Consider the following 57671-nt stretch of genomic DNA (forward strand, 5'->3'; position numbering starts at 1 on the left):
AATGTTTCCTATTTTTTCTCTTGAACCTTCTAAATTATATTTTTTTAAATACTCATTAATTATCTTTCTTTGAATATAATTTTCTTCTAATTCAATTAAATCTATATTTAAAGACCATCTATTATCTTTAAAATCTTCGTATTTTTTTAAATCAATTTCTAGAATCTTATTCACTTCTTTAATTTCTGAAATCAAATTAAAAATTTTGTCTTTAAAATTATTGTTGTATCTTTTTTCAATCCAAGGTATCAAATCTAATCTTATACTATTTCTTGTAAAATCATTTTCAAAATTAGTTTCATCTATTCTATATTTAATTTTATTTTCATCTAAGAATTTTAAAATATTATTTTTATAGACCTCGTTAATTGGTCTAATAATATTTTCTCTATTTGGAATTCCTTCTAATCCTTCTAAAGATGAACCTCTAATAAGTCTAAATAGAAATGTTTCGATTTGATCGTCTAAATTGTGAGCTATTGCTATTTTATTACCCGAAATCTTTTTCAATATATCTTTAAAAAATTCATATCTAATAAATCTTCCAGCTTCTTCTAAACCTATATTATTTTCTTTAGCAATCTCTTCTATCGAAGCTCTTTTTACAAAAATTGGTATATTTAATCTCTCACTACATTCAATACTAAATTTTTCATCTGTGTCTGAATTTTCTCCTCTTAACAAATGATTAACATGAGCTAAAACAAACTCAAAATTTATCTCTTTTTTAGCATAATTTAGAGCTTCTAATAAAAATACTGAATCTGGTCCTCCTGAAAAACCAAGAACTATTTTGTCGCCCTCTTGTATTAATTTTTCATCTTTTATTTTTTTCAAAATTTTTTTTAACATAATTTTATCCTTTAAAACAGTATTTTATAGAATTATACCATATAGAGCCTCTTTTTAAAACTCTTTTTACCTCTTATTTTTAACTAAAAAGTTTCTAAAATTGTTTTTTTCTTTGTATAGTTAAAAAATATTTCAATCTCTCCATTTTTGTTATTTAATACATCATAATTAAATTTTTCAAACTCAGTCTTTTTATATCCCTCTCTTGAAGATATAAAATCTTTTTCAATTATTATATTATTATATTTTTCTTTATCTTTATTAGAAATGAACCATTCAGGATATACACCTGGCTTTCCTAAAAGTAAATAATCTAATTTTAAATACTCTATAAAAATATTTTTTCCTTGAAAATTTTTCTCTTCAAAAAATTTAACTAAATTATTAAAAATAGTTACAACTTTATGACCTAGCCCTAACAAATTTTGTTTATCATAATAATTTGAAATATCTTCAAAAAAGTCAAATGGTCTATTATAATAATTTTCTATTATAAACTTTACTGAATACTTAAACTTCTCAGAATTATAATAGTAATCTAACATTTTTTCTACATTTTTTAATTTTACTAGCTCTTCATATTTTATAAAACAATTAGAAAGTACTTCATATGGAGGAAATTCTATATATTTATAGTCATACTTCTCTATTTCACTAGCTATTTTTGTTCCACTTAAAATTTTTAAGAATCCAAGTTGAATCATTTCAGCATCTAAATCATATACATAATCAAATGAATCTTTAAACGTATCATATGTATCATATGGTAATCCTGCTATTAAATCCACGTGTAAATGAATATTTTTAGATATCGCTTTAATATTATTTCTTAGCCTTTCTAACAAGTTTCTTCTATTTATACTATCCATTGTTTCTTTATTAATACTTTGAACTCCCACTTCAAATTGGAAATATCCATCTGGAACTTTCTTTAAAAAAGCGATTATTTCCTCATCAAAAATATTAGCATTTATTTCAAAATGAAATGTTACTCCCTCTTTATAATTTTCTAATAAATATTCCCAAATTCCTAAATATCTATCTTTTCTTAAATTATAAGTTCTATCTACAAATTTTACTAATTCTACTCCTGAATCTAAAAATCTTTTTAAGTCACTTTTTACTCTCTCTAAAGATAGATATCTAACACCTTTATCTATAGATGATAAACAATATGAACAACTAAAAGGACATCCTCTACTTGATTCATAATATAAAATCTTTATATTTTCTTTTAATTCTTCGTCATTATATGGAAATGGTATTGTATCTAAATTTTCTATTGGAAATTCATCACCTAAATATGCAAACTCTCCAGACTTTAAAAAAGCTACTCCTTTTTGATTCTTATTTTCATTAGTTAAAAAATTTAAAAGTACCTTTTCTCCCTCTCCTACTAAAACAAAATCAATAGATTTATTTTCTATCAATGATTCCTTTGCATTATAACTAACTTCTGGTCCTCCAAGAGTCACTGTTATATGAGGCATTATCTTTTTTAGCTCTTTTATAATACTAAAAACATATTCCTTGTTCCATATATATGTTGAAAAAATGTAGTGATTTCCATTTAACCTAAACAGATCTGTTATTATACTTTGAATTTGATTATTTATATTGCTTTCATATAACTTTATTTTTAAACTACTATATTTTTCAACGTAATTCTTTAAATATCTAATTGCTAAGTTTGTGTGAATAAACTGACTATTTATTCCAACTAAAACTACTTTCTCCATAATTTATATCTCTCCTAACTACTTATTACTTTTTTTCTGAACCTCTAGATGTTCCTTATATGTTTTTGTAAATGTATGTTTTCCATTACTAGTTACTACAAAAAACAAATAATCCGTCTTAGCTGGATTTATTGCTGCCATAACAGAGTTATAATCTGGATTAGATATTGGCCCTGGTGGCAATCCTTTATACATATATGTATTATACGGAGAATCTATCTTCAAATCTTTATAATACATTCTTCTTTTAGTGTAATCATATATATAGTTTACCGTTGCATCTGAACCTAAATTCATCCCTTTTTTTAAACGATTATAAAAAACTGATGACATTAAAGGCTTTTCATCTTTTAATTGTGCTTCTCTTTCAATAATCGATGCCATAATTAATTCCTGATAAAATTTTTTCTTATCAGGATATTTTTCTGGAGGAAACTTTTTTAAAAATTCTCCTGTCATTGCTTTTACTATCTCATTTTCATTAGTATCTACTGAAAGATAGTAAGTTTCAGGATATAAATACCCTTCATAGTTCCCATTTGGTGTTAAATATGGGAAGTCTTTTATATTTTCTAGCGCTTTTTTTAATCCTTCCTCTGTTCCAATACCTCTATCTTGAAGTAATTTACCTATCTCTTTTATTGAATATCCCTCTGGAATCGTCAAAATAGTATACTTAACTTTCCCCTCTTCCATCATTTGAAGTATATCTTTATATGAATATTTTCCATCAAATTCATAAAATCCAGCTTTTATATTTTTACCTGAATTTTTTTCATATTTTAAAAATATTTTAAAAATAATTGATTTATCAATTCCCAATTTATTAAAAACACTAGTTAAACTTGTACCTTGTTTTAGATTAACTTGAACTTTATAATCTCTTTTTTCCTCTATTTTTATTGAATAAAATTTAAAAAGAGCCACTGGTATTGTTATTATCAAAAATAACAATATTAAGATTTTCTTTTTCATAACACTCTCCCATTTTTATGTTGAAAAAAGCTGTACTTTGGTTTCCCTAGTTACAGCTTTTTTATTTTTATTCAATTACTTTCTTGATTGTTTTGCCTTTTCGATTAAAGCTTTCTTTCCTTTTCTATCTTTTTGGAAAATATCAACTATTGTTTCAGCCTCAACAAATGGAACAGAAACAAATGAGAAGTTCTCATATACTTCTACACCTTTTAATTTTGATTCATGAACTTTAGTCTTTTTAGATATTAAGTCAACTAATTTTCTAGGAGTCATTTTATCTTTCTTACCAAGAGCTATAAATAGTCTTGTCTTTCCTGTTTTATCAAGTGAAACACTCTCTATATCAGAGTAGTTTGTTTCCTCTAATTCCTCATCATAGAAATTCTTTAATATAGCTGCTATAACTTCAATTGGAGTTGTCTCTTGAGTTAATAATTCTTTTGCCATATCATAGTAAGATTCTGCATCTCCATTTGATATAATGTTCTTAACACTATCAAACAATCTAGTTTTCTTAGCTAAGATTACATCCTTTACTCCTGGAACTTGCTCTTTTTTAATCTCTGTTTTTGTTATTCTTTGAATTTGAAGTAACTTTCTATACTCAGATGGAGTTATAAATGTTATTGCTGTACCTTGTTTTCCAGCTCTTCCTGTTCTTCCAATTCTATGTACGTAACTTTCTGCCTCTTGAGGAATTGCATAGTTTATAACATGTGTTAAATCATTTACATCTATACCTCTTGCTGCTACGTCTGTTGCAATAAGAATATTTAAGTTTTTATTTTTAAATCTTCTTAAAGTAACTTCTCTATGATTTTGACTGATATCTCCGTGTAATCCTTCAACATCATATCCTCTATCTTGTAATTTTCCTACAAGCTCATTTACATCATTTTTAGTTCTACAGAAAACAATTCCATAGAAATCTAACTCGATATCAATTATTCTGCATAAAGCCTCAAATTTATCTTTCTCTTTTACTTCAAAGTAAATTTGCTCTGTTAAGTTTGTTGTTAATTCTTTTTTCTTAACTGCTAATACTTCATGCTCTCTCATATGAGATTTTGCTATTTTTAAAATTTCTGCTGGCATAGTTGCTGAGAAGAATAACATTCTTTTATCTTCGTTAGTTTGAGTTAAGATATGCTCAATATCCTCAACGAATCCCATATTTAACATCTCATCTGCTTCGTCTAATATGAAATAATCAATGTTATTTAATTTTAAAACCTGTCTGTTCATTAAATCCATTACTCTTCCTGGAGTACCTACAACAATATCAACACCTTTGTTAAGTTGTCTTTTTTGTTGCTCTAATGATTGTCCTCCATAAACTGGAATTATTTTTAATTTTCTTCCGTGTGCTAATGAGTTCATCTCTTCAGCTACTTGAACTGCTAACTCTCTTGTTGGCGCTAATATTATAGCTTGTACATGTCCTGTACTTTTCTCTATTTTTTCAAGAATTGGTAAAGAGAACGCTGCAGTTTTTCCTGTTCCTGTTTGTGCTTGACCAATTATGTCCTTTTCTCCATTTAATAATGCTGGTATAGTTAAAGCCTGTATTGGACTTGGCTGTTCAAAACCTTTTTTTTCTAGAGGCTTTAAAGTTTTTTCAGTTAAACCTAAATCTCTAAATGTTAATATTTTTTCCATATTCACTTCCTTAAATTATTTATATTCATTCATTAGATTATAACATAGATTTATAAAAATGTGTACTTTTTTTAAATTTTTATTTATTAGTTATGAGTTGTTTTTTTACATGTTCTTATTCTGTAAGAATTTTTACCATATTCATATATTGATTTTTTAAAAAAAATATAGTAATAAAGTATTAATCATATTTTATAGGAGGCGGTCTTTTATGGTTGTTGATAGAAAAAATACAAAAAGAGTAGTTATATATATTAATGATTCTCAAAAAAATAATCTACAGACATTTTTACATTCAATTGGTTTTCATTACTATACTATTCAATCTAAACTAGAAGGTAGCTGGGAACATGGAATTAGACACTTAAATAACCATGTTTGGCCTGGATCTGAAGCTGTTTTTCACCTTATCGTATCTGGTTTCAAAGTAGAGTTACTTTTAAAAAAATTAAAAAGCTTTAGAATGGGACTTCCTGATAATGTAGTTATGGCTGTTTTAGTTTGTCCTTTAGACGATTTTATCTATAATATGATGAGTGTTGATATTGAACCTGATGATTCAACCGAAAAAGTTCATTGGTTAAAAGATGATGAATAATAAAAAGGAGTAATTCGATGAATTACTCCTTTTTATTTAAAATTAATGTTTACATTTATCTTTTAAACTACAATTCCCATTTTTGCCTTTTGAACAGCTACATCCACTTTCACCTTTTAACATTTTATATAAACTTTTTAAGGCTATTCCTCCAATTATTGCAACTATCCCTATTAAAACTAAAGTTTTCATATTTGCCTCCTCAGATAGAAAAGTTAAAAAAACAACTTTCCAATTTGGAATACAAGTGTTGACACGATGTATGGTACTACTAATAACATCCCTATTATAAATCCTGTAAACTTATATCCAAACTCTTGTTTTATAGCTCCTAATGTTACAACACAAGGAACTACTAATAAAATAAATACCATAAATGAATATGCTCTTAAAGGAGCTAACTCATCTGTCCACAACATTTTTGTAGCTGCTACAACACCGCTTCCTTCCTCTTCAATCTCAGATTCATCAGGAACACTAAACAGCCCCTTAATATCTAAACTAACAACACCAAGTATCGAATCTTTAATAGCCACTCCTAGCCCTGCTAATTGATCAACAGTATCCTCTATAAATGTCGTTTCATGATTTACCTCATCTTCAATCTCTTGAGCATCCTTATCTCCTACTAATACTTGTGCCATAAATCCTACTACTATCTCTTTTGCTGCTAAACTAGGTGGTATTGCTGCAACTGTTTCCCATCTATCCGCAAATCCTGTTGGCTTTAGAACTCCTTGGAACGTTTTTCCAAATTTAGCCATATAAGAGTTTGCAGTATCTCCATTATTTGGAAAATATGTTAATGCCCATAAAATCATTAGCATCCCCATTATAATTGTTGTAGCCTTTTTTAAATATGATCCAGTTCTAGTCAATGTTGATTTTACAATAACTCTTAAACTTGGCACTCTATACGGTGGTAACTCTATCAGCAACGCTCTTCCCTCGGCCTTAAACATTTCAAAATTCTTTAAAGCTAATCCCGTTAAAATAGCCACAACAATTCCTAATACATATAATGACATTACAACCATTCCAGCTTTAGCACCAAAGAATGCTGCTGTAAATAATCCATATACTGGAAGTCTAGCACCACATGACATAAATGGTGCCATCGCTGCTGTCAGTCTTCTTGATGATTCGTCCTCTAAAGTTCTTGTAGCATAAATTGCTGGAACTGTACATCCAAATCCTAATACCATAGGAACAAAGGCTTTACCATTTAATCCTAATTTTGTCATTATTTTATCCATTAAAAAAGCAACTCTAGACATATAACCACTTTCTTCTAATATTGCTAAGAAGAAATATAAATATAACATAAGAGGAACAAACACAACTACTCCTCCTACCCCTCCTAAAATTCCATCCATAACTAATGATGCTAACCAATTAGGAGTATTTTCATCTATTAACATACTTACATATTTACCTATATAATCATTTACAAATCCATCAACCCAATCGATTAAAGGAGCTGATCCATTAAATACAGTTCCCATTAATCCTACTATTATTAAGAAAAATATTGGTAACCCTAAATATTTATTTAATAGAACTCTATCAACCTTATCTGTAAAATCTAATCTAGATTTTATTGAAGTTGTAAATGTTTTAGCTAATATTCCTTTAACTGTTCCATATCTTCCTTCTGCAAATATAGTTTCAATATCCTCATCGTGATCATCTTCAAGCTGTTTTGTAATTTTTAATATACTACTATCCTCTTCATATTTATACTCTGTTTTTAAAATTTCTAATAAATGCTTATCTTGCTCTAATAATTTTATTGCTAAAAAGTCCATTCCAAATTTTTCAGAAGCTTTTTGTAACTTTTCATCACAATTTATTTTACATTTAACTTCTCCAATAGCTTCCTCTAAACATTTATCAAATAACAATGTATATTTTTTATTTTCTTTAGATTCTTTTGCTATAACTAACGCTTTATCAAGCAACTCTTGAACCCCTGTTCTTTTTGTTGCAGATGTCATTATCACATCCATCTCAATCATATCTACAAATTTTTTAACATCTAATTTATAATTTAACTTTTCAAATTCATCATAAAAATTTAAAGCCATAATCATCGGTTTTTCTAATTCTTTTAATAACATTGTTAAATATAAGTTTCTCTCTAAGTTTGTAGAGTCAACTATATTAATTATAACGTCTGGTTTTTCATTAATTATGAAGTCTCTAGTTATAGTTTCTTCTAAAGTATATGGACTTAAACTATAAACTCCTGGCAAATCAATACATTGAATTTTTTCACCTTTATACTCAAACTCAGCCTCTTTTTTCTCAACTGTTACACCAGCCCAATTTCCTACTTTTAAATTTGAACCAGCTATTGCATTTATTAATGCTGATTTTCCTACATTTGGATTTCCTGTAAATGCTATTTTTATCATCTTTAATCTCCTATCCATCTATCTCTATTTCAATATTTTGTGCATCTTGTTTTCTTATAGCGATATTTGTTGATTTTACAATAAACTCTTGCGGGTCTCCTAAAGGAGCATTTCTTTCAAGTTTTATTATCTCTCCAGCTGTTACACCCATATCAACTAACCTTTTTTTTAATTCGCCAATTTTCCCAATTTTGACGATTTTAGCTGATTCTCCTCTTTTTAACTCTGTTAATTTCATTCCAAGCCTCCCAACTTATTAGTTATAAATATATTTTGAAACTCAAAATATATTTGGAAAATTTAAATCACAGTAGATAACTGTGATTTAATATTATTCATTGTCAATTATTATCTTATTTGCTAATCCAAAATTTAAAACATATTTAGTGTCATTTATTTTTACTATATAGTTACTTTGATCATCTCTTAGTAAGCATATTTTATTTCCTATACAAAATCCTTTTTCTGTTAGTCTATTCTTATCTTTATCTCTTCCCTTTATCTCTTTTATAACAAACTCTTTATTTTGTTCTGCAAAAACTAATGGCGTCATAGAATAAACCTCCTAGTATTATTTGTTATTTATACATGAATTATATTCCACTAAATAACATTTGTCAAGGATAAAACTTTAATAATCAAAGTTTTCTTTAAACAAATAGATCTTTTATACTATTTAACATTACACTTCTTACATTTGGACTATCTTTTGCCAATTCCTCTATCATCTTTTTTACTTTTAAACGTTTTGAATTATCACTTGTTTCATATGGACAGTCATTATGTAAAATTGGTAATCCTAATTTTTTTGCATACCTGATTGTTTCTTTTTCTTCCACATATGCTAAGGGTCTAATAACTTTCAACCCATACTCCTCTGAATGATAAGCAGGTTTCATTACCCCCATATTTCCTTGATATAAAACATTTAATAAAAACGTTTCTATTATATCATCTTTATGATGACCTAATACTAACTTATTTATATTTTGTTTCTTCATCTCTTTATACAGAAGCCCTCTTCTTACTCTTGCACACATAAAACATGGATTTTTTAAATCTTCATTAGTCAAAATACTTTCACCTATTGATGTCTCTATTACTTGTAATTCTACTCCTAATTTAGAGCAATAGTCTTTTATATCACCATATTTCCCACCCTCTTCAACTGGATGAATATGAATTGGAAATAATTCAAAATTTATTCCCGATATTTTTTTTATTCTTATTAAAGCATTTAAAACTGTTAAACTATCTTTTCCTCCTGATATCCCAACAGCAATTCTATCGCCCTCTTCAATCATATTGTAATCATGCATTGCCCTTCCTATTGGGCTCCATAATGTTTTTTCAAAACCCTTATCTTGAATAAACGATAAAATTTCTCTATCATCTAATTTATTTAAATTTATTTTTAATCCTGTTTGTTTATAAATTTTATCAATTAATTTTATTATTTTATTTTCAGTATACGTTATCTCTATTTTTATTTCATCTTTTAAATTATTAATTAAAACTATATTTTCTTTAACTTCAAAAGTAAAAGATTGAAATGTGTAGCCATTTAACTCTTTTATATTATCTATTTTTAACACACTACTCTCCTTTTTTTGCTTCAGATACATACCCTAATACATAATCTAAATTTATATTTTTCATCGAATTAAATATACTTTGCTTTATCTGAGGATTTGTTTTCTCTAAAGTCGATAGTAGATTTTTAATCTCTTTTCTCTTTGAATCAACTTTCCCAGATTCAATTGGACAGCCACAAGCCATTGCCATAATTTCATTTTTTTTCGTGAAATTTATAATATCATTTTCTTTTATATAAATTAATGGTCTTATTAACTCTAATCTTCCACTTGTTGATTTTACTTTAGGAATCATTGTTTTTGTAGTCCCTGCATAAAACATATTTATTAAAGTAGTTTCTACTAAATCATCAAAATGATGTCCTAAAGCTAATTTATTATATCCTAACTCCTCTACCTTGCTGTAAAGAACTCCTCTTCTCATTTTTGCACATAAAAAACAAGGACTATCAGGAGACGATTCAAAGGCCACTTCCCAAACATTTGCATCAAATATTTCACATGGAATTCCAAGCTCTTCTAAATTAATTTTAAATTGCTCTAAATCCATAGATCCAAATCCTGGATTCATTGATATAAAGGCTACTTCAAAATTTTTACTTTTATCTCTTTTTAATTCTTGAAATAATTTTGATAATAATAAACTATCCTTTCCACCTGATACTCCTACAGCTATTTTATCTCCATCTTGTATTAAATCAAAGTCTTTTATCGCCTTTGTAAATTTCGACCATATTTTCTTTCTATAAGTACTTCTTATTGAATATTCAACCATTTCTTTTTTTGTTTCAAAAACTTTTTCTTCCATTAATCCTCCAACAATATAGTATAGACTTTTACTCCATTATACCATGCTTGCAAAAAAATTAACAATTCTTTTTTTTTGTGCTAAAATGTGTTATTCGAACAAATGAGGTGATTAAATTTATGAATAATATAGAAAAAAATGTTTTAGAATTTTTAAAAAGTGGAATGGTTTATAGTGATGGTGCCATTATGAAAAATTTAGGTATTGATTCTATTGAACTTGAAGAAATATATATATCTCTAATAAACCAAGGATATTTAGAGAGTTATGATGATTTTCTTAAAAGAAATCCTGATTATGAAAAAGGAGAAGATGAAAGTTCTTGTGGTAGTTGCTCTTCTGGAGGGTGTTCTTCTAAAGGTGGTTGCTCTTCTGGAGGATGTTCTTCTAAAGATGAAGATATCGATTATTCTAAGATTAAAGTTTTAACTGAAAAAGCTTTTACTTACACATATTAAGAACTTAAAAGGAGAACTATAGAGTTCTCCTTTTAAGTTAATTCCAATTCTATTCGATATAAAAAATTATGTAATTTATTGTAAAACTTGCAGTATCCCCATGTAAAAATTAAAAAAAATGTTGAAACTATAACAGCCTCTTTAGTTACATTGTTATTTTTTATTGAAAATAATAATCCAAAAACAAATAATAAATAATAAATAACTGAGAACTTTTTTAAAATCTCATATAAAATTTCTGTAAAAATTCTAAAAATTGAAACCGCAACCAATCTATATTTTCTTAATACCATAACTTCCCCCTTTATGATATAAATTTATAATACTTTACTCCTTTATCAACTATTTTTCAAATTGATTTTATTTATACTAATCATTGACACCAGTACTTTTGAATAATATAATCAATTAGGTATTCTATTTTAAAGGAGTGTTTTATGAATAAAAAAGTGACTTATGTTAAAGGACAGTTAAATTGTGCTGAATCTATTATTGATTCATTTAATAAAAATAACAATACTGAAATTCCTGTTGCTTTAGGAAGCGGTATGGGAACTGGAGCAACTATTGGTAGCCTTTGTGGTGCTGTTAATGCCGCTGTTCTTGTTATTGGCTATCTTAAAGGTAGAGAAACTTATCAAGAAGAGAATAAAGCTAGATCTTTGGCTAATAATTTATTAAAAGAAATTAAAAATAAGTTTAATTCTGAACTTTGTGTAGATTTGAAAAAATCAAATGTTAGTTGTAGCGAAATTGTTAGCTTCACTTATGAAAAATTAGAAGAAATTTTAAGTAAAAATTAAAGGAGTAGAATATCTACTCCTTTTCTATTTTAGTTAGCAACTTTTTCTTTTATTGCATCTACACCTTCATCTATCTTATCTTTTGCTTTATCTCCAGCCTTATCTAACTCTTCCCCAATTTTATCAGTTGCTTTTTCAACAGTTTCAACTGCTGATTTAGTTGCATTTTCAGCATTCTCTGTTACAGCTTCCTGAACTGCATTCTCTGTAGATGGCTTTTCTGTCATTTTTTGTGCATTTTCATCAGTAGAAACTTTATCTCCTGGAACTGATGTTGACTCTGTTGTTGTAGGTGTTGCTGCTGGTTTTGCTTCTTCTTTTTCACCTGAACATGCTAATATAAATACACTTAATGCTAATAATGAAACCAACTTTATTTTTTTCATTTTAACTCCTCCTTAAATTTTAAAGTGTTATATACTATTGTTGTTCAAACAGATTACTTTTCCTTTTTATTTTAAATATTTTTCTACATATTTTTCTATATCAAACTTTCTTTTCAACCCATCGCTATTCATATATCTAACTTTACCAAATACCTCCCTCTCTTTCCATGCTCGATCATGCTTTCCAAAACACCAAGCAACTCCTGCATAAGAGTTAGGATCTCTTCCATCATAAAAGTATTTATTATTAAGCTTTATTGCTATTTCATATGCTTTTTGGGGAGTAAGACTCCATTCTAATATTTTTTTACACCAGTACATCCTCATATAACTATCCATATATCCCATATCTAACATCTGTTTTTGACACGCATTCCAATATTTATCGTGTGTTTTAAACTCTTCCAACTCCTTTTCACTATAAATATATTCTCTTTTATCATTTGCATGTTTTTCTAATGTTTTATAAGCCCACTCATATGTTATTCCTAGCCAATTATCATAATTTTTATTATAGTAGACAAAATTAATTGCTAATTCCCTTCTTATTATAACTTCTTCTAAAAAACTATTTTTTTCATTAATCAATTCATTACTTAATTTTTCAATATTATGTTTAATTTCTACAGGAGATATTTGCCCAAAATGTAAATAGGGTGATAATTTCGAACTTCTTTCATTATCAGGTCCTTTATTTAAATAAAATTTTAAATCATTTTTTATAAAACTCTCTAAAATTTTTACAGCTTCCCTCTCTCCCCCTAAAAAACCTCCATCTAAATTTTTTTTTATCTTTGGTATATATTTATCAGAACAGTCTAACTCCTCTAGAACATTATCCAAATTTTCTATAAAAAAATATTTTTCTTCATTAAAACTTTCTTCATTTAAAGTTTCTATTTTTCTATATTTATCTCTTAAAGTTTTTGCACTATACTCCTCTTTAGTACTAACTAACTCCACAGGAATGATAACATTACTTTCAATCTCTAAAATTGTACTATCTATACATTTTAGCAATTTCTCTTTTACTTCCTTTTGATTTTTCAAATAACTTTTATCCCAAATAACAACTTTTGCTTTTTTACAGACTTTAATTATATTTTCTAAAGGATCTCCTTCTAATAAAATAAACTTGATACCTTTTTGATCAAGAGATTCTTTTACATCTTTTAAACCTTGTAGCATAAAATCGTAATGTCTTTTAGATGCTTCTGGATAACTGTTTAAATAATTAAATACAACATAAAGAGGTATTTTATTTTTTTGAGATAAATATATTGCTTCATTTAAAGCAAAATTATATCTCGTTCTTTGACTTTCTTGCATCCAATATATTATATGTTGTCCTTCTGCTTTCTTATCATTTTTTAAATATTTTATTCTTGAATCTTTAAATAAACTCATATGCACACCTCATAATATTTATATTATAAAAAGATTTTTTCTAATTCATTTAAAAACTCTTGAGAGAATCTTACTACCTTTTTCTTTCCATAATCAAAAGCTACAATGATTGTACTCCCCTCTAATACAACTCCTCCCTCACTTTTTTCTACGCTATATATAAAATTTAATGATGCTTTTTTTATATCTATATTTTTTATTATTATTGTCAATTCATCTCCTAAATATACCTCGCCTTTATAATAAACATGTGCATCTTTTTGAATTGTACCGACATTGTCTCCAACATTTATTTCAGTTACTCCTAAACTTTTAAACAGCTCTATTCTAGATTGTTGAAATAACAACAACGCTCTTTCATTACCCATATGTCCTCCATAATTTATATCTGATATTGTAACTTTATAATTAACTGAAAACATGATACTCCTCCTTAAATATTTTTTTATCTATTATAACAATTATTTTCTCTCATTTGTTAATTTTCTTTTTTATATGATATAATTAATATCATAATTTTGAGGTGTTTTAATGTTTGAATTAGCTCATAAACTTTTCAATACCCTCGGGTATATAATAGCTATCGCTTTTTTCTTCTCTCGATTTAAGAGTGCTCGTAGTATTTTTAGTAGAGAAAAATATACAAAAAAAGATATGCTTCTACTCTCGCTTACTTTTTCTAGTTTAGCTATCTTAGGAACTTATATTGGTGTTGATTACAAGGGAGCCATTGCTAATACAAGAAATATTGGTGTTGTCGTTGGTGGGATGCTTGCTGGTCCTGAAGTTGCTATAATCTCTGGTATTGTTGCTGGTATCCATAGAGCTTCTGTTGGTGTTAGCAGACTAACAGCTATTCCATGTGCTATAGCTACTATTCTTGGGGGATTTATAACAAGCTATTTATATAAAAAAGCAAACTCTAACAATAGATCTCTTTTGGGATTTTTTGCTGGTGTTTTTGTAGAAAACTTAAGTATGCTTTTTATACTTCTTTTTGCAGAAGATAAAATTCTTGCTATGGATATTGTAAAAAATTTATACCTTCCTATGATTTTTATAAATGGAATTGGAGTCGCCGTTATCATTATAATTACTGAAGAGATTTTAGAGGAGAAAGAAAGAGAAGCAGGAACACAAGCTAAACTAGCTCTTGAAATTGCTAATAAAACTTTACCCTTCTTTAAAAAAGGAGAATCTCTAGATAGTATCTGTAAAATTCTTTTAGAGTCCTTGAAAGCTGAGATTGTAGTTATAACTGATAAAGAAGTTATTATTGCTAATGCTTCTAAAAATAACAATCTTTGTCTTAAAGATAGAGAGATTCAAAGTGAAGGCACAAAAAAAGTTTTAAGTTCTGGTGAGATTTTAATTTTTGATAGAAATAGTGAATTTAATGATTTTTCCTATTCTGAAGAAGGTATCAAGTCTTGTATAATCGCTCCTCTTTTTCAAGATGAAAAAGTTTCTGGAACTTTAAAAATTTATTTTAAAAATGAAGAAAATATTACAGCACGAAAAAAATATTTAGCTATTGGTCTATCCCAATTAATTTCAACTCAATTAGAAATTAGTAAAATGGAAAATTTAAAAACTATGGCTAGAGATGCTGAATTAAAAGCTCTTCAAAATCAGATAAATCCACATTTTTTATTCAATGCTTTAAACACTACCGCGTCTTTTGTAAGATTTAATCCAACTAGGGCAAGGGAAATAATAATAGATTTATCAACTTATTTAAGATACAATCTTGAAAATTCTGTTAATTTAGTTCCAATAAAAAAGGAATTAGAACAAGTTAAAGCTTATATCAATATTGAAAAGGCACGTTTTCATAATCGATTTGAAATTATTTATGATTTTGATGAAGATTTAGATACAATAAAAATTCCCAGTTTAACAATTCAACCTCTTGTTGAAAATAGTATTAAACATGGTATTTTAAAACAAAGAGAAAGTGGAATAGTTAAAATTTCTATAAAAAAAGTTTATTTGAAATGTTTAGTTTCCATTGAAGATAACGGAGTTGGAATCGATCAAGATATTATTAATAATATTAATAAAAAAATTGAAAAAAATATTGGTCTAAAAAATGTTCACAATCGTTTAAAACTTATATATGGTAAAGGTTTATTAATTGAAAAACTTGAAAAAGGAACTAAAATATCATTTTATATAAATCAGGAGGAATAGATGCTTAATTGTGTAATTATTGAAGATGAATTCCCTGCTAGAGAGGAGTTAAAATATTTTATTAATAACAACAATAATTTTCAAATCAATAAAGAGTTTGAAAATCCCATAGATGCCTTAAAGTATATTGAAGGAAATAATGTTGATGTTGTTTTCTTAGATATAAATATGCCAGAATTAGATGGGATGAGTTTAGGTAAAATCATACATCGATTTAACAAAAATATAAAGTTAGTTTTTATAACAGCATATAAAGATTTTGCAATAGATGCCTTTGAAATTAAAGCTTTTGATTATATTCTAAAACCTTATTCTGAAGAAAGAATTATAAAAGTTTTAAATAATTTAGTAGAAGAACTTGATAAAAATGATAATGAAAATCTAATTAAAGATTTTAATATCAAAAAAATAACTGTAAATCTAGATTCTAAAATGGTTGTTTTATCTACTGATGATATACTCTATATTGAAGCTGATGAAAAAGAAACTCATATTTTTACAGCATCTAATATGTATACCTCTAAATTAAAAATCTCACAACTTGAAAATATTTTATCAGAAAATATCTTTTTCAGAGGACATCGTTCTTATATTGTAAATATTGATAAGATTGTTGAAGTAGAACCCTGGTTTAATGGAACTTATATCTTGAAAGTTTCAAACTGTAACTTTAAAATTCCTGTTAGTAGAAATAAAGTTAAAGAGCTAAAAGAGATATTAACTATAAAATAATAAAAAGGAGCTTTTTAAGCTCCTTTTTATTATGCTTTAACAGCCTCTTTTTTATTTATCTTCTTTAAGAATAATCCTAAAGCAACTATTGCTCCTGCTATACCAACTACATATCCTATTGTTTCTGATAATCTAAATCCTTCTGGTGCTATTAATATATATGTAGTAACAACTGCTGTCATAAATACTCCTGGAATTGTTGCAATCCAGTGATTTTTTCCTTCATTTGCTAAATAAACTGCTCCTGCCCATAAAGCTATTGTAGCTAATGTTTGATTTGCCCAAGCAAAATATCTCCAAATTATTGCAAAATCTATAAAACATAATCCAATTCCTACTGCAAATAATGGTATTGCAATTATAAATCTATTTTTTACAGGCCCTTGCTTATAGTTTATTGCATCTGCAATAGCTAATCTAGCACTTCTAAAAGCTGTATCTCCAGATGTTATTGGACATGCTACAACTCCTAATAGTGCTAAAGCTCCTCCAACTTTACCTAAAATACTATTTGATATTGTATTTACTACAACTCCTGCTGGACCAGCATTCATTAATCCTTCTGTTCCTCCAAAGAATGTCATCGCTGCTGCTGCCCAAACTAGTGCTATAACTCCTTCTGCTATCATTGAACCATAAAATATTCTTCTACCTTCTTTTTCATTTTTCATACATCTAGCCATCAACGGAGATTGTGTTGCATGGAATCCTGATATTGCTCCACAAGCTATTGTTATAAATAAATATGGATATATAGATGTTCCTTTTGGATGAAGATTTACCATTGAAATTTCTGGAATATTATATCCTTTTAAAATTAATCCTCCACCAATTCCAATTCCCATTATTATTAATGATGCTCCAAATATTGGATAAATTTTTCCAATTAACTTATCTACAGGAAGAACTGTTGCTAACATATAATAAGCTACTATTACTGCTACCCATGTCAATGTATTTATACTTGTCATACTTGCTAAAATTCCTGCTGGTCCATTTACAAATACAACTCCTACTAATACTAGTAAAACAACTGAGAATACTCTCATTATTTTTTTTGCATTATCTCCCAGATAATGACCTACAATCTCTGCTATTGTTGCACCATCATGTCTAACAGATAACATACCTGATAAATAATCATGTGTTGCTCCTGCAAATATACATCCAAAAACTATCCATAAAAATGCTGCTGGTCCCCATAAAGCTCCTGCTACTGCACCAAATATTGGTCCTAATCCAGCTATATTTAAAAACTGAATTAAAAAAGCTTTCTTCCAATCTAATTCAACATAATCTACTCCATCTGCTAAACGCACTGCAGGAGTTTCTCTGTTTTCACTTACTCCAAATACTTTTTCAACATACTTTCCATAAATTACATAACCTAAAATTAAAGCTATTAATGATCCTATAAAACTAATCATTTTAAACCTCCCTTTTTTTGATTTCTTTTCACAATAGATTATAATACTATTTCGGAAAAAAAATAACTCTTTTAGAATAAAATGATTATTTTAATACTTAAAAAGCTTTTTTTTACTCCTTAATTACATTTTGGAGCTTCAAAATTTTCAATGTTGTCATTGTAAAAGCAACAATACTAATAATAGGTCCTATAACTATACCTATAACAGGGATAAAATATATCAACGTAAATATTCCGCCTCCTAAAGTAAATACCATTCTATTTTCCTTCATAAATTTGGCACTCTCTTCTGGAGAAAATCTACGTCTTTCTAAAGTGTAATCAACAAAATTATACGATATAAAATAACTTTGTATTAAAAAAATCAAAATAGGAACGATTAAGTTTACGATAGGTATAAAACCTAATAAAATTACAATAAAAGTGTAAATTATTTCTTTTACAAAGCTTTTACTTGCTATTTTTATACCTCTAAGTATAAAATTAAAATTTTCTTTTAAAGTAAATCTATATTCAGTTCCTTCTTGATAGTTTTCAATTTTTTCTGAAATATAGCTAAAAAATGGAGCCAATATACCTAAAAGTATTGTTTTAAAAAAGAAATATTCAATAGCTACCATTATTGTTCTAATTATAAAAATAATAAGCCATCTAAATAAACCTGCATAACTCTTAACATCAAAAATAATATTTATTTTATTGAAGATCCAATCTCCAATATAAGCTGAAAGCCAATAAAAAAATATTAATATTATTATCCCTACAACTCCTCCTATAAAATATCCCCATGATAATTTTAATTTTTTTATAATTCCGGGAGCTTTTAAATAACTTTCTAACATTAATCTTATTTTCTCCATTTTAATTCACCTTCTCTTTTTTATATATCTACTATTTTTTTTAAAATTTCTTCTACAAATTAAAAAAAGGCTAAAAAGCCTTTTTTTTAATTATTGTTGGTATATATTTATTTCTACTCTTCTATTTAATGCTCTTCCTTCTGGAGTAGCATTTGAAGCAACTGGATTTCTATCTCCATAACCTATGCTAGAAATTCTACTTGGTGATACACCTTGTGCCGCTAAATAGTTAGCTACACTTTGGGCTCTTTGTAGTGATAAATTTAAATTTGAGTTAGGATTTCCTGTGTTATCAGTATATCCTGAAACTTGAATTTTTGTCTCTGGATATTTATTCATAATATATGCTATTGAATTTAATGGTGCATAGAATCCACCGTTTAAAACAGCACTACCACTCTTAAATGATGATTCTCCTGGTAATCTTAAATTTATATTATCTTTATTGTTAGTAACTGTTATATTTGTACTGTTTAAAGCATTTAAGAACTCTTTATACTGAGCATCTTTGTACGCTCCCCATCCTAGTCCTGCTAAAGCTCCTATTCCAGCTCCTATCAAAGTTCCCTTTGTATCTTTTCCAACTAGCTGACCTATTAGTGCACCTGCTGCTGCACCTTTTACAGTACCACTAGTTTTTTTATTTGTTGGTGTTGCTGAGCTACATGCTCCTAATAAAGATGTTGTTAATAATAACATAGCCATTATTTTTTTGTTTCTCATTGTTGTTCCTCCTGTAACTGATACTATACTCTATTATCTAATATCTCTAGTTACATGTCAAGAAAGTATATTATTTTTATTAACTCTATCTATTTATATGTTCTACTTCGCTCCTAATGCTGCCATAGTAATATAGTTGTATGGTTGATTAAAATGAGGTAAGAAGAATATATCTAATAATTTTATTTTATCTATTGTCACTTTTTCTTGAATAGCTAATGAGAACATATGAATTCCCATAGAAATATCTTGTCTTGATGCCATTTGAGCACCTAAAACTCTTCTTGTATTTTTATCGTAAACTATTTTTAAAAATACTTTATCATTATCATGCTCTATAAATCCAGGTTTTTGTAAATCTGCAAACTCTGTGGCTACAGCATCATATCCTAATTTTATAGCTTTTTCTAGTGTTAATCCTGTCGAAACCATGTTTAATCCATAAATTGAAATTCCATTTGACCCTTGAACACCTATACTTTCAAGTTCTGTTCCACACACATTATGAGCTGCAACAATTCCTGAACGAACTGCGTTTGTTGCTAAAGCTATATAATTTGTATCTTCTATAGAATTATCATATATTGTTGCACAATCTCCTATAGCATAAACATCATTTAAACTTGTTTTTTGAGTTAAATCAACTTTATAAGCACCATTTCTAAATAGTTCTAAAGATTCTTTTCCTAAGATATTATTTGGTATAAATCCAACTGCTAAAATAACCATATCTGCTTTATATGTTTTTTTATCAGTTATTACTTCTTCTACTTTGTCTGTTCCTTTTAACTCTAAAACTTTCTCTCCAAAATTTACATTTATTCCATTTTTCACAAGGTTTTCTTTCATCATTTCTCTAAATTCTAAATCATAGTATCCCGATAAACAACTATCACTTAAATCAACTAGCTCTACATTTTTTCCACATCTTTGGAAAGCTTCTGCTAATTCAACACCTATGTACCCTGCTCCAACTACTACAATATTCTTTAAATCTTGATTTTCTAATTTTTTTATTACATCTTCAGCATGTTGATATAACTTAACAAATTGAACATTTTTTAAATCCTTACCTGGAATTGGTAAATCTATTGGCAATGAACCTGTTGATAATATTAATTTATCATAACTTTCCGACACTTCAATACCATCTTTATTTATTCCATATACAACTTTATTTTCAAAATCTACTTTTTTAATTTCAGTTTCCATATGAACTTTGGCTCCATTACACTCTAATTTTTCTTTAGAAGAGTAGAATAATCCTTCAGGCCCTGATATTTGTTTTCCAATCCATAACGCCATTCCACACCCTAAAAAACTGATGTTTGAATTTTTATCAAATACTACAACCTCTTCATTTGGGTAATTTGATAAAATTGTGTTGATTGCCGCTGTTCCAGCATGATTTGCTCCAACTACTACTATTTTACTCATCTTTTTTGCCTCCTAAAATTCATTTTATTTGATATTCAATCAAAGTATACCTTTTCAGTATTGTAAAGTCAAATTTTTTTAGAGTAAAATATGACCCGTCATTCTAGTATTTTTTAATCAAAAAAAACACAGAAGGATAAACCCTCTGTGTTTTTTATTAAATTAATCCTAAAAATTGTGATACTGAAATTAATATACATCCTGCTGCTAACATTGTTATAAATATCTTTAATACAAATTTTAAATATCTATCATATGGAACATTAAATAACTCTAAAGTTCCCATGGTTGTTGCACTGGGATAAATTCCAGACATAAAATTTATACCTAGTGTAAATGCTGATATCAACATTATCTGTCCACCTATAACTCCTACATTGGAATTTTGAAATAATGCCATTGCAACTGCTCCAAGTATAGGCATTGTTATTCCTGCTACTCCACTTGTTGATTGTAAGAAACATCCAATTCCAACATATGCTAAAATTGTAGCCACTGAGAATGCCCAAGCTGGTATTCCTTGTAATGCTGATTGAATCCAATATACAAACGTTACTGACATTCCTGAAGTTTTACTTCCCATTAAAACAGATATTCCATTAGCTATTGCTAAAACTAATACAACCCCTAATAAATCTTTCGCACCTGATGCAAATTCTTTTACAAATTTATCTTCAGGAATTTTATTTATAAATCCTATTAAAATTGATCCTAAAAAGAACACAAAAGAAAACTCTCCAAAATACCAATCTCCAAGAGGAGTGATGTATTTAGCTCCTAATATATCTCCTAATAATGGTATTTTTGCTAATAAATATATCGGTGCATTTATAATATCTTGAAAGTTAGATCCATCTGCAAACTTAATTTCATACCAAGGCATATAACCTAATATTAATAAAACTATAATTCCTATTAATACCATAATTGACCAAAATCTTTTCTTAGTTAATTCAGGAAGATGTCCTTGCTCGTGAGTCATAGTTTTTACATCAATATCAGCTACAAGAGATTTTTCTTTATTTTTTTTAACTTCATTTGCATACTTAACTGTAAAAAATAGTCCAATGGCATAAAGAAGTACAAATAAAATTAATCTCAATACCATTCCACTTCCTAAAGAAAGCTCGGGATTTCCAATTGCTCCAATAGCTGCTCCTGTTGAAAATGGATTTACAACACTCGCCATATTACCAGCTGTTGCTCCAACTGTTAAAACAGCCAATCCTGTTATCACATCATATCCTGCCAAAACAAATAAAGGCACTATAACAATTGAAAATGCGGGTATCTCTTCCCAAAATCCAAACACACTACCAAAAACAGCAAAAACAAACATTAAAATTGCTATTAAAGTAGTTCCTGTATATTTTTTTAGCAACGCTCCAATTCCAGCATCCATTGCACCTACAGAATTTATTAATCCTAAAAAAGCTCCAGCCATTAAAATTGCAATACTTACTGAACTTGATTTTTCAAATCCTTGTATTGGTGCCATTAAAATATTCCAAATTCCTGCTGGCTGACGACCCAAACCTTTTACTACTTCTCCAGCATCATTAACAATAGCATTATAGATTACTTCTTTTACGCCATTATTACTTACAACAACTGATTGTGGAACTATCCAAGTTAAAGCCCCTGTTATTACTAAAAATATAAAAACAATAGTATATGCACTAAACATCTTTCTTTCTTTTTTCAATGTTCTCAATCTCCTCTAGCAATATTTTTTAAACTCTAAATTTTTCAAAAGCTTTCATATATATTTTCATAGCCATTTTCATATCATCTAAAATTATATACTCATTAGGTTGATGCTCTGTCTTAGGACTATTTGGTAAAACATATCCGAATGCCACACAATTATTTATCGCTCTAGCGTATGTTGCTCCACCTCCAGCTATCGGCTGAGATTCCATATCACCAGTTACTTCTTGGTACGCTCCCATTAGTGTTTTTACTAACTCTGAGTCAAGAGGAGTATATATAGACTTTAAATAATCATGTTGAGAATACTCAAATCCATATTCCTTTGCTTTTTCAGTTAAAGTCTTAACAATTATTTCTTTATCATAAGTAACTGGAATTCTCATATCTATACATAAAATCTCATTCTCTGGTGTAAATTCAATTTTACCAACATTAAATTTCAACTCTCCCGAGTGCTCATCTTTAACTTCTCCAAATATTGGCTCTGCAAAGTTATATCCAATTAAATTCTCAACTATAAATTTACCCGATTTTGTTTCTACTCCACTTAAACTCAAAGCATGTAGATATCTGTTTATAGCGTTTACTCCAGTTTCAGCTACTTGAGCATGAACACTTTTTCCTATAATTTCAATTTTATTATCTTTTTCTGTATACTCATATTTTAATTTATCCAAAGCTTGCACTAATCCTGCTGTTTTTTCAACTAAAATACTTGAAGGAACTGAGTTAAAAGCATCACCACCTTTAAATACCATTCCACTTTGATTTTTTGCTGTTAATTTACATTGTAATAATCCTTTTTCAGCATATATTAAAGGAAATTTAGAATCAGGTGTAAATCCAACTGTAGGCATCTCCTCTTTTTCAACATATCTAGGCATGTCTCTCCATAAATTTTCTTCATCCGTTCCAAATATAAATCTCACTCTATAGTTTAAATTAAAACCGCAATCTAAAAGTGTTTTTAAAGCATAAATAGCTGCTAATGTTGGGCCTTTATCATCTTGTGATCCTCTTCCATAATATTTACCATCTTTTATTATTGGCTCAAATGGAGGATTTTCCCACTTATTTAAATCTCCTGGAGGTACAACATCTAAGTGTCCTAAAACTCCAACTAATTTTTCTCCTTCTCCAATTTCAGCATACCCATAATATCCTTCTGGGTCTATAAACGTCTTTAATCCTAACTCCTTACAAATATCTAACATTGTTTCTAGAGCTTTTTGAATATCCTCGCCAAAAGGGAATCTATCATCGTTCTCTTTCAAAAAACTAGGAATTGAAACTATTCTGTCTAAATCCTTTAAAAATTTAGGAAAATTTTCTTCCATCTTCTTATACAATCTTTCTTTTTCTTGAATTTTTGTGTTCATTTTTCCTCCTATATGCATTTTTATTTGTTGTGTGTTGCTATTTGTAGATATTTATCATATCTGCTATAATTATATAGTATAAAGTATACTTTATAGTCAAGGGGGTAATTTATTGAAACTTTATAAAATTAGTGAAATTGCTAAAACATTTAATATAAGCAGAGAAACTCTTATCTATTATGATACTATAAATTTATTTAAACCAGCATATATTGATCAAGAGAATGGTTATCGATACTATAATGACGAAAATATCTCTGATTTATACTTTATAAGTATGTTAAAAAAAGCTAACTTTTCTTTAAAAGAAATTAAAGACTATATCAAATGTAAAAATACATCTGATAGTATTGAACTACTTAATAAAAAACTACAACAAATTAAAGATAAAATATCAATTCTTCAAAATTCAGCAGAATTTATTTCAGACAAGATTCAAGAGATTGAAAATATATCTAATCAAGATGGCTGTACTCCTTTTCTTGAAACTTTAAATGATGTCTTTGTTTTTCAAATAGAAATTTCTGAACCAAAATCTGAAAAAGAACTCATTGAAGGAATTCATACTTTAAATGAACTTCGAAAAAAATATAGTTTAGAAAAAGCTAAAAGAATAACAATTTTAAAAAAAGATGATATTTTAAAAAATGAATATTTTAAAATAGATCGAATTGGAGTTATTGCATCTAGTGTTTCTAATCATTATATTGACTTCAATTTAGTAGTTTCAATTTATCATAAAGACTTCACTCAAAAAATAGGTGAAAGTTACTTCAAACTACTCAAATTTATAGATGAAAATAACTTTAAAATTTTGGGTGATTCTATCGAAACCTTTAGTGATGTAATTGTTAATGCTGGAAATTGCATGGGACAAACCATAAAAATATCAATACCAATAGAAAGCTAGTTCGTTATGAACTAGCTTTCTATAAATATATTTTTTTAAATTTCTAATTTACTTCCTGTTTGAATTTCAAAAACTTGAAATCCACTATTTTTTTCAAGTTTTTTAATTCCAAATTCACCAGTACAATGACATGGGAAAATAGTATTTATACTTGTTTTATTTAAGTATTCTATCAAATCATCTATATATTTCTCATTTTTATTTAAACTAGTTCTACTTGATAGATGAAGCCCACCTATTATACTATGTATCTCAATTTTTTCTGTTTTACATTGCTCTAAAATATTCTCTATTCCTATATGTGCACATCCAACAAGCAGAGTATTAATATTATTTTCTTTTATTATCATATGTAACTCATGTTTAAAACTATCTTTTTCATACTCACCATTTTCATTTTTCATATAAAGATTTTCATTAATTGGATTATCACTTTTCTTATCAAAACAATGAAATAAATATATATTCTCTAAATTAAATGTATTTTGAATAAAATTAAATCTTTCAACATCTAAGTATTCATAGGGTATACCTATATCTATATACGCTCCTAATATTTTTTTATAATGTTTATCAAAATAATACTCACTACAATATATTTTAGCTTTCTTATTTTTTTTTAAAAAGTATGGTAATCCTCCACCATGATCTTTATGACCATGAGAAAGGACTAAATAATCTATTTCCTCTAGATTAATTCCTATTTTCTCTGCATTTTTCCAAAATTTTTTACTTTCACCTACATCAAATAATATCTTTTTCCCATTTGTTTTTATGTACAAAGAGAGGCCATGCTCCTTTACTAAATCTTTATTTAAACTTTTATTTTCTACCAAGACCTGTATCTCTATCTTATATCCCTTCCTTTTTTATTTATTAAAAATAATTATATTGTTTTTAAACTTAAAAATCAAGATTATAATATAAAAAATATCGTAATTCCAACAAAAGATATTAAAGCACCTATCCCCTCTAATATACTAACTTTTTCTTTAAAAAATATAATTGATATAGGAATTATTAATATCGGGCTTGTTGCTGCTAAAGTGCTTACAATTCCGACATTTGCATATTTCATAGCTTCTACTAATGCAGTTACTCCTAAAGTTGCCACAATAGTCCCTAAAACTATATATATCATACCTTTTTTATTTAAAATTCCTTCTTTTATATTTGACCATTCTTTTTTTAAAGAGATATAAACTATAAAAGCTAAAATCGCTGGTATTGTTCTAACTTGAATTGTTGCAAAAGAATCATAATCAATAGAACCTAATCTGGTAAAAACAATTCCTAAGCTTTCTCCTAACATTGCTAATAAAGCATATATAAATCCAACTTTTGAAAACTCTTTATCATTTTTCTTTTTCAATATAACAATAGCTATTCCAATTATTGTTAATAGCATTCCTAAAACTTTAAATCCTTCTATTTTTTCTCCTAGTATAAAAAAGCTTAAAATCGAAACAGCTATCGGACTAAATGTCATAACTAATAAAGTTATTCTTGGTCCTATTTTAATATATGATTTATATAAAAAAAAATCTCCTAAAAACAAGCCAAACAATCCTGAAATAGATAAAAATTTAAATGATTCCTTTGTTACATCTAAAGGTAAAACTAACCCTCTCTTCACATACGTTATTACTCCTAAAAACAACATAGCTATAACTAATCTTATCAAATTCACTGCTAACGTTCCTGTTTCTTTACTTGCTCTCTCTAAAAATACAGAGCTTCCTACCCACCCAAATGCTGCAGCAAGTGCTAAACTTTCACCCAATTTAATTCCCCCTTATTTTAACTCTTCCCTTATCTTTTCCATTCTTTTTCTATTTACTCCAAAATCATACCATCCTGTTTGAGCTGCTGATCTTATATTTATTACATTTTTTTCTGGTTCTATCTCAAAATCTGCTATATCTTCAAATCCAAAAAATTTACTATAAAAAGCTACTTTTAAAAAATTTCCCTTATCTTCTAAAATTTTACCTTGAAATTTTTCTATTACTTTTATAAGTTTCTCTTTCACATTTCCCTCTTTATCATCTATAGATATTGGTTTAATATAATGTTTTGTATCTTTTGCCTCACTTGAAACACAATTCGGTGTACTTGGACATTCTTTTAACATGATTTTATCGCTCCCCTCTCCTAGTAAAATTGAAAAATAACAAATAAAAATTATTATTAATTTTCTCTTCATAATTTCTCACCCCTTTATTTTTAGTATACCTTATTTTTCTACTAAAAAACAATTTTTTTACAATAAAAAAAGTGGAAAGAAATTTATCTCTCCACTTTGATATTTTAGTAATTAATACACTCTAACTCAAACTCTTTTTGCTTCTCTAAACAAGATGGGCAAACTTTTGGTGCCTCTATTCCTTCGTGAACATAACCACACTTTCTACACTTCCATCTTACATCGTTATCTTTTTTAAATACATGATCTTCTCCTAAATTTTTTAATAATTTACGATATCTTTTTTCATGTAATTTCTCAACTTCTACAATAACTTTAAATGCTGCTGCAACTTGAGGAAATCCCTCTTCTGTAGCAACTTCTGCAAATCCAGGGTATAACTCTGCCCACTCTTCATATTCTCCTGCTGCCGCTTCCTCTAAATTTTCCATAGTTGTTCCAACTATTCCTGCTGGATAAGTTGCTGTTATCTCAACTGGTCCACCTTCTAAATATGAGAAAAATCTTCTTGCATGATACTGCTCATTTAAAGCTGTTTCCTCAAATAATGCAGCAATTTGCTCATAACCTTCACTTCTAGCCTTATCTGCAAATAGTGTGTATCTCTGTCTTGCTTGAGATTCTCCTGCAAAAGCTTTTAATAAATTTTGTTCAGTTTTAGTTCCTTTTATAGATTTACCCATTGGTATCCCTCCTTTGAATTCTTTCTTGAATATTGTTCAAAATTTTTTTGATTTTCCTTTTTATTTTTTTATTTATATGTTAATATTAAAAAAATACTAATCTAAACAGGAGGATTTATGGATTTTTTATCAAGAAGATCAATTAGAAAATATACTTCACAAAATATTGAAAAAGAAAAATTAGATGAAATACTAAAAGTGGCTTTAACTGCTCCTACTGGAAGAAATTTAAAACCATTTGAGTTGATTCTAATAAAAGAAAAAAATGCATTAAATAAGCTATCTCTATCAAAATCTATTGGATCTGCTATGTTAAAAGAAGCTAATGCAGCCATTATTGTCTTAGGTAATCCTGAAATTTCAAATACTTGGAATGAAGATGCTTCTATTGTTTCTTTCAGCATACAACTTAAAGCTTTTGAACTAGAACTTGGAAGCTGTTGGATAAATGTTAAAGATAGAAAAACAAGCGATAATACAGAATCAGAAGAGTATATTAAAAATAATTTTAATATACCTAGTCACTTAAAAATAGTTTCTATCATTTCCTTAGGTTATCCAAATGAACACAAACCTCCACATGATGATAAAGATATGGATTTTTCTAAAATTCATTTAGAGAAATATTAAAAAAAGCCAAAATTAATTGGCTTTTTTTACTATCTATGAGATTTTTTATCTCCTGTCATTTGAACAACATCTCCATCTTTTAAATTATATGCTTGTCCAAATCCTTTTACAAATCTTCCATTAACTATATTTAACTTTACTAAATGAAAATCTTGCATTTTACGAACAACTTTCATTCCTTCTCCAACTTTCTCTTCAAAAGCATCTAATATTACATCAAATTTTTCATCTCTTTCCTTAAATTCAGCTACTACATTGTATCTTAATCTCTTTCTTACTAGAACAGAAGCTGCATCTTTCTCATCTTGTAAAAACATAATTTCAAATTGAGGATTATCTTTTAAATTATCAAAATGATCTCCAATTTCACTAATGTAAATATACCCTTCTCCTTCGAAATTTAAGTATGGAGCATATGTCACATCAACATCTCCATTTTTAGATTTTGTTCCTAATATAACTGATTTAAAGTCTCCTCTAAACTCTTCTACCTCTTTTTTTATTTGTTCTTTATCAAATTTTATTGGCATCATCATAATTATTTTTTTCTCCTTTAATTTTGTTAATCAAACTATTTAAATATATGATATATTTTTTAACAAACTTTGTCAAGAATATTTTATACCTTTATTGTGTATTTTATAAATTTCCAGCTTTGTACATATTAAAAAATACACCTTTTTTATCAATTAAACTTTGAAAATCGCCTATTTCCTTAATTCCATCTTTACCTAAAACTACAATTTTGTTAAATTTTTTAAGTGTATTTAATCTATGAGCTATTGAAATTATTATTTTATCTTCAAATTTCTGTAGAATATTATCCATTATTTTTTTCTCTAAAATATTGTCCAATGCTGAAGTTCCTTCATCTAAAAATATGATTTCTGGGTCTTTTAAAAATAATCTTGCCATTGATAGCCTTTGCTTCTGTCCTGAACTCAATTCAATTCCACCTTGGCCTAGTTTTGTATTTTCTTTCTTTTCTAAACTTTCTACAAATTCTTTTAATTCAGCTAATTCTAATGCTTCTTCTATCTCTTTTTTTGTTGCATCTCTTTTTACTACTTTTATATTCTCTAATATTGTTTCATTCATCAAACTATCTCTCTGATCGACTATCGCTATTTTATTTAACAAACTTTCTCTATCTACCTCATGGATGCATAAATCATTTATAAAAATTGTATTTTCTTCAGGTAAAAATGTTCTTTTTAAAAGTGAAAATATTGTTGTTTTTCCTACTCCACTCTCTCCAACAAATGCTACTTTTTCTCCTTTTTCTATAGTTATTGATAAATTTTTTATAACTTCTTGTTTACCAAATGCAAAATTTAATCCGTCTACCTTTATGCTGTCTATATTTTTTTCTATAATTGTATTTCCATCTTTAATATTTGGAATATTCATAATTTCTAAAAACCTGCTTATTCCTGTAGCTCCTCTTTGAAATACATCTACAAGGCCCATAAGTCTTAAAAGATACACTCTAAATCTATTAGTCAATAATATAAAACTCACAATAATTCCAAAACTTATTTCACCTTTTATATGCATGTATCCACCTATAAATATAACAATAAGTTGAGTGAGTTGATTATAAAAATTAATACCGGACATTAAAGCTGATGTATTAAATATATTATTTTTCTCTACACTTAATAACTCTTTATTTTTACTTGAAAACTTCTCTAAAGTATCTTTTTCTAGGACATTATCTTTTATAAAGAATATAGTTTTCAACGAATTGTGAATTCCTGATGTTAATTTAGAAAATCTTTCTCTTACTTCTATGTAGCCATATTTTAATTTCTTATTTTGAATTATTGTAAAATATATAGCTATTGGTAATGGAATCATTGTTATTAAAGTTAACTTCAAATTAAAAGTAGCCATTAAAGCCATAGCTCCGGCTATTGATAATATTGAAAATAAAAAATCTTCTAGTCCTCTATATAGAAGAGCTGAAACATTTTCTAAGTCATTTGTAACTCTTGATATGATATCTCCACTTTGATTTTTCATAAAATATGTATCTGGTTGATTTAATATTTTTTTAAATAAATCTTCTCTCATAAAAAATTTTATTCTATTTCCCATCAACTGTCCTCTTGAACTAGAGTAAATTGATAAAAATAATCTTATAATATAAAGCGTTAATAAAAAAGCTGAGAACATAAAAAATTCATTTATATTTTTCTTGGGAATTGAGTTATCAATTAAATTTTGGACAACTATCGGTCCATATAAATCCAGTACGGTTACAAAAAAACTGCTAACTAAAAAATAAGTTAGCAGTTTTCTTTCTTTTAAATAGTACTTGAAAATACTATTTAACATTTGACAACTCCTTGTATAACTCCTCTAAAGCATCAATTACTCTAGGCGTTCCTCTTAGTATTTTGTCTGATTCAATTATCATTATATTCCCTTTTTGTCCCGCTTTTGTTTGTTTTACAACTGGATTACTATTTAAAATATCATTTTTATTTTTTATAGCCATTGAACCTACAAGTATATCCGGATTTTCTGCTAATAAAAATTCTGGCGATAATATTGGTCTTCCACCTGGTAACCCTTTTGCTATATTTTCTATTCCTAAAGTATCGAAAATTTGACCTGGTAATGAATTTGGACTAAACACCATCATTGGAGATGTTGAAAATAAAAATCCTCCCTTTATTTTTAAAGGTTTTTCTGCTATTTTCTCTTTTATCATTTTTAATTTTAAATTATAACTATCAATTAATCTATCTGTATTTTCTTCCTTTCCAGTTATAACTCCATATATTTCTAAATTATTTAAAATTTGTTCAAAAGAATTAGCTTCATTAATTATAAAGTTTAATTTTCTTGCTTTTAAACTTTCTCCAAAACTTTCAGACATAGTATTTAGTATTACTAAATCTGGGCTATACATTAAAACTTGTTCTACTGAAGGTTTCATTATTGTTCCTGCTTTTGGTAAATCCTTTGTTTTTTCTTGTGGCCAAATTGGATTTTTTGCAGTGTCTGCTATTGCTACTATATTATTTTCTCCACCAATTAAATAAAATGCTTCCACTGCTGCCGGATCTAATATTAAAACTTTTTTATACTCTTTCTTTACTATTTTATTCCCTCTTGAATCTATAATAAAATCATTTTCTATTTTTAAAGCATAAACTAGATTACTAATTAAAATAGTAAAAATTAATGTTATTACTCTTTTCATCTTTCCTCCTAAACTAATGGAATAATATATGGTATTCCACTCTGATCTTTTATAACTTTAGCCTTTAAATTATAAACTTTTTGTAAATTTTCTTCTGTCAAAACTTCAGATGGTGTTCCTTGATATTTTATCTCTCCATCTTTCATCATAATAAGTTCATCACAAAACATAGCAGCTAAATTTAAATCATGTAATACTGCTACTCCTGTTAAAGATTTTTCAACCACTAAGCTTTTTACCTTATTTAATAATTCAACTGCATGATTTAAATCTAAAGCTGAAGTTGGTTCATCTAATAATAAAATTTCTGGATCTTGAGTTAAAGCTCTTGCTAATAAAACTCTTTGAAACTCTCCTCCAGAAAGACTAATTGCTACTCTTTCAGAAAATTTTTCCAATCCTAAAAACTTTAAATTATCTTCAACTTTTCTTCTATCTTCATATGAATATCCTGCCCAACTAGATTTTAAATGAGGAAGTCTCCCCATTAAAACAAAATCCTTAACTGACATATTTGTCATTAAATTTGACTTTTGTGGAACTAAGGAAACTAATCTTGCTTTCTCTTTTTTAGAAAGTTCCTTTGTTTCCTTTCCATTAAACTCAATATCCCCTTCACTTGGATTTAAATATCCTAATATATTCTTTAAAAATGTCGATTTACCACAACCGTTTGGTCCTAATATCCCCGTCATTTTTCCTTTAGTTATATTAACTTTTAATTTTTTTAAAATCTCTCTCTCTCCATAAGAAAATGACAGATTATTCACTTTTACACCCATTAGTTTCCTCCTTTAGCTTTAAATGCTAAGTATAAGAAGAATGGAGCTCCAAAGAATGCCGTAACAACTCCAATTGGAATCTCAACAGGTGCTAAAAACAATCTTCCTATTGTGTCACAAACTAATAAAAAAAATCCTCCTGCCAAGGCAGCATTAGGAATTAATCTAGAGTTAGATGGTCCTACTAACATTCTTATTGAATGAGGTATAATTAATCCTACAAAACCAATCATTCCTGAAAAAGCAACTGAAAATGCTACAACTAATGCCGACACTGTTAATACTTTTGCTTTCAATGTATGTACATCAACTCCTAAAGAGTTAGCTTCTTCATCTCCTGATAATAATGCATCTAATTGATTTCTTTGTAAGTAAAAAAATATTAAAGAAAAAACTAATGGAATTATAAGTAAAAATACTTTTGTCCAAGTTGCTCCTCCTAAATACCCCATTAACCACATAGTTATCTTAAAAGATTCCTCTCCTATTAAATACATAGCAAAAGATGTAAAAGCACCTATAAAAGCTGATACAGCTATTCCTACTATTAGAAGAGTTGTTATGTCAACCTTACCACTTCTATTTGATAACTTAAATATAATGAATGTACTTATTAAGCATGATAAAAATGCCAATATCCCATAAAAAATATCTGGTAATTGAAATACATATGCTATCACAGCCCCGAGTGTAGCACTTGCTGCAATTCCTATTATATATGGATCAGCTAGTGGATTCTGAAATACTGCTTGAACTACAACTCCACTTGATGAAAGCATCATTCCTATTAATAATGCCATCACTATTCTTGGTAATCTTATATCATAAATTATTGTTTTTATATAATCTGGTGCTGTACTTATGGAAAATAGTTGTTCCAATGGTACAGAAACACTTCCTAAACCAATAGAAAGTGTTCCTGTTAGTATTATTCCCAGAATTAATATTAACGATATGTGTTTTTTCATATTAATTCTCCTATTTTTTAGAAATTATATTTAAATCCTGCGTAAAGACTTCTCTCTGCAGCTGGATTATACTCTTTGCCATCTGAGCTTATAGAGTTATAATACTTTTCATTAAATATATTATTAATTCCTGTATAAATTCTTAAACTTTCAACTGGTCTATAATTTAATGTTAAGTTTGTCACAATGTTTTCATTCTGTTTACCCTCTGTATTTTTATTATTTAAATAATAACCTGACGAATAAACTGTATCCCAAATAACATTAACTTTTGAAGTTATTTTATAATCTAATGCTATATTAAATCTATTTGTAGGAACATCTGCTATTTCATTTCCCTCAATTGATTTATCTTGATCTTTTAATATTTTTGTCTTAACTAAAGCATATCCTTCTCTTACTGTTAGATTTCCAAAGTACTGCTCTGCATTTAACTCTAAACCATATCTTCTTGTTTTTCCAATATTATAATTTCTAAAATTCATTCCTGTATAATTTTCTGTTGCTATTTCATCATTTGTTTCAGTTAAATATATTGCTCCACTTATAAAACTTCCAAATATATAATCTTTAAAACCTGTTTCATATGTTATATATGTTTCTGAATCTAAATCATTATTAATATATGCTCCATCTATTTTATCTACTAATTGTGAAGGTGTTGGAGAAGTAAACCCTTTTTCTCCCTTCACATAGATATTTCCTGTCTCTGAATACAAATAGTTTCCTACTAACTCATAAGCCATATTTTCCATAGTTGTTTTTCTATTTATACTTGTATCTGATGTTGTTGCCCCACTTGATAAAGAACTTTTTGTATATGATCTATCAGTTTTATAATCTGCATATTCATATCTTACACCTTGAGTAAATTCAAATTTACCAATTGCATTTCTATTTAAAACAAATACACTATGAGTATCTTTAGTTAAATCATTTTTATATTTTTCTGAACTAAACATATCCATTTGACTATCTCTTTTCAAGTTGTTATTTATATAGTCATACCCTAAAATTAAACTACTTGATTCTCCATAGCTAACTTTTAATTTCGGTTTAAATCCTATCTTTTCGTCAGTATAATCCATATAATTTTTAACACTATAACTCATTTTTTCATAATTATTTTCATTATATATATCTGTTTTCTGATAGAATCCAACTAAATCTAAAGTTACTTTTTCATTAAATTTGTACTCATATTTTCCTGTAAATTCATCTTTCTTAGTATTATTAACAATTAACTCATCATATTTACCAACAAGACCATTACTTTTAGGATTTGATAACATCTCTTTTGTAAGAGCTCTAGGTGATGTTGCATCATCCTTATATCTTGAGTACTTAAAGGTAAAACTTTGATTTTCATCAATTTTATATTTTAAACTTCCTTCAAAATACTCTGAATCTGATTCATCCCCATCTCTAAACCCCTTGTAATCATTCTTAGTATAATTAATATTTATACCTAAATCTCCAACTGTCGTTCCATAAGAAACCTCACCTTTTTTTCCACCAAAAGTATTTAGCTCTCCTGAAACAGAACCTCCTGTATAACCTGCTCCTGATTTTGTCACAATATTTATTATTCCACCTCTTGTTCCACTTCCATAAAGAATAGCTCCTCCGCCTGGAATAACCTCAATTTTTTCAATATTTTCAACCGGAACTGTATTAATTGGTGTTTTTGCATGAGATGTATCTAATAAGTTTACACTTACACCATCTATTAAAACTTGTACATTTGCTGTTGCTTTACTTCCTTGTCCTCTCATATCAATTATTGGATCTTTTGGATCACCTATTAAATTGACACTTGGTACATCTTTTAAAGCCTCTGATACAGATTGATAATTCTTTTCCTCTATATCTTTAGCTGTAATAACTGTTACTGTATTTGTTACATTTCTTTGTGCTATTTCAAACCCCGTTGTTGAAATCACACTTTCATTTAATTTAACCCCTTTATTAGCGTCTTCATAGAAAAAATCATCATTTGAATAACTTAAAGCTGTTACTATTAAACTTAGTACTGCTATTCTTTTGTTCATAATTTTAATCCCTCTCCATTACTTTTTTATTAATCCTAAAGTTTTTTCAACAACTGTTGTTAAAATCTCTCTAGATATATTGTTACCCCAAAATAAGCCATCTTCAGTTAGTTTATAATGTTCTTTATCTTCTAATATAAAATTATTCTCTTTTAACTCAAATAGTAATTCTTCAAAAACTATCATTTCTTCAGATGTTAATATATTTTTTACTATATTTTTATCTATTTGTGGAAATTGAAACAATCCGCTAAATTTATCCAATCTTTGTTGATAATCACTTTTTTCAACAAACATTGACATCTCTTTCTTCATTCTAAAAATAGATATATTATCAACATTTCCTCCAGCTCCAACTCCAATTGGAAAAGTGTCTCCTCCAAAGTTTCTAGTTTTTATATATTTATATTTATCTCTTCCTTTTTTTGCTATTTTCGTTAACTCCAATACATAATAATCACTATCTTTAGTTAACTCTTTTATAAACGCATCATGTAACTCTCTCTCTCTTTTTAAATCCTCTTGAACTTTAACTTTTTCATCTTTTATGTCATGAGATAATGTTGAACCTTCATGAACCATTAATGAATAAAAACTTGAACTTCCTAAATCTAACTTTTTTATAATCTTGGCATCCTCTATAGCATCCTCTATTTTTTGCGTTGGATAGTTATAAATAATATCTATGCAAACTTCTCCATTAAATTTTTCTTTTAATTGAATTAATCTCTCTATTGTTTCATTTTTCGAATACGTTCTATTGTAAAATTTTCTTCCTTCATCTGAGAAACTTTGAATACCTACAGATAATCTATTAACTCCATATTTATTCATTAACTCTATTTTTTCATCATTTAAATTATGTAATGTTGTTTCTAAAGTAAATTCATATTCTGCAGAAAATTTTATATTTCTATTAACACTTTGAAGTATTTTTTCCAATTGATTATTTTTATAAACTGTTGGAGTTCCTCCACCAAAATATATTACATCTACACTTTTTTCCTTAAAATATCTATAGTCCCCATATTTATCAAATTCACTAACTATATAATCTGCATAAGAATCTAAACTTCCACTCAATTGCTCTCTATTTAAATTACAAAACGAACAAATTTTATCACAATATGGTGTATGAACATATATAGCTCTTGGAACATCTTTAGGTTCCTCTTTTAATCTGTTTAAAAATTCTTCCTCTGTAACTCTTTTTTGAGGATAATACTTTCCTATCAATCCACTAGAATTATGATGACTCTTATATCTTGTTTCAAAATACATTATTTAATCACTTCCCTTTAGTCTCTATATCTATTGCTTGTGCTCCAGCCAACTTTATATCTGACATTATATCTACTACATCTCCATAATCGATTCCTCTATCAGCTAATATTGCTACTCTTTTATTTTCCATTAGTACAATTATATTTTTTATTTTTTCTTGCAATTCATCTTTTCTTATATCTACTATGGAACTCTCTTTTTGTCTGTCTATTTTTATTTTTAGCTCTCCATTACTTGTAACTAAAATTGAAATTTTATCAACAGCTTCTGTTATTTCAGAAACCTCTGATTTAGGTAAATCTATTTTCATACCCTTCATATCATCAAATGTTGTAGCAACCATAAAAAATATTAGAAGTAAAAATACTACATCTATTAATGGAGTTAAATCTGGTGTTAATTGTTTTCTTTGATAATTCATAAACCCTTTTGATTTAAACATATTCTATACCTACATCTTTCTTAAAATATTTATAAATTCCACTACATTTTTTTCCATATCAACCAATGCTTTTTCAATCTTTTTTTGGTAGAAATTATAAAATATTAAAGCAGGTATTGCTACAATTAAACCTGATGCTGTTGTGATTAATGCTTGTGAAATTCCAAAAGCTAGAACTGTTGGATCTCCTGCTCCATGTTTTGACATAGCTGTAAATGCCCCAATCATTCCTGTTACAGTTCCTAATAACCCTGCTAATGGAGTTACATTAGCTGCTAAAGCTAAAATCCACATATTTTTTTCTAATTTTGGCATCTCTCTTAAGGCACACTCTCTTGCTTTCTCTTCTAAATAATCATAAGTACAACAATTCATTTTTTCACCATTATATTCTATTAAAATTGTTTTCATTACTTTTGCTGATGTATTTTTAAAGCAATCACATGCTTTTATAGCTCTTTCTCTTTCATTATTTTTGATAAATTTTTCTAAATGATTTATTAAAAGTTCTCCATTATCTTTTTCATTTTTGAAAAAGTAGTACCCTCTTTCTAATATCACACTAAGACCTGCTACTGATAAAAATATTATCACAGCCATTAATGGTCCTCCTGCTTTGATTATATCTATCATACATTCCCTCCTAAAATTAAATATTTTGACATTCAAAGTTATTATAATGATTTTGTACTAAATAGTCAATATATTTTTCAAACAAAGTATTTTTTTATAAATAATTTGATAATTAAAATATTTTTTGTTATAATCATTATGGATTTACTACTTATTTTTTGGAGGAATTATGAAGTTTTTTATTTTTTCAATAGTTTTACATATATTTATTTTTATTTTTGGTTTTTCTTTAGATTCAAACAAAAGTTTTGAAATTAATAATGTTGGAAATGATTTTAGTACTCCATCTATCTCTGTTAATTTCAATTCAATGCAAATAACTCCACAACCGCAACCAACCGAATCATCAGATGAAATTCTAAAAGAGGTTTTAGAAGAAAAGGTAGAAGAAAAAATAGATAAACCTAAATTTGAGGAGAAAAAAAGAGAAGTTATAAAAAAAGATAATAAAAAAATTTCTAAACCTAAAAAAGTTTTAGAAAAAAAGAAAAATGAACTCACTAAAAAATCTCACCAATCAGAAAATACAAATACACCTACAAATACTAATACTGATTTAATTGAGCTCTCGCAAGGTGTATTTGCTGCTAAAAATCAAGGGGTCCAAGGACTTAAATATTCTTTTATTTCTCAACCTGATCCAGAGTATCCTTTAGCTGCTAAAAGAGTATCATACACTAAAGAAGTTTCTATTAAGGTTAGATTTCTTGTGGGATTAAATGGTGAAATTGAAGATATTAAATTTTACAGTGATAAAGATAGTTTAGGTTTCCAAAAAGAAGTCGAAAAAACTTTAAACAAGTGGAAATTGACTCCTGTAACTTTAAATAATAAACCAATAAAGCTATACTTTTATAAAGAATTTAAATTTAATCAAAAATAATGGGAGGATTTTAATTTTATGAAAATACTTATTACATATTCATCAAAAACTGGAAATACAGAAAAAATAGCTCAAGCTATTCATAAAGGTATTCCAACTGCTAACCTTTTACCAATCTCTGAAATTGTAAACTTAGATTATGATTTAATTTTTGTAGGTGGTTGGATTGATAGAGCCACTTTCGATCAAACAGCATTGACTTTAGCTAAACAAATTTTTGATAAAAATGTTGCATACTTCTTTACTTTAGGTGCTTATCCACACTCTGAACATGCTAAAGATTGTGTTAACAACATTGAAACTCTATTAAAAAATAATAATAACAATATTTTAGGTGGATACTTTTGTCAAGGAGCCATTGATCCAAAGTTAATCTCTTGGTTATCAACACTTCCATCTGATCACAAAATGTCTCCAAACGAAGAAAGAAAAAAAAGATGGGAAGATGCTAAATCACATCCAGACCAATTGGATTTAGATAAAGCTACTGAATTTAGTTTAGATATTATTTCTAAGCACAAATAAAATAAAAAATAGGGAAAAGCTAGCATAACTTTTCCCTATTTTTACTTTTATAAACTTTTAAAACTTTCTAAACACTCTTCAATCAACTCTTTCTTCTCATTTCTTGGAACATACACTGCAAATATCTCCTTTTCATCCTCTCCGAAGAATTTTATAGAATAGCTCTCTCTTCCAAACATTATATCTTTTACTAAAAAAATCTCTTTTATTTTTCCCACACTTAAATGTCCACCTATTGTTGAATTTTTATCGTGGAAATTTAAGAATCCATGAGCATAAAATCCTTTTGGGAACTTATCTTGTATTTCTAATACAAAACTTGGAGTAATAACTAATAAAAATACCTTTTCCCACCCTCTTAATATATCGAACAAGTCATCGATTTTTTCTATATCATACTTTTTTACAGTTGGTGCCTCTCTTAAAACTTCAATCATTGAAATATCTAATTCTTTAGCTATTTTATTTAAAGAAGCCTTTTCGTCGTTTACCAGTATCTCGTTTATCTTATTTTTCATAAATCCCTCCTACACTATATTATGTAAGAAAAATATATTATATTTTAAAAACTTTGTCAATCAAATATTTTTAAAATATTCGATTACTTTAAAATTTTCATTAAATTTAACTTCATCTATCACATAATTTTCGCCAAAATTTTCCATATCTTCATATAATTTCTTAAATGTTATTATCTCTACACTCATTGTTAGTTTATAATTTTTTTCATCTGTTGTTTCACATTCAATCGTTGAAATATAACCCATTTTTTTTAACATATCTAAAATCCCTCTAGTTAACTCTGTTGGTATTTTTAAACTTTCAGATATCTCTATAGCAGATATTGGTTTATTATTTTTCAAATAATTTTCCATCAATGTTAGTAATACTTTTTGAGTAACCCTATACTTTGAAATAAAATTTATTTTTTTTATTATTCCAATTTTTCCTAAACTATCTCTATTTTGTAAAATATATGAAAAGTGTGCTCCTATTAAAATTAAAAACCATACAATTTTTAACCATATTAAAGAAAGTAACAGAACTGAAAAGCTTCCATAAATTTTATTATATGTTGTTATTATTATCTGTAATCTTACTAATAGCATATTACTTTGATTTAATAAAAATGAAATTATAAAACTACTCCAAAGAGTTGGAACTAAGTTTACTTTTGTATTTGGAAGAACAGTATAAAAAAATATAAAAAATATCCACAATGCTAAATATGGTGCTATTAACTGTATTATATGTTTACTGTAAAATATATCGGTTTTTAGATTAGTTAATATATTAGCTCCAATCACACTTACTGGTAACATTAAAAAAACAATAAAATAATCAGTTACTTTCCTAAAAACACCTCTTGTTTTTCTAATTCCCCATATACTATTTAAGGCTTTTTCAATCACAGAAAACATTGATATGATAACCCAACCTAATGATAAAAATCCTACTCCTGCAATAATTCCACTTCTAGTATTTTGTAGCAAATTCTGAGTTGTTTCTAGTATAAGATTTACAGTCTCCTCATTTAACGGGGAACTCTCTGTTAGTTGTTTAAGATAATAATTATCTATCCCAAACCATCTTCCAATACTAAACGCTATCGCTAAAACAGGTATAAAAGATAATGTTGTAAAATAACATAAGGTATTTGCCCATAAATTTGAATTTGATCTTTTATAATTTTCTAAAGCTCCCTTCATTTGACTATAAAAATGAGTTAGTTGCAATTCACTTATATAATCTTTTATTTTATTTATAAACTTTAAAATCATCTCATCCCTCCCAATATATTCTTTTCTAATTTTATCACATTTCCTTTATTAAAAAAATTAAAAGAACCTCTTTTACAAGGTTCTTTTAATACGGGGAGATTATTTATTTTTATAACACTTTTTTCTTTATTATATCTTTTAGACAAATATCTTTTAAAAAAAGTTTTATTTTTTTATTTTTTATACAGCTTCATCAATATCTTTTGGAATTCCAAAGAAATATGTTATTATAAATCCTGCTATATAAGATATTGCTAATCCAATTATATAATATAAAATTTTTCCTGGAATAACTAATGGAATAGCTGTTATTCCTGCTGGTCCAAAGGCTATTGTTTGAACTTTTGTGGCTGCTAAAAATGCTCCACCTATTCCACCTGCTATTGAAGCTGTTATGAATGGTTTTCCTAAAGGAAGTGTTACCCCATAAAGCATTGGCTCCCCTATTCCTAATATTGCAACAGGCATTGCTGATCTTATTATATCTCTTAGTTTTTTATTTTTTTTTGCCTTTATATAGATTGCTGCTGCTCCACCTATTTGTCCTCCACCTGCCATACAAAGTATTGGAAATAAGGAGATACTTCCAAATTGTGTTAGTTGAACCATATAAAATGGTATTAGTCCATGATGTAATCCAACCATTAATAGAGGTAAAAATGATGCTGCTAATATAAATCCACCTATTATTGCCATCGGTCCTTCACTCATTATAAAGAATGAGAAAACTTTTATAATTCCATCTGAAACTACTCCTGCAAAAGGCATTATTGCAAATATTGTTAATGTTCCTACTATTAATAATGCAATCATAGGAGTTAAAATTGTATCTAGAAAATCTGGTATAATTTTTCTTAGTTGCTTTTCGACCCAAGCTAAAATTGCAACACCTATTATCACACCAATTATTCCACCTTTACCAGGAATTAAGATACTATTTAACGGTACTTCTGCATTGTATAAGCCTAATGCTTTTGAAAATATATTTATATTACCACTTATTGTTATTGCTCCAATAACTCCACCTAAAGCAGGTGTTGCTCCAAACTCATTAGCTGAATTTATACCCACAAATATTGCAAAATATGCAAATAAACCACTACCTAAAGTTTGAAAAAATGTTATCCACATAGGCATATCTTTTATTCCTTCTGCTGTATATACATTTTGAAAATATCCTGCTATTCCATTTAAAAGCCCCGCCCCTATTATCGCTGGAATTAATGGAATAAATATATTTGCTAACCTTCTTAATACTGATGAGAACTTACTTTGCTTTGATTTTACACTCTCTTTTGTTTTTTTCCATTCATCGTTATTAGCCGATATTTCTCCACAAAGTTTTTTCATTTCATCCGCTATTTTTTTACTCTTTCCTGGTCCTACAACTACTTGAATCGTATCATCTTTTATTACTTTTATAACCCCTGGAATTTCATCCAAGTTTTTAAAATCTACTTTATCATTATTCTTAACAGAAACTCTTACTCTTGTCATACAATTATTTATAACTGCTATATTATCTTTTGACCCTAATTTTTCAATTATCTCTTTTGCAATTGATTGATTATCCATTTTACTCTCCCCTTGATATTATTTTACTGCTTCTCTTATAAAACCTTTAGATTCATTTAATCTTTCCACTGCTTCTTCTCTGTTACATCTTAATAAAACCATTATAATTGCTACTTTTACTTGATTATTAGCTTTTTCTAATGTTTCTTGAGCGATTTCATAACTACACCCCGTTATTTGCATCACATTATTTTTTGCTCTCTCCTGTAACTTTACATTAGTAATTTTTAAATCAACCATTAAATTTTCATAAACTTTTCCTATTCCTGTCATTGAAGCAGTACTAATCATATTTAAAATTAATTTTTGAGCTGTTCCCGCTTTCATTCTTGTAGACCCCGTTAAAACTTCAGGTCCTACTTCTACCTCTATTGCCACATCTGCTATCTCTCCAATTTTACTTCTTTTATTACACGCAATCGCTATTGTTTTACAACCTAACTTTTTTGCATATTCAATTCCACCTATTGCATAAGGTGTTCTTCCTGATGCTGCTATTCCACAAACTATATCATTTGATCTCAGCTCTATTCCATTTAACTCTTCTATAGCTAATTCTTTAGAATCTTCAGCCCCCTCTTGAGCTTCCACAAAAGCTTTTTCTCCTCCTGCTATCAATCCCATTACTTTTGTCTTATCTACTCCAAACGTTGGGGGACATTCCACCGCATCTAAAACCCCTAATCTTCCGCTTGTTCCAGCTCCCATATATATCAATCTTCCACCATTATTAAAAGCTTCTATTATTAATTTTACAGCCTTCTCAATCTCTGGAATAACCTCTTGAATACTTTCTGGAACTCTTTTATCCTCTTCATTTATAAGTGTTAAAATCTCTTTTATACTCATACTATCCATATTCATACTCTTTAAATTTCTTGTTTCCGTTGTTTTTCCTTCCAATATCTTTTCCATTTATTTTTCCACCCATCCCACTATTTTTTTACTTTTTTCTATATATTTTTTTACTTTTCTATAATCTTTTTGCATTAATCTTAAAAAAATACTATCTAATATTATCATTTGCGCCATTCTCGATGAAATAGCTGAACTTCTTAATATACTTTCTTTAGAAACAACCCCAATATTATAATCACTTAAAGAAGAAAGACTATTTTTCCCAATTGATGTTATTGATACAACACAAATTTTCATATCTTTAGCAATTTTTACAACATCTAAAACTTCTTGCGTTTCCCCTCTATGAGATATTGCTATAACTAAATCTTTTTCATTCATCGTTGAAAGCTTCATAAGTTGCATCTGTTTACTATCATAGTGAACAGTGTCTATTTTTATTTTCATTAATTTTAATTCTAAATCTCTAGCTACAATAGATGACATTCCCGCACCTATTATCAAAATACGACCACTTTCTCTAATTTTCTCTATAATAGTTTCGAAATTTTTATAATCAATTACTCCCACAGTACTATTTAAAGCTTCGATAGTTTCTGCTAATGTTTTTTTTGTAACCTCTTCTAAAGAATCTTCTAAGTCTATATCACTATGTATTTTATTTTTTGATGAACTTTTTTTATTTTCTAAATCCCTTTCTAATTGTAACTTAAATGCTATGTATCCTGAAAATCCTATTTTTTTTATAAATTTAATAATTGAAGATTGACTTACTCCTATTTTTTTAGCTAACTCTGTCGAAGTAATCTCTCCTATTACGTTTTTATTTTTAACAATATATGTAGCAATTATTTTTTCACTCTCAGATAAGTTGTTTTTCATACTTTTTATAATATTTTCAATCATAGTTCCTCCTTTACAGACATATATTACACTATATCAATTCCAAAATCAAGAATTTTTTATTTTATTTTTTTCGCTTGTATAAGAATATTTTATTCCTATAATTAAATAAAAAAAGTGGAGAAATATTTCTCCACAAACTTTATTTCACTTTTTTTATTGTATCTACAACAGTACCATCTCTATACTCAACAACTGCAACTATTTCATCTTCAAATTCAATTTCATTCTCTTGCCCAGTCATATTTCTAGCTATTTCTCTTAACTCCTCTATTGTCTTTATCGGAAGTTTAGAATCTTTAAATTTTTCTAACAAATCTTTTCTTAAAGGATTTATAGCAATTCCTCTTTCAGTTACAAGAATATCAACCGTTTCACCAGGTGTAGTTAATGTTGTAACTTTATCTTTTACAACAGATATTCTAGAGTTAACAAGCTGTGATACTATTATACATAATTTTGAACCTGCAGCTGTATCAGAGTGACCACCTGATCCTCCCATTATAACCCCGTTAGACCCTGTTGTTACATTTACATTAAAGTTTGTATCAATCTCTGTAGCTCCTAAAATAACAACATCTAACTTATTTACAACTGCTCCTTTATTGTTTGCATTAGCATACATTGATGCTGACATCGTTATGTGTGCTGGATTTTCCTTAGCTGATTTTATAGCATCTAAGTCAAAACATTGAACATCAAATAAAGCTTTAAACAATCCCTCTTTGTACATATCAACAATGTATCCTGTTATTCCTCCAGATGCAAAACTTCCGCAAATCTCTTTTTGCTTCATTATATTTTTTAACTGTGCTGCTACAGCTAAAGATATTCCTCCTGCACCAGTTTGAAAACTCATACCATTCTTTAAGTATCCAGATTCCTCAATAAATTTCGCTGTTAAATCTGCAACTTTTAATCCAATTGGATTTTTAGTTATTTGAGTTGTTCCTGACACAATTCCTTTCGGATCTCCTATTGCATCTACAACTAAAACATAATCTACTAAAGTTTGATTTATTTCAATTGTCGTGTTTGGATACTCAACTAGATTATCTGTTATAGCTACAACTATATTTGCTAACTCTGCATCTGTATGTGCATATCCTAATGCTCCACAAGCTGATTTTCCATCTACACCATTTATATTTCCATATTCATCACTTGTAGGAGCTGCCATGAATGCAACATCAATAGTTCTCTCTCCTGATTCAAATATTCTTGCTCTTCCACCATGTGTATGCATTATAGCAGGTCTTTCTAACTTCCCTTGAGATATAGCTTCGGCTACTGGTCCAGATATATATGCTGCATATATTTGAGTCACTACCTTATCTTCTATCATTTTTACTAACCCTTTATGACAAGGGAATATAGAACTTGCTGCTATTGTTATATTTTTATATCCTCTTTTTGCAATCTCTTCCATTACCATATTTAAAACAAAATCCCCATTTCTTAAATGGTGGTGAAACGAAACTACCATCCCATCCTTCAATGGTAATTTATCCATTAATTTGTTTAAATCTGTATGTAATTTTGAATCTTGAGCAGATATAGTTTTAAATTTAAAATCCTTTTTTATTACTCCATCTTTATTTGAAAGATACCCTTTATATTGTTTTACATTTCCATATCCTTCTATAAATTCAGGAATTTCTCTCCCTAAAATATTTTTCATTAGAACACCTCACCCTAAATTAATCTAATAATCCAATCATTTCAGCAATTTCTAAAGTTTGGATAGCTCTATTTATAATTGGAAGATCAACCATCTTTCCATCTAAAGAGAACACTCCTAATCCTTCTTTTTCCGCTTCTTCTTTTGCTGCCATAACTCTTAAAGCATGATTTATCTCCTGCTTTGTTGGAGAATATACTTCATGAATTGTATCTATTTGTCTTGGGTTTATAGCTAACTTTCCAGAGAATCCTAACATTTTAGCTTTTCTCGAATCTGCAGCTAATCCTTCGTAATCATTTGTATCAGTAAAAGGTGTATCTATTGCATCTACTTTTAATGCTTTACAAGCATTTACTACCTTTGTTCTAGCATAAAATAACTCTTCTGAATCTTTAGTTCTTTTTACTGCTAAATCTGCTGCTAAATCTTCTCCACCTAATAAAACAGCTTGAATTCTATTAGAAGACTTTATTGTTTCATAAACAGTTTCCACTCCGTAAGCTGTCTCTACTAAAGCATGAACTTTTATAGTTCCTACTTCAAAGCCTTCCTCTTTTTCAATTCTTTCTAACTCTTTTTCCAAAATTTCCATATCTTCTGGAGTAGCCTTTGGAAGTAGTATTGCATCTGGCTTTAATCTAGCCATTTTATCTATATCTGTCATTGCAAATGGAGATGATAATGGATTTATTCTTATTACAACTTCTGTTTCTCCATAATTCATCGTTCTCATAGCTTCTGTTACTAGTATTCTTGCTGCATCTTTTTCTGTTAAAGCAACTGCATCTTCTAAATCAAATATTACTGAGTCTGCTCCAAATGTATCTGCTGTTTGTAGCATCCCTGGGTTATTTCCAGGCATAAATAACATTGTTCTTCTTAATTTCACACTAACACCTCACCTTAAAAGGAATATTTAACAACCTCTTTTAACAGCTCCCTCAATTCTAGCTCTTATTGTATAATCTAAAGCTCCTTTATCTTGAGCCTTTACTAAAACTGAAGTAATTCCCATCTCTTTTAATTTCTCTTCAATAACCATTTTTATATGATTTCCAAACTGCTTTTCTACAACACTTTCTAATTCAATACTTATTCCATTTTCACTTGGAGTTAACATTACAAATATATCATTAGACTCTAATGTTCCACATTTAGCGGGTTTATTTATTGTCATTCTATTCACCTCTTAGAATTTTCTATAAAATTAAAGGAAAAGGTAGGAGACCCCCACCTTTTCCCAGAATTAAAAGTCTATTACTTTCTTCTGTTTACTAAAGCTTCTACTCTGCTCATTTCGTTAAATACAATCATGTATCCTTCGTCAACACCCATTCCTGGTTTTGCTAAAACTTGAAGAGCTCCACATGCCATAGCTATGTTAGTAGTAACCTCAGCTGATCTGTTAGTCTCGTTACAAGTTCCTCCACAGTAAGAACCAATTCCTACTTTATTACAATAAAGAATTGCATCTGCTATGTTATTTACTCCTCCTAAATCTGGAGTTTTTATTTGAACTACATGTCCAGCTTTAGCATCAGCAAAAGCTGCGATATCCTCATAAGTGTTACACCACTCATCAGCAACTAACTCGATTCCCATGTTTCTTCTATCTACTTCAGCTGTTAATGCTGCTAAAGCTTCAATTTGCTTATCTCTATCTTCTACGTCCATAGGACCTTCAATTCTTAATTTAAATGGTTTTGCTGCATCTACTAATGTTTGTAAATAGTCTGCCATTTTTGTTGTATCCCCATCAAATGCTGCTCCAATTGTTCCGTATACATCTATGTGTAAAATAGGAGTATAGTCTTCTGAATCTCTTAAGTGGATTATTCTATCTCTTAACCATCCAACGTATTCAAGTAATAACTCTCCATTTTTACCTAATTTTGTTTCTACATGATTTATTAAAGCATGTGGTAAAACATCAGCAGATTTTATAATCATTTTGTCTGCATTCTCGTATCTGTTATCTCCTGATTGAGTGAATATAGGTCTTTTTGAAATTTCTAAACCTGTATTATAGTCTTTTTGAATAACTTCAGCCATAGTTACTTTTCTAGCTTTTGCTACAGCATCTAATAAAGCTTGAGTAATTCCATATCTTATAGCAGTATGTAATCTTTTTCCATCTAATAACATTCCATCGAACTCTTCAGCTAATGATTTGAAGTTATCTAACTCTTTTCCAATTAACTTTGGAGCGATTTCTTTTTCAATTACTGGAATAAAATCTTTAGCTAGGAATAATGGGTCTCTTCCTCCCGCACCAGAATACTGTACTGCTGCACAATCTCCAAATGCTACTTGACCATCTTCTAATATTAATTGTACAGAGATTGCTTCTCCAGCTTGTCTAATTGAAGTAAATCCTTCTGTTACTGGCTCTCCTACATAAGCAAATCCATCATGTCCTGCTCCTTTTTTTATAGCTCTTTGGTCATCAAAGTAAAAACCTGTTTTTCCTGCTGAACATACTACATCAACTATTCTCATTTTAATTCCTCCTGATTTTTACGAGGGAGATCTCTCTCCCTAACTTTTATAATAAATCAAATTTTAAATAATATTTTTTTATTTTTATAGAAATTATTTTGTTGCTGGTCTTCCAATTAATGTTCCTTTTCCTACAGCAAATATATCATCTACTGTCATTTGGAAACTTATTTCTCTTCCTTCAAAATCTGCTCTTTCTTGTAATTTAGCAGTATGGAAAGCTTTTATATCCTCTGATAAAGGTAAGTTTCCTGCATTTAAATATCTAATCATTCCATTATTATCTCTTGCTGGTAACATTTTTCCTGCATTATACTTTGATGGTGCAAACGGAATATCTAAAACTCCCTGCTCGAATGCTTTAACAGTTCCTACTGCTAAATCTCCGTTTCCTAACTCAAGTACTTTATCGATAATTTGCTTAACTTCTCTTTTTATCATATCTTTTTCAAATTGAACTTCTTCAGAGTTTGGTAAATTTTGTCCTCTTAATAAGTTTAATACCATTTTTGTTGCTCTGATTCCCATTGCGTTAGCTTCTTTTGTTGGTACTCCGATAGCCTCGTGAGGTGTTTTTACGATAACTTTTGTTGCTCCCGCTAATGCTGCTGCTGATGCTCCATTTGAAATAACTCCAAAGGCTTTAGCCTCATCTTCAGGGAATCCTCCCATCCACTGGTGGAATACAGAAGTTAATTGCATATTTTCATAACCAAACTCTTTACAGTACTCTTCAGCTTGCTCCATCATAGATCTTACTGCAGCAACGTCTTGTACTAAGTTTCCACATTGTCCATATCCTAAAGTAATATTTTTAACTCCTTGCTCAGCAGCTAGTAAACACTCAATGATTTGAACAGCATTTGAAATTGATGGTGGAACTAATGTTCCTGTTAATGGTCCAAATGGTTCTCTATTGATAGAAACTCCTTGCTCTTCGTACCATCCAACTAATCTATCACAATATTGCCAATCTCTTATTGTTTGCTCTAAACTTACTGATTTTGCATAAGGAATGTTGTAAGATATTCCTCCACCCTCGTTTGATGTATATCCAGCAGCTAGCATTATCTCTGATAATAATCTAGCATCTGGAGTTCCGTGTCTTAATTGTAAAGGTAAGTTTACCGCTTCTACAACTTCTCTACAACCTTTAACTCCGTGGTTTACACCTGGGAATCCATTTAATAATGATCTTCCTGCTTTTTTAGATTCTTCAATTCCTTTTTCACAGTTCTCATATTTATTTTGTCTTGTGTAAGAATCTATTGTAGATGGTAATAAATCAGCTCCACCCTCTTTATCTAAGAAATTTAATAACTCAATATGTTGCTCAATTAAAGCAACTCCTGCTCTTGGTTGAGCTAAAGTTATATTTTTTGCTTTTGCATCTATTAATTTTTTAGCGAAGTTTTTGTGCTCAGGTAAAGCTTTATGATAAGCTACAGCTTCCTCTAAATTTACATCCGCCCCTGTTGGCCACTGCTTTAAAACCTCTTCTCTTACTTTAAAGAACTCTTCATCAGTCCATTTTTTAAATTTTAAATTCATTGATCAGATTCCTCCTCAAAACTTATACTTCAATCAGATATTTTTTCATTATTTTTATCGCTAAATCCGGCTCTTTTTGAGCTAATAATCCCATAGATGATAGAATATATGTTTTATCTACCATAAATTTTGGATTTTCTGGTTTTAAATATATCGGTTCTGCTGGATTAAATTTTCCTGCTTCTAAAATCCCTCTCGGATTCTCACTATGAACGATAACTCCCCCAGTTCCTATTATATAAGGTGCATTTAAAAGATCTTTACCACTTTGGTTAAACATTGTTCCCATAGGAGTGTATATACACTCTAAAACTCCACAATGTCTAGTCATCGATAACTCTGTTGCAACTTTGGCCATTGCTTCATCAAACAAAATTTCTTCTTTTGTTTGAGGAACCATTTTTATATGATCATGTCTGTAGTTACAGTGACCTTTTACATCCCATTTTTTGTCTACATCATTTAAATAATTTCTTATTTTTCTAGTTCCAGCTGCTTCCAATAAAGAGATTGCTGAATATCTCATTCCTAAATCTCCTTCAACAGTTCTTTTTGCAACAGGATCTTCTAATCCTTTTAACAGAACTCCAGGTTTAGACGGATCACCTTTTCCAATCGAATGAATATCAGTAGTTGCACCACCAATATCAACTATTATCAAATCTCCTATTCCATCCTCTTCATCTGTTCCTTCAGATAGCACTTCTGCCGCTTTTAATACCGCTGCTGGAGTTGGCATTAATATTCCGCTGATAAAACTTTCAGCCTTCTTCATTCCTTTTGCTTCTATTATCTTATTCATGAATACTTTTCTTATTTCTTCACGAGCTGGTTCAACGTTAAGTTTATTTATTTTTGGCATAACGTTGTCAGCCATATAATAATCTAATCCTGCCTCAGAAAAAATTCTTTCTATTTCGTCTGATGCTGCTTTATTTCCTGCTACAATAATTGGCTTTCTTATATCATGCTCAACTACCAATCTAGCATTATGTATTATACACTCTTTGTTTCCACCGTCTGTTCCACCAGCTAAAAGAATTATATCTATTGGAGAGTTTTTAATCTCTTCCATCTCACGAGAGTTTAATTCGTATGAGTATGTTTTCATAACTCTTGCCCCTGCTCCTAAAGCTGCTTTTTTCGCTGCTTCAGCTGTCAGTTCTGGAACTAATCCGATTGCAACCATTTTCAATCCACCAGCTGCTGATGAACATGCTATTTTGTCCACAAATTCAACTTGTGATATTGGAATTTCTTTCTCAATTTCTTTTACAAGTTTCTCATAAGCTTTATCAAAACCAATCATTATATCATCTTCTACAGTTGTTATATCTTTAGCAGTTGCTAGAATTCTTTCTCCTACTAAATCTATCGCTGTTAACTTTGTATATGTACTACCAAAGTCAATAGTTAGATAACATTTCATAGAAATCATCTCTTTTCTTTAAGTTTATTAGATTTAGATAATTAAATTCCTAAATCTGATTTTAAATCTTCTGTTGTTAGTTCAATTGGAGTTCCTGGTCTATAAACTCTATTGAATCCCATAGCTTTAAATCTAGATTCTACATCTGACCAATCTTGTTTTCCAACAACAATGTTTCCTCCAACATAAAGTAAGATATCTTTTAATCCAGCTTCTTCACACTTTTCTCTCATCCCTTGACAATCTAATTCCCCATGTCCATATAAAGATGATACGATTATTGCATCAGCCTTTGTTTCTACTGCAGCATTAATGAAATCAATTTGTGGAGATAAAACTCCTATATTGATTACTTCAAATCCGTTGCTCTCTAATACGTGGTGTATAATTTTATTTCCTACTGCATGACAGTCAGAACCAATTACACCAATTACTACTTTCTTTCCATTTTTCATTGAAAATAACACCTCACTATTTTTTTTCCTATAAAAAACAAACTTTTATAATATATTTTATACACTACGTTTTAAAAAAACACAATAGAAATAATAAATTTATATCATTGATTTTTCAACTATTTATAAAATATATTATAACTATTCGCTTCTTATCTATATATTTTATTTTTTTCCTACATTAATATATCTATCTATATAGAATCGTATGATTTCATTGATTTTTTTTTATATTTATGCTATACTCTAATTGGATAATTTATACTAGAGCTGACAAGAGTGGGGAAATCCCACTCTTTCTTTATAGTTTTTATTTGGAAAGAGGTGAATTTTTATGATAAAACTTGATAAAAGAGAGATGGAAGAAACTCTTTTAAAAATAGAAAAAGTTGTTATTCCAGCTATCGAAAAAAGAGAAGTTGATTTAGTTGACTTGGAATATATTCAAGAAGGTGGATATTTATACGTACGTATTTTTATAGAAAAACCTGAAGGTGACATTACTCTTGAAGATTGCGGTGCTCTTAGCAACGATATTGATGAAGCTATTGATGCTTTAATTCCTCATAAGTTCTTTTTAGAGGTTTCTTCTCCAGGAGTTGAAAGACCTTTAAAGAAAGAATCTGACTTTGTTAGATTTAACGGTGAGAAAATTAAAGTTAGTTTAAAGCATAAGCTTAATGATAACAAGAATTTTGAAGGTATTATTGAAGATTTTAAAGATGAAACACTTTTCTTAAATATAAAAGGTGAAACTCTTGAAATACCTTTTAAAGAGATTAAAAAAGCAAATATTGTCTTTGATTTTAGTGATATTTAATTATTTATTTAGTTATAGTTAGGAGGAAAACCCATTATGAAAAGTAAAGATGGAAAAATCTTTTTAGAAGCTCTTGAGCAGCTTGAGAAAGAAAAAGGAATAAACAAAGAGAGTCTTCTTGAAGCAGTAGAGCAAGCTATGTTAGCTGCTTATAAGAAGCACTATGGTGAGGAAGAAAACGTTGAGGTAGAAATTAATAGATCAACAGGTGAGGTAAAAGTTTTTGAAATAAAAACTGTTGTTACTGCTGAAGATTTATATGATGCTGCTCTTGAAGTTTCAGTTGAGGACGCTGTTGAAGCTGGCCACAAAAGAGTTAAGGTCGGAGACGTTATCAAACTTGAGGTTAATTGTGAAGAGTTTAGAAGAAATGCAATACAAAATGGTAAACAAATTGTTATTCAAAAAGTTAGAGAAGCTGAGAGACAAAATATTTTTGATAAATTCAAAGTTAAAGAACATGATATTATCACAGGTATTATCAGAAGAATTGACGAAAAAAGAAATATCTTCATTGAATTTGATGGATGCGAAGCTATCTTAACAACTGCTGAGCAATCTCCAGCAGATGTTTACAGAGTTGGAGAAAGAATAAAAGTTTATGTTGCTGAAGTTGAAAAAACAAATAAATTCCCTAAAATAGTAATTTCTAGAAAAAACGAAGGATTACTTAAGAAATTATTTGAATTAGAGATTCCAGAAATTGCAGATGGTATTATCGAAATTAAATCAGTTGCTAGAGAAGCTGGATCTAGAGCTAAAGTTGCTGTTTACTCAGCTGATGAAAACATCGATACTGTTGGAGCATGTATTGGTCAAAAGGGATTAAGAATTAGAAATATTGTTAATGAATTAAATGGTGAAAAAATTGATATCGTTGTTTGGAAAGAAGATGTTGAAGAGTTTGTATCAGCTGTTCTTAGTCCAGCTAAAGTTATCAGTGTTGAGGTTCTTGAAGAGGGAAGTACAGCTAGAGTTTTAGTTGAAAATTCTCAACTTTCTTTAGCTATTGGTAAAAATGGACAAAACGCAAGACTTGCTGCTAAATTAACTGGTATGAGAGTAGATATTAAAACTGTTGATTCTTTCAAAGCAGAAACAGAAAATAATACTGTTGATTTAGATGAGGAAGAAAATGCTTAATCATACACCTGAAAGAACTTGTGTAGTTTGTAGAGAAAAGAAGAATAAAAGCGAACTTTTTAGGATCGCAAAAATTAGTGAAAGCAACTATTCATTTGATGAAAAGCAAAAACTTCAAGCTAGAGCAATCTATGTTTGTAAAACTCATGAATGTATTAAAAGAATTTCAAAAAACAAAAAATATAGCCTAAAAATAGAAGATTTACTTACTATGGTAAATCTTCTTAAGAAACAATCTAAAGATTACTTAAATATTTTAAAGGCAATGAAAAACTCTGAACATCTAACTTTCGGTATCAATATGGTTATGGAAGATATTCAACATATCCATTTCCTAATAATCGCTGAGGATATTAGTGAAAAAAATGATAAAAAAATAATTGCAAAAGCTAAGGAATTTAATATTCCTTATGCTCACTTTGGGGATAAAGCACAACTTGGTGATATATTTAATAAAGATGAAATCAACGTGATTGCTATAAAAAATAAAAAAGTTGCAAGGGGATTGATAGATTAGGCTATTTGGAGGTGTCTGAATTTTATGAAAATAAGAGTACACGAATTAGCTAGGAAATATGGTTTTGGAAACAAAGAGTTTTTGGATATTTTAAACAATATTGGAATTGATGTACACTCACATCTAGCTGGATTAACTGATGAGCAAGAAAAAATTGCCACAGATTATTTTGCTAAAAAAAATGATGATGTTGTTTCTAACAATGTTTATATAGAGGAGGAAACAATGAAAAAAAATATGGAAATTAATAATGTAGACGATTTTGTAGAGGAGAATCAGCCTGCAAAGAAAAGCAAAAATAAGAACAAAAATAAAACTAATGATGAGAACTCTAAAGATGAGGGAAAATCAAAAAAAAGAAAAAAAGGAAGAAGAGCAGACTTCGTTGTAAAGAAAGCTGAGCAAGGTCCTGAAATTATCGAAGAAGATGGAATGAAAATTATCAAAATCAGAGGAGAGATTACTTTAGGTGATTTTGCTGACAGACTTGGAATTGGAAGTTCGGAACTTATAAAAAAATTATTCTTAAAAGGTCAAATGTTAACTATCAACAGCCCAATCTCTTTTGAATTAGCAGAAGAATTAGCTGTAGATTATGATGCTTTAGTTGAGGAAGAAGAAGAAATCGAATTAGATTTCGGAGATAAATTTGCCCTTGAAATTACTGATAAACCTGAAGATCTTATTGAAAGAGCTCCTGTTATCACAATTATGGGACACGTTGACCACGGAAAAACATCTTTACTTGATGCTATTAGAACAACATCTGTAGCTTCAGGAGAAGCTGGAGGAATTACACAAAAGATTGGAGCCTACCAAATTGATAAGGCTGGTAAAAAAATAACTTTCGTTGATACTCCTGGACACGAGGCATTTACTGATATGAGAGCTAGAGGAGCACAAGTTACTGATATCGCAATTCTTGTAGTTGCTGCTGATGATGGTGTTATGCCTCAAACAATAGAAGCCCTATCTCACGCTAAAGCTGCTAATGTACCAATTATTGTTGCTATTAACAAAATTGATAAACCAGAAGCTAACCCTATGAGAGTAAAGCAAGAATTAATGGAGCATGGATTAGTTTCAGTTGAATGGGGAGGAGATACTGAGTTTGTTGAAGTATCTGCTAAAGCTAGAATGAATTTAGATACTCTTTTAGATACAATCTTAATTACTTCTGAGATTTTAGAATTAAAGGCTAACCCTAAGAAAAGAGCTAAAGGTATTGTTTTAGAATCAAGACTTGATCCTAAAGTTGGACCTATTGCTGACGTTTTAATTCAAGAGGGAACTTTAAGAATTGGAGAGGTTATCGTTGCTGGAGAATCTATGGGTAAAGTTAGAGCTCTTGTTAATGATTTAGGAACTAAAGTACAATCTGCTACAGTTTCTCAACCAATTGAAATTATTGGATTTAACGATGTTCCATCTGCTGGAGATACATTCTATGTTATCCAAAATGAGCAACACGCTAAGAGAATTGTTGAAGAAATGGCTAAAGAAAGAAAGATTGCTGAAGTTAGTAGAAAATCTATCTCTCTTGAAACTCTATCTCAACAAATGGATCACGCTAACATAAAAGAATTAAACTTAATCTTAAGAGCAGATTCTAGAGGATCTGTTGAAGCTTTAAGAGATTCATTATTAAAACTTTCTCATGAAGAAGTTTTAGTTAACATTATTCAAGCTGCATCTGGAGCTATCACAGAGAGTGACGTTAAACTTGCTGAAGCATCAAATGCAATTATAATTGGATTTAATGTTAGACCAACTACAAACGCTTTAAAAGAAGCTGATTCTAACGGTGTTGAAATTAGAACTTCTAATATCATTTATCATATCACAGAAGATATCGAAAAAGCTCTAACAGGTATGCTTGATCCTGAGTTTAAAGAGATGTACTCTGGAAGAATTGAGATTAAAAAAGTATTCAAAGTTTCTAAAGTTGGAAATGTTGCCGGATGTGTTGTTGTTGACGGTAAAGTTAGAAAAGATTCAAACATCAGAATATTAAGAAATGGTGTTATTGTTTATGAAGGAAAATTAAATACACTTAAGAGATACAAGGACGACGCTAAAGAAGTTGTTGCTGGTCAAGAGTGTGGTTTAGGAATAGAAAACTTTAACGATATCAAAGAAGGAGATATTGTTGAGGCATTTGACATTATTGAAGTTAAAAGAACTTTAAAGTAAAAGTGGGTGATTTATTATGAATAAAAAAAGATTAGCTGCAATTGAAAAAGAGGTTTCTAGAGTTGTTTCTAAATGTCTTTTCGAAGAGGTTAAAAATCCAAAATTAAAAAAAGCTATGGTTTCTATTACTAGTGTTAGAGTTACTGAAGATTTAAAATTTGCAGATTTATTCTTTAGCATTATGCCAATAGCTGGACAAACTGTTAATAAAAATGAAGTTTTAGAAGGATTAAATGAAATTAAAGGTTTTCTTAGAAAAAGAGTATCTGAAGAACTAGCCTTAAGATATACTCCTGAAATGAGAATAAAACTGGATGATACTATAGAACACGCTATTAAAATCTCCCAGTTACTTGATAGCTTAAAAGGGTAATTTTATGCACTGGGAATATAAAACAGTATCTGAAAATCTTATTGAAACTAAGGCTAGTCAATGGAATGTTTCTAAATTTTTAGCTACTTTACTTTTAAAGAAAGGCTTTTTAGAAAAAGATGAAGTAGATAATTTTCTTAATCCATCTATAAATAAATTTAGAAATCCTTTTGATTTTGAAATGATGGATAGCGTTGTAGAAAAAATAGTTTCAGCTAAAAATAATGAAGAAAAGTTATTTATTTACGGAGACTATGATGTCGACGGAATAACTGCTGCCATCTTCCTTGTATTAGCTTTTAGAGAGATTGGAATTGATATTGATTACTATATTCCTAATAGAATGGATGAAGGATATGGTCTTGATAAAAAGACCATTGACTATATCCATAAAAATTCTGGAAAACTAGTAATTACTGTAGACACAGGAGTTAACTCCTATGAGGATGTAGAGTATGCTCGTACTCTAGGAATTGAAGTTATTGTTACTGATCATCATAAAAGTGTAAAAGA

The 57671-nt window shown here is 28.5% G+C and carries 60 protein-coding genes (1 of these 60 running past the window's edge); 15 read left to right on the forward strand and 45 right to left on the reverse strand.

Going from position 1 to position 57671, the window contains the following annotated elements; genetic code table 11:
- From tilS to HMPREF0202_RS05580, 4 genes are all read right to left on the reverse strand, one after another.
- Nucleotides 1–852, reverse strand: an 852-nt coding sequence (tilS, locus tag HMPREF0202_RS05565) for a tRNA lysidine(34) synthetase TilS (RefSeq protein ID WP_023050066.1), incomplete at its 3' end; no start/stop codon positions are given.
- A gap of 83 nt (nucleotides 853–935) precedes the next feature.
- On the reverse strand, nucleotides 936–2591 hold the full coding sequence (locus tag HMPREF0202_RS05570; RefSeq protein ID WP_023050067.1) for a B12-binding domain-containing radical SAM protein: 1656 nt from the start codon (nucleotides 2589–2591) through the stop codon (nucleotides 936–938).
- 18 nt (nucleotides 2592–2609) lie between these two features.
- Entirely contained in the window at nucleotides 2610–3566 is a 957-nt protein-coding gene (gene mltG, locus HMPREF0202_RS05575) for an endolytic transglycosylase MltG (RefSeq protein WP_023050068.1), read from the reverse strand.
- Nucleotides 3567–3641: 75 nt separating this feature from the next.
- Nucleotides 3642–5228, reverse strand: a complete 1587-nt coding sequence (locus tag HMPREF0202_RS05580; protein WP_023050069.1) for a DEAD/DEAH box helicase — start codon at nucleotides 5226–5228, stop codon at nucleotides 3642–3644.
- Between the two features lie 211 nt (nucleotides 5229–5439).
- Between HMPREF0202_RS05580 and HMPREF0202_RS05585 the strand changes: the two genes are divergently transcribed.
- Nucleotides 5440–5826, forward strand: a complete 387-nt coding sequence (locus HMPREF0202_RS05585) for a PG0541 family transporter-associated protein (RefSeq protein ID WP_023050070.1) — start codon at nucleotides 5440–5442, stop codon at nucleotides 5824–5826.
- A 42-nt stretch (nucleotides 5827–5868) separates the two neighbouring features.
- Here HMPREF0202_RS05585 and HMPREF0202_RS15070 read toward each other — a convergent pair whose 3' ends face one another.
- The 6 genes from HMPREF0202_RS15070 to HMPREF0202_RS05610 all read right to left on the reverse strand — a co-directional run bounded on the left by HMPREF0202_RS15070 (nucleotide 5869) and on the right by HMPREF0202_RS05610 (nucleotide 10646).
- Nucleotides 5869–6018: a hypothetical protein gene (locus HMPREF0202_RS15070; protein WP_023050071.1), complete on the reverse strand. Its 150-nt coding sequence runs from the start codon at nucleotides 6016–6018 to the stop codon at nucleotides 5869–5871.
- Nucleotides 6019–6041: 23 nt separating this feature from the next.
- Nucleotides 6042–8243 (reverse strand): ferrous iron transport protein B, encoded by a 2202-nt coding sequence (gene feoB, locus HMPREF0202_RS05590; RefSeq protein ID WP_040406540.1) that lies wholly within the window; start codon nucleotides 8241–8243, stop codon nucleotides 6042–6044.
- Between the two features lie 10 nt (nucleotides 8244–8253).
- A complete protein-coding gene (locus HMPREF0202_RS05595) occupies nucleotides 8254–8481 on the reverse strand; it encodes a FeoA family protein (protein ID WP_023050073.1) in 228 nt (75 codons plus the stop codon).
- A gap of 93 nt (nucleotides 8482–8574) precedes the next feature.
- The gene (locus tag HMPREF0202_RS05600; protein WP_023050074.1) at nucleotides 8575–8796 is read right to left on the reverse strand and encodes a FeoA family protein; all 222 of its coding nucleotides are present in this window, start codon (nucleotides 8794–8796) and stop codon (nucleotides 8575–8577) included.
- A 97-nt stretch (nucleotides 8797–8893) separates the two neighbouring features.
- A complete protein-coding gene (locus HMPREF0202_RS05605) occupies nucleotides 8894–9838 on the reverse strand; it encodes a tRNA 2-thiocytidine biosynthesis TtcA family protein (protein WP_245576450.1) in 945 nt (314 codons plus the stop codon).
- A 1-nt stretch (nucleotide 9839) separates the two neighbouring features.
- Nucleotides 9840–10646: a tRNA lysidine(34) synthetase gene (locus tag HMPREF0202_RS05610; protein ID WP_023050076.1), complete on the reverse strand. Its 807-nt coding sequence runs from the start codon at nucleotides 10644–10646 to the stop codon at nucleotides 9840–9842.
- A gap of 119 nt (nucleotides 10647–10765) precedes the next feature.
- Here HMPREF0202_RS05610 and HMPREF0202_RS05615 point away from each other — a divergent pair, with 119 nt between their 5' ends.
- Nucleotides 10766–11104, forward strand: a complete 339-nt coding sequence (locus tag HMPREF0202_RS05615; RefSeq protein ID WP_040406542.1) for a hypothetical protein — start codon at nucleotides 10766–10768, stop codon at nucleotides 11102–11104.
- Between the two features lie 32 nt (nucleotides 11105–11136).
- Here HMPREF0202_RS05615 and HMPREF0202_RS05620 read toward each other — a convergent pair whose 3' ends face one another.
- Entirely contained in the window at nucleotides 11137–11397 is a 261-nt protein-coding gene (locus HMPREF0202_RS05620) for a hypothetical protein (RefSeq protein WP_023050078.1), read from the reverse strand.
- A gap of 144 nt (nucleotides 11398–11541) precedes the next feature.
- On the opposite strand from HMPREF0202_RS05620, the gene HMPREF0202_RS05625 reads away from it, so the two are divergent.
- Nucleotides 11542–11907 carry a C-GCAxxG-C-C family (seleno)protein gene (locus HMPREF0202_RS05625; RefSeq protein ID WP_023050079.1) on the forward strand — a complete coding sequence of 122 codons (366 nt, stop codon included), beginning with the start codon at nucleotides 11542–11544 and terminating at the stop codon, nucleotides 11905–11907.
- A gap of 29 nt (nucleotides 11908–11936) precedes the next feature.
- Here HMPREF0202_RS05625 and HMPREF0202_RS05630 read toward each other — a convergent pair whose 3' ends face one another.
- The 3 genes from HMPREF0202_RS05630 to HMPREF0202_RS05640 form a co-directional block, all read right to left on the reverse strand.
- Nucleotides 11937–12293, reverse strand: a complete 357-nt coding sequence (locus HMPREF0202_RS05630) for a hypothetical protein (RefSeq protein ID WP_023050080.1) — start codon at nucleotides 12291–12293, stop codon at nucleotides 11937–11939.
- Between the two features lie 66 nt (nucleotides 12294–12359).
- Nucleotides 12360–13700, reverse strand: coding sequence for a deoxyribodipyrimidine photo-lyase (locus HMPREF0202_RS05635; RefSeq protein WP_023050081.1), 1341 nt, complete (start codon nucleotides 13698–13700; stop codon nucleotides 12360–12362).
- A gap of 23 nt (nucleotides 13701–13723) precedes the next feature.
- A complete protein-coding gene (locus HMPREF0202_RS05640) occupies nucleotides 13724–14122 on the reverse strand; it encodes an acyl-CoA thioesterase (protein ID WP_023050082.1) in 399 nt (132 codons plus the stop codon).
- 109 nt (nucleotides 14123–14231) lie between these two features.
- Between HMPREF0202_RS05640 and HMPREF0202_RS05645 the strand changes: the two genes are divergently transcribed.
- Nucleotides 14232–15893, forward strand: coding sequence for a LytS/YhcK type 5TM receptor domain-containing protein (locus tag HMPREF0202_RS05645; RefSeq protein ID WP_023050083.1), 1662 nt, complete (start codon nucleotides 14232–14234; stop codon nucleotides 15891–15893).
- Nucleotides 15894–16625, forward strand: coding sequence for a LytR/AlgR family response regulator transcription factor (locus HMPREF0202_RS05650; RefSeq protein WP_023050084.1), 732 nt, complete (start codon nucleotides 15894–15896; stop codon nucleotides 16623–16625).
- A gap of 29 nt (nucleotides 16626–16654) precedes the next feature.
- On the opposite strand, the gene HMPREF0202_RS05655 is transcribed toward HMPREF0202_RS05650, so the two are convergent.
- The 6 genes from HMPREF0202_RS05655 to HMPREF0202_RS05680 form a co-directional block, all read right to left on the reverse strand.
- Nucleotides 16655–18052 carry a carbon starvation CstA family protein gene (locus HMPREF0202_RS05655; RefSeq protein ID WP_023050085.1) on the reverse strand — a complete coding sequence of 466 codons (1398 nt, stop codon included), beginning with the start codon at nucleotides 18050–18052 and terminating at the stop codon, nucleotides 16655–16657.
- Between the two features lie 112 nt (nucleotides 18053–18164).
- Nucleotides 18165–18914, reverse strand: coding sequence for an EI24 domain-containing protein (locus tag HMPREF0202_RS05660; protein ID WP_023050086.1), 750 nt, complete (start codon nucleotides 18912–18914; stop codon nucleotides 18165–18167).
- Between the two features lie 90 nt (nucleotides 18915–19004).
- Nucleotides 19005–19637, reverse strand: coding sequence for a YiaD family glycine zipper/OmpA-like lipoprotein (locus HMPREF0202_RS05665; protein WP_023050087.1), 633 nt, complete (start codon nucleotides 19635–19637; stop codon nucleotides 19005–19007).
- A gap of 102 nt (nucleotides 19638–19739) precedes the next feature.
- Nucleotides 19740–21074: a H2O-forming NADH oxidase gene (gene nox / locus HMPREF0202_RS05670; protein ID WP_023050088.1), complete on the reverse strand. Its 1335-nt coding sequence runs from the start codon at nucleotides 21072–21074 to the stop codon at nucleotides 19740–19742.
- Between the two features lie 157 nt (nucleotides 21075–21231).
- Nucleotides 21232–22779, reverse strand: a complete 1548-nt coding sequence (locus HMPREF0202_RS05675) for a YfcC family protein (protein WP_245576451.1) — start codon at nucleotides 22777–22779, stop codon at nucleotides 21232–21234.
- A gap of 28 nt (nucleotides 22780–22807) precedes the next feature.
- Entirely contained in the window at nucleotides 22808–24166 is a 1359-nt protein-coding gene (locus HMPREF0202_RS05680) for a Sapep family Mn(2+)-dependent dipeptidase (RefSeq protein ID WP_040406546.1), read from the reverse strand.
- 112 nt (nucleotides 24167–24278) lie between these two features.
- Here HMPREF0202_RS05680 and HMPREF0202_RS05685 point away from each other — a divergent pair, with 112 nt between their 5' ends.
- Nucleotides 24279–25076 (forward strand): MerR family transcriptional regulator, encoded by a 798-nt coding sequence (locus tag HMPREF0202_RS05685; RefSeq protein WP_023050091.1) that lies wholly within the window; start codon nucleotides 24279–24281, stop codon nucleotides 25074–25076.
- 35 nt (nucleotides 25077–25111) lie between these two features.
- Here HMPREF0202_RS05685 and HMPREF0202_RS05690 read toward each other — a convergent pair whose 3' ends face one another.
- The 4 genes from HMPREF0202_RS05690 to rbr form a co-directional block, all read right to left on the reverse strand.
- Complete coding sequence (locus HMPREF0202_RS05690; protein WP_023050092.1) at nucleotides 25112–25912, reverse strand: MBL fold metallo-hydrolase; 801 nt, start codon at nucleotides 25910–25912, stop codon at nucleotides 25112–25114.
- An 80-nt stretch (nucleotides 25913–25992) separates the two neighbouring features.
- Nucleotides 25993–26859, reverse strand: coding sequence for a DMT family transporter (locus tag HMPREF0202_RS05695; RefSeq protein WP_023050093.1), 867 nt, complete (start codon nucleotides 26857–26859; stop codon nucleotides 25993–25995).
- A gap of 12 nt (nucleotides 26860–26871) precedes the next feature.
- Nucleotides 26872–27282 (reverse strand): DUF1499 domain-containing protein, encoded by a 411-nt coding sequence (locus HMPREF0202_RS05700; RefSeq protein ID WP_023050094.1) that lies wholly within the window; start codon nucleotides 27280–27282, stop codon nucleotides 26872–26874.
- A gap of 104 nt (nucleotides 27283–27386) precedes the next feature.
- Nucleotides 27387–27965 (reverse strand): rubrerythrin, encoded by a 579-nt coding sequence (gene rbr / locus HMPREF0202_RS05705; protein WP_023050095.1) that lies wholly within the window; start codon nucleotides 27963–27965, stop codon nucleotides 27387–27389.
- Nucleotides 27966–28082: 117 nt separating this feature from the next.
- On the opposite strand from rbr, the gene HMPREF0202_RS05710 reads away from it, so the two are divergent.
- Complete coding sequence (locus tag HMPREF0202_RS05710) at nucleotides 28083–28595, forward strand: nitroreductase family protein (protein ID WP_023050096.1); 513 nt, start codon at nucleotides 28083–28085, stop codon at nucleotides 28593–28595.
- 29 nt (nucleotides 28596–28624) lie between these two features.
- Here the strand turns inward: HMPREF0202_RS05710 and HMPREF0202_RS05715 are convergent, their stop codons facing one another.
- The 9 genes from HMPREF0202_RS05715 to HMPREF0202_RS05755 form a co-directional block, all read right to left on the reverse strand.
- Nucleotides 28625–29131 carry a pyridoxamine 5'-phosphate oxidase family protein gene (locus tag HMPREF0202_RS05715; RefSeq protein WP_023050097.1) on the reverse strand — a complete coding sequence of 169 codons (507 nt, stop codon included), beginning with the start codon at nucleotides 29129–29131 and terminating at the stop codon, nucleotides 28625–28627.
- Nucleotides 29132–29234: 103 nt separating this feature from the next.
- Nucleotides 29235–30935, reverse strand: coding sequence for an ABC transporter ATP-binding protein (locus HMPREF0202_RS05720; protein WP_023050098.1), 1701 nt, complete (start codon nucleotides 30933–30935; stop codon nucleotides 29235–29237).
- Nucleotides 30925–31809 carry an ABC transporter substrate-binding protein gene (locus HMPREF0202_RS05725; protein WP_023050099.1) on the reverse strand — a complete coding sequence of 295 codons (885 nt, stop codon included), beginning with the start codon at nucleotides 31807–31809 and terminating at the stop codon, nucleotides 30925–30927. Before HMPREF0202_RS05725 ends, HMPREF0202_RS05720 begins: the two co-directional genes overlap by 11 nt.
- An 8-nt stretch (nucleotides 31810–31817) precedes the next feature.
- Nucleotides 31818–32591, reverse strand: a complete 774-nt coding sequence (locus tag HMPREF0202_RS05730; protein WP_023050100.1) for an ABC transporter ATP-binding protein — start codon at nucleotides 32589–32591, stop codon at nucleotides 31818–31820.
- A complete protein-coding gene (locus tag HMPREF0202_RS05735; RefSeq protein ID WP_023050101.1) occupies nucleotides 32591–33559 on the reverse strand; it encodes a FecCD family ABC transporter permease in 969 nt (322 codons plus the stop codon). Before HMPREF0202_RS05735 ends, HMPREF0202_RS05730 begins: the two co-directional genes overlap by 1 nt.
- Before the next feature lie 17 nt (nucleotides 33560–33576).
- Nucleotides 33577–35610, reverse strand: a complete 2034-nt coding sequence (locus tag HMPREF0202_RS05740; RefSeq protein ID WP_023050102.1) for a TonB-dependent receptor — start codon at nucleotides 35608–35610, stop codon at nucleotides 33577–33579.
- Nucleotides 35611–35628: 18 nt separating this feature from the next.
- Nucleotides 35629–36891, reverse strand: a complete 1263-nt coding sequence (locus HMPREF0202_RS05745) for a radical SAM protein (protein WP_023050103.1) — start codon at nucleotides 36889–36891, stop codon at nucleotides 35629–35631.
- A gap of 7 nt (nucleotides 36892–36898) precedes the next feature.
- Complete coding sequence (locus tag HMPREF0202_RS05750; RefSeq protein ID WP_023050104.1) at nucleotides 36899–37336, reverse strand: ExbD/TolR family protein; 438 nt, start codon at nucleotides 37334–37336, stop codon at nucleotides 36899–36901.
- Between the two features lie 9 nt (nucleotides 37337–37345).
- A complete protein-coding gene (locus HMPREF0202_RS05755) occupies nucleotides 37346–37969 on the reverse strand; it encodes a MotA/TolQ/ExbB proton channel family protein (RefSeq protein ID WP_023050105.1) in 624 nt (207 codons plus the stop codon).
- Nucleotides 37970–38138: 169 nt separating this feature from the next.
- Between HMPREF0202_RS05755 and HMPREF0202_RS14700 the strand changes: the two genes are divergently transcribed.
- Together HMPREF0202_RS14700 and HMPREF0202_RS05765 are read left to right on the forward strand one after the other, a co-directional pair.
- The gene (locus HMPREF0202_RS14700) at nucleotides 38139–38852 is read left to right on the forward strand and encodes an energy transducer TonB (protein ID WP_023050106.1); all 714 of its coding nucleotides are present in this window, start codon (nucleotides 38139–38141) and stop codon (nucleotides 38850–38852) included.
- A gap of 18 nt (nucleotides 38853–38870) precedes the next feature.
- The gene (locus HMPREF0202_RS05765) at nucleotides 38871–39377 is read left to right on the forward strand and encodes a flavodoxin family protein (protein WP_023050107.1); all 507 of its coding nucleotides are present in this window, start codon (nucleotides 38871–38873) and stop codon (nucleotides 39375–39377) included.
- 47 nt (nucleotides 39378–39424) lie between these two features.
- On the opposite strand, the gene hutX is transcribed toward HMPREF0202_RS05765, so the two are convergent.
- The 12 genes from hutX to glmS form a co-directional block, all read right to left on the reverse strand.
- A complete protein-coding gene (gene hutX / locus HMPREF0202_RS05770) occupies nucleotides 39425–39895 on the reverse strand; it encodes a heme utilization cystosolic carrier protein HutX (RefSeq protein WP_023050108.1) in 471 nt (156 codons plus the stop codon).
- A gap of 60 nt (nucleotides 39896–39955) precedes the next feature.
- On the reverse strand, nucleotides 39956–41158 hold the full coding sequence (locus HMPREF0202_RS05775) for a YhjD/YihY/BrkB family envelope integrity protein (protein WP_023050109.1): 1203 nt from the start codon (nucleotides 41156–41158) through the stop codon (nucleotides 39956–39958).
- Nucleotides 41159–41338: 180 nt separating this feature from the next.
- Nucleotides 41339–42733 (reverse strand): PTS transporter subunit EIIC, encoded by a 1395-nt coding sequence (locus tag HMPREF0202_RS05780; RefSeq protein WP_023050111.1) that lies wholly within the window; start codon nucleotides 42731–42733, stop codon nucleotides 41339–41341.
- Between the two features lie 18 nt (nucleotides 42734–42751).
- Complete coding sequence (gene murQ, locus HMPREF0202_RS05785; protein WP_023050112.1) at nucleotides 42752–43648, reverse strand: N-acetylmuramic acid 6-phosphate etherase; 897 nt, start codon at nucleotides 43646–43648, stop codon at nucleotides 42752–42754.
- The gene (locus HMPREF0202_RS05790; protein WP_023050113.1) at nucleotides 43649–44497 is read right to left on the reverse strand and encodes a MurR/RpiR family transcriptional regulator; all 849 of its coding nucleotides are present in this window, start codon (nucleotides 44495–44497) and stop codon (nucleotides 43649–43651) included.
- A gap of 139 nt (nucleotides 44498–44636) precedes the next feature.
- Nucleotides 44637–46175 (reverse strand): citrate lyase subunit alpha, encoded by a 1539-nt coding sequence (citF, locus tag HMPREF0202_RS05795; protein WP_023050114.1) that lies wholly within the window; start codon nucleotides 46173–46175, stop codon nucleotides 44637–44639.
- Between the two features lie 19 nt (nucleotides 46176–46194).
- A complete protein-coding gene (locus tag HMPREF0202_RS05800) occupies nucleotides 46195–47067 on the reverse strand; it encodes an HpcH/HpaI aldolase/citrate lyase family protein (protein WP_040406552.1) in 873 nt (290 codons plus the stop codon).
- A 27-nt stretch (nucleotides 47068–47094) separates the two neighbouring features.
- Entirely contained in the window at nucleotides 47095–47355 is a 261-nt protein-coding gene (gene citD / locus HMPREF0202_RS05805; protein WP_023050116.1) for a citrate lyase acyl carrier protein, read from the reverse strand.
- Nucleotides 47356–47435: 80 nt separating this feature from the next.
- Nucleotides 47436–48677, reverse strand: coding sequence for a methylaspartate ammonia-lyase (locus tag HMPREF0202_RS05810; RefSeq protein WP_023050117.1), 1242 nt, complete (start codon nucleotides 48675–48677; stop codon nucleotides 47436–47438).
- A 93-nt stretch (nucleotides 48678–48770) separates the two neighbouring features.
- Complete coding sequence (locus HMPREF0202_RS05815) at nucleotides 48771–50228, reverse strand: methylaspartate mutase subunit E (protein WP_023050118.1); 1458 nt, start codon at nucleotides 50226–50228, stop codon at nucleotides 48771–48773.
- 22 nt (nucleotides 50229–50250) lie between these two features.
- Nucleotides 50251–51657, reverse strand: coding sequence for a methylaspartate mutase accessory protein GlmL (glmL, locus tag HMPREF0202_RS05820; RefSeq protein WP_040406554.1), 1407 nt, complete (start codon nucleotides 51655–51657; stop codon nucleotides 50251–50253).
- Between the two features lie 41 nt (nucleotides 51658–51698).
- Nucleotides 51699–52112 (reverse strand): methylaspartate mutase subunit S, encoded by a 414-nt coding sequence (gene glmS, locus HMPREF0202_RS05825; protein WP_023050120.1) that lies wholly within the window; start codon nucleotides 52110–52112, stop codon nucleotides 51699–51701.
- Between the two features lie 358 nt (nucleotides 52113–52470).
- Here glmS and HMPREF0202_RS05830 point away from each other — a divergent pair, with 358 nt between their 5' ends.
- The 6 genes in view from HMPREF0202_RS05830 to recJ are tightly spaced (at most 36 nt apart) and all read left to right on the forward strand, a layout consistent with a single transcriptional unit that may run on beyond the window.
- Complete coding sequence (locus tag HMPREF0202_RS05830; RefSeq protein ID WP_040406585.1) at nucleotides 52471–52932, forward strand: ribosome maturation factor RimP; 462 nt, start codon at nucleotides 52471–52473, stop codon at nucleotides 52930–52932.
- 36 nt (nucleotides 52933–52968) lie between these two features.
- Nucleotides 52969–54075 carry a transcription termination factor NusA gene (nusA, locus tag HMPREF0202_RS05835; RefSeq protein ID WP_023050122.1) on the forward strand — a complete coding sequence of 369 codons (1107 nt, stop codon included), beginning with the start codon at nucleotides 52969–52971 and terminating at the stop codon, nucleotides 54073–54075.
- On the forward strand, nucleotides 54068–54592 hold the full coding sequence (locus HMPREF0202_RS05840) for a DUF448 domain-containing protein (RefSeq protein ID WP_040406557.1): 525 nt from the start codon (nucleotides 54068–54070) through the stop codon (nucleotides 54590–54592). The genes nusA and HMPREF0202_RS05840 overlap by 8 nt, the downstream gene beginning before the upstream one ends.
- Before the next feature lie 24 nt (nucleotides 54593–54616).
- A complete protein-coding gene (gene infB / locus HMPREF0202_RS05845; protein WP_023050124.1) occupies nucleotides 54617–56785 on the forward strand; it encodes a translation initiation factor IF-2 in 2169 nt (722 codons plus the stop codon).
- A gap of 16 nt (nucleotides 56786–56801) precedes the next feature.
- Nucleotides 56802–57158, forward strand: a complete 357-nt coding sequence (gene rbfA, locus HMPREF0202_RS05850; protein ID WP_023050125.1) for a 30S ribosome-binding factor RbfA — start codon at nucleotides 56802–56804, stop codon at nucleotides 57156–57158.
- A gap of 4 nt (nucleotides 57159–57162) precedes the next feature.
- On the forward strand, nucleotides 57163–57671 hold the 5' portion of the coding sequence (recJ, locus tag HMPREF0202_RS05855) for a single-stranded-DNA-specific exonuclease RecJ (protein ID WP_023050126.1). 1192 nt of this gene lie beyond the right edge of the window; only the first 509 of its 1701 coding nucleotides appear in the window; the start codon lies at nucleotides 57163–57165; its stop codon lies beyond the right edge, outside the window.

Source organism: Cetobacterium somerae ATCC BAA-474, from assembly GCF_000479045.1.
Taxonomy (GTDB): Bacteria; Fusobacteriota; Fusobacteriia; order Fusobacteriales; family Fusobacteriaceae; genus Cetobacterium_A; species Cetobacterium_A somerae.

What these genes read in the sequence shown, in the direction of transcription:
- HMPREF0202_RS05570 (WP_023050067.1), bottom strand. Translation starts at nt 2,591, where the DNA reads ATGGAGAAAGTAGTTTTAGTTGGAATAAATAGTCAGTTTATTCACACA.
- mltG (WP_023050068.1), bottom strand. Translation starts at nt 3,566, where the DNA reads ATGAAAAAGAAAATCTTAATATTGTTATTTTTGATAATAACAATACCA.
- HMPREF0202_RS05580 (WP_023050069.1), bottom strand. Translation starts at nt 5,228, where the DNA reads ATGGAAAAAATATTAACATTTAGAGATTTAGGTTTAACTGAAAAAACT.
- HMPREF0202_RS05585 (WP_023050070.1), top strand. Translation starts at nt 5,440, where the DNA reads ATGGTTGTTGATAGAAAAAATACAAAAAGAGTAGTTATATATATTAAT.
- HMPREF0202_RS15070 (WP_023050071.1), bottom strand. Translation starts at nt 6,018, where the DNA reads ATGAAAACTTTAGTTTTAATAGGGATAGTTGCAATAATTGGAGGAATA.
- feoB (WP_040406540.1), bottom strand. Translation starts at nt 8,243, where the DNA reads ATGATAAAAATAGCATTTACAGGAAATCCAAATGTAGGAAAATCAGCA.
- HMPREF0202_RS05595 (WP_023050073.1), bottom strand. Translation starts at nt 8,481, where the DNA reads ATGAAATTAACAGAGTTAAAAAGAGGAGAATCAGCTAAAATCGTCAAA.
- HMPREF0202_RS05600 (WP_023050074.1), bottom strand. Translation starts at nt 8,796, where the DNA reads ATGACGCCATTAGTTTTTGCAGAACAAAATAAAGAGTTTGTTATAAAA.
- HMPREF0202_RS05610 (WP_023050076.1), bottom strand. Translation starts at nt 10,646, where the DNA reads ATGGAAGAAAAAGTTTTTGAAACAAAAAAAGAAATGGTTGAATATTCA.
- HMPREF0202_RS05615 (WP_040406542.1), top strand. Translation starts at nt 10,766, where the DNA reads ATGAATAATATAGAAAAAAATGTTTTAGAATTTTTAAAAAGTGGAATG.
- HMPREF0202_RS05620 (WP_023050078.1), bottom strand. Translation starts at nt 11,397, where the DNA reads ATGGTATTAAGAAAATATAGATTGGTTGCGGTTTCAATTTTTAGAATT.
- HMPREF0202_RS05625 (WP_023050079.1), top strand. Translation starts at nt 11,542, where the DNA reads ATGAATAAAAAAGTGACTTATGTTAAAGGACAGTTAAATTGTGCTGAA.
- HMPREF0202_RS05630 (WP_023050080.1), bottom strand. Translation starts at nt 12,293, where the DNA reads ATGAAAAAAATAAAGTTGGTTTCATTATTAGCATTAAGTGTATTTATA.
- HMPREF0202_RS05635 (WP_023050081.1), bottom strand. Translation starts at nt 13,700, where the DNA reads ATGAGTTTATTTAAAGATTCAAGAATAAAATATTTAAAAAATGATAAG.
- HMPREF0202_RS05640 (WP_023050082.1), bottom strand. Translation starts at nt 14,122, where the DNA reads ATGTTTTCAGTTAATTATAAAGTTACAATATCAGATATAAATTATGGA.
- HMPREF0202_RS05645 (WP_023050083.1), top strand. Translation starts at nt 14,232, where the DNA reads ATGTTTGAATTAGCTCATAAACTTTTCAATACCCTCGGGTATATAATA.
- HMPREF0202_RS05650 (WP_023050084.1), top strand. Translation starts at nt 15,894, where the DNA reads ATGCTTAATTGTGTAATTATTGAAGATGAATTCCCTGCTAGAGAGGAG.
- HMPREF0202_RS05655 (WP_023050085.1), bottom strand. Translation starts at nt 18,052, where the DNA reads ATGATTAGTTTTATAGGATCATTAATAGCTTTAATTTTAGGTTATGTA.
- HMPREF0202_RS05660 (WP_023050086.1), bottom strand. Translation starts at nt 18,914, where the DNA reads ATGGAGAAAATAAGATTAATGTTAGAAAGTTATTTAAAAGCTCCCGGA.
- HMPREF0202_RS05665 (WP_023050087.1), bottom strand. Translation starts at nt 19,637, where the DNA reads ATGAGAAACAAAAAAATAATGGCTATGTTATTATTAACAACATCTTTA.
- nox (WP_023050088.1), bottom strand. Translation starts at nt 21,074, where the DNA reads ATGAGTAAAATAGTAGTAGTTGGAGCAAATCATGCTGGAACAGCGGCA.
- HMPREF0202_RS05680 (WP_040406546.1), bottom strand. Translation starts at nt 24,166, where the DNA reads ATGAACACAAAAATTCAAGAAAAAGAAAGATTGTATAAGAAGATGGAA.
- HMPREF0202_RS05700 (WP_023050094.1), bottom strand. Translation starts at nt 27,282, where the DNA reads ATGAAGAGAAAATTAATAATAATTTTTATTTGTTATTTTTCAATTTTA.
- rbr (WP_023050095.1), bottom strand. Translation starts at nt 27,965, where the DNA reads ATGGGTAAATCTATAAAAGGAACTAAAACTGAACAAAATTTATTAAAA.
- HMPREF0202_RS05710 (WP_023050096.1), top strand. Translation starts at nt 28,083, where the DNA reads ATGGATTTTTTATCAAGAAGATCAATTAGAAAATATACTTCACAAAAT.
- HMPREF0202_RS05715 (WP_023050097.1), bottom strand. Translation starts at nt 29,131, where the DNA reads ATGATGATGCCAATAAAATTTGATAAAGAACAAATAAAAAAAGAGGTA.
- HMPREF0202_RS05720 (WP_023050098.1), bottom strand. Translation starts at nt 30,935, where the DNA reads ATGTTAAATAGTATTTTCAAGTACTATTTAAAAGAAAGAAAACTGCTA.
- HMPREF0202_RS05725 (WP_023050099.1), bottom strand. Translation starts at nt 31,809, where the DNA reads ATGAAAAGAGTAATAACATTAATTTTTACTATTTTAATTAGTAATCTA.
- HMPREF0202_RS05730 (WP_023050100.1), bottom strand. Translation starts at nt 32,591, where the DNA reads ATGGGTGTAAAAGTGAATAATCTGTCATTTTCTTATGGAGAGAGAGAG.
- HMPREF0202_RS05735 (WP_023050101.1), bottom strand. Translation starts at nt 33,559, where the DNA reads ATGAAAAAACACATATCGTTAATATTAATTCTGGGAATAATACTAACA.
- HMPREF0202_RS05740 (WP_023050102.1), bottom strand. Translation starts at nt 35,610, where the DNA reads ATGAACAAAAGAATAGCAGTACTAAGTTTAATAGTAACAGCTTTAAGT.
- HMPREF0202_RS05745 (WP_023050103.1), bottom strand. Translation starts at nt 36,891, where the DNA reads ATGTATTTTGAAACAAGATATAAGAGTCATCATAATTCTAGTGGATTG.
- HMPREF0202_RS05750 (WP_023050104.1), bottom strand. Translation starts at nt 37,336, where the DNA reads ATGTTTAAATCAAAAGGGTTTATGAATTATCAAAGAAAACAATTAACA.
- HMPREF0202_RS05755 (WP_023050105.1), bottom strand. Translation starts at nt 37,969, where the DNA reads ATGATAGATATAATCAAAGCAGGAGGACCATTAATGGCTGTGATAATA.
- HMPREF0202_RS14700 (WP_023050106.1), top strand. Translation starts at nt 38,139, where the DNA reads ATGAAGTTTTTTATTTTTTCAATAGTTTTACATATATTTATTTTTATT.
- HMPREF0202_RS05765 (WP_023050107.1), top strand. Translation starts at nt 38,871, where the DNA reads ATGAAAATACTTATTACATATTCATCAAAAACTGGAAATACAGAAAAA.
- hutX (WP_023050108.1), bottom strand. Translation starts at nt 39,895, where the DNA reads ATGAAAAATAAGATAAACGAGATACTGGTAAACGACGAAAAGGCTTCT.
- HMPREF0202_RS05775 (WP_023050109.1), bottom strand. Translation starts at nt 41,158, where the DNA reads ATGATTTTAAAGTTTATAAATAAAATAAAAGATTATATAAGTGAATTG.
- HMPREF0202_RS05780 (WP_023050111.1), bottom strand. Translation starts at nt 42,733, where the DNA reads ATGGATAATCAATCAATTGCAAAAGAGATAATTGAAAAATTAGGGTCA.
- murQ (WP_023050112.1), bottom strand. Translation starts at nt 43,648, where the DNA reads ATGGAAAAGATATTGGAAGGAAAAACAACGGAAACAAGAAATTTAAAG.
- HMPREF0202_RS05790 (WP_023050113.1), bottom strand. Translation starts at nt 44,497, where the DNA reads ATGATTGAAAATATTATAAAAAGTATGAAAAACAACTTATCTGAGAGT.
- citF (WP_023050114.1), bottom strand. Translation starts at nt 46,175, where the DNA reads ATGAAAAATATTTTAGGGAGAGAAATTCCTGAATTTATAGAAGGATAT.
- citD (WP_023050116.1), bottom strand. Translation starts at nt 47,355, where the DNA reads ATGACAATAAATAAACCCGCTAAATGTGGAACATTAGAGTCTAATGAT.
- HMPREF0202_RS05810 (WP_023050117.1), bottom strand. Translation starts at nt 48,677, where the DNA reads ATGAGAATAGTTGATGTAGTATGTTCAGCAGGAAAAACAGGTTTTTAC.
- HMPREF0202_RS05815 (WP_023050118.1), bottom strand. Translation starts at nt 50,228, where the DNA reads ATGAATTTAAAATTTAAAAAATGGACTGATGAAGAGTTCTTTAAAGTA.
- glmL (WP_040406554.1), bottom strand. Translation starts at nt 51,657, where the DNA reads ATGAAATGTTATCTAACTATTGACTTTGGTAGTACATATACAAAGTTA.
- glmS (WP_023050120.1), bottom strand. Translation starts at nt 52,112, where the DNA reads ATGAAAAATGGAAAGAAAGTAGTAATTGGTGTAATTGGTTCTGACTGT.
- HMPREF0202_RS05830 (WP_040406585.1), top strand. Translation starts at nt 52,471, where the DNA reads ATGGAAGAAACTCTTTTAAAAATAGAAAAAGTTGTTATTCCAGCTATC.
- nusA (WP_023050122.1), top strand. Translation starts at nt 52,969, where the DNA reads ATGAAAAGTAAAGATGGAAAAATCTTTTTAGAAGCTCTTGAGCAGCTT.
- HMPREF0202_RS05840 (WP_040406557.1), top strand. Translation starts at nt 54,068, where the DNA reads ATGCTTAATCATACACCTGAAAGAACTTGTGTAGTTTGTAGAGAAAAG.
- infB (WP_023050124.1), top strand. Translation starts at nt 54,617, where the DNA reads ATGAAAATAAGAGTACACGAATTAGCTAGGAAATATGGTTTTGGAAAC.
- rbfA (WP_023050125.1), top strand. Translation starts at nt 56,802, where the DNA reads ATGAATAAAAAAAGATTAGCTGCAATTGAAAAAGAGGTTTCTAGAGTT.